The 56,868-nt window shown below is 63.7% G+C and carries 49 protein-coding genes and 2 pseudogenes (2 of these 51 running past the window's edge); 24 read left to right on the top strand and 27 right to left on the bottom strand.

Annotated elements, in window-relative coordinates; translation table 11 throughout:
- From kdpC to CCOS191_RS08390, 3 genes are all read left to right on the top strand, one after another.
- A protein-coding gene (gene kdpC / locus CCOS191_RS08380) for a potassium-transporting ATPase subunit KdpC (RefSeq protein WP_046854789.1) crosses the window boundary here: on the top strand, window positions 1–159 show its 3' end. It extends 399 nt beyond the left edge of the window; 159 of the gene's 558 nt are visible here — the last part of the coding sequence; the start codon falls outside the window, past its left edge; it ends in the stop codon at window positions 157–159.
- A gap of 151 nt (window positions 160–310) precedes the next feature.
- Complete coding sequence (locus CCOS191_RS08385) at window positions 311–2,965, top strand: sensor histidine kinase (RefSeq protein WP_046854790.1); 2,655 nt, start codon at window positions 311–313, stop codon at window positions 2,963–2,965.
- Window positions 2,962–3,654 carry a response regulator gene (locus CCOS191_RS08390; RefSeq protein ID WP_046854791.1) on the top strand — a complete coding sequence of 231 codons (693 nt, stop codon included), beginning with the start codon at window positions 2,962–2,964 and terminating at the stop codon, window positions 3,652–3,654. The genes CCOS191_RS08385 and CCOS191_RS08390 overlap by 4 nt, the downstream gene beginning before the upstream one ends.
- A 45-nt stretch (window positions 3,655–3,699) precedes the next feature.
- Here the strand turns inward: CCOS191_RS08390 and lysA are convergent, their stop codons facing one another.
- Window positions 3,700–4,929, bottom strand: coding sequence for a diaminopimelate decarboxylase (lysA, locus tag CCOS191_RS08395; protein ID WP_046854792.1), 1,230 nt, complete (start codon window positions 4,927–4,929; stop codon window positions 3,700–3,702).
- Window positions 4,930–5,068: 139 nt separating this feature from the next.
- Between lysA and CCOS191_RS08400 the strand changes: the two genes are divergently transcribed.
- Together CCOS191_RS08400 and CCOS191_RS08405 are read left to right on the top strand one after the other, a co-directional pair.
- Window positions 5,069–5,983, top strand: coding sequence for a LysR family transcriptional regulator (locus CCOS191_RS08400; RefSeq protein ID WP_046854793.1), 915 nt, complete (start codon window positions 5,069–5,071; stop codon window positions 5,981–5,983).
- Window positions 5,984–6,075: 92 nt separating this feature from the next.
- Window positions 6,076–6,414 (top strand): hypothetical protein, encoded by a 339-nt coding sequence (locus CCOS191_RS08405; RefSeq protein ID WP_046854794.1) that lies wholly within the window; start codon window positions 6,076–6,078, stop codon window positions 6,412–6,414.
- Here the strand turns inward: CCOS191_RS08405 and cynR are convergent.
- Complete coding sequence (cynR, locus tag CCOS191_RS08410) at window positions 6,402–7,319, bottom strand: transcriptional regulator CynR (protein ID WP_046854795.1); 918 nt, start codon at window positions 7,317–7,319, stop codon at window positions 6,402–6,404. The two genes, CCOS191_RS08405 and cynR, sit on opposite strands and share 13 nt — an antisense overlap.
- A 112-nt stretch (window positions 7,320–7,431) precedes the next feature.
- On the opposite strand from cynR, the gene CCOS191_RS08415 reads away from it, so the two are divergent.
- The 3 genes from CCOS191_RS08415 to CCOS191_RS08425 all read left to right on the top strand — a co-directional run bounded on the left by CCOS191_RS08415 (window position 7,432) and on the right by CCOS191_RS08425 (window position 9,899).
- Window positions 7,432–8,091 carry a carbonic anhydrase gene (locus tag CCOS191_RS08415; RefSeq protein ID WP_046854796.1) on the top strand — a complete coding sequence of 220 codons (660 nt, stop codon included), beginning with the start codon at window positions 7,432–7,434 and terminating at the stop codon, window positions 8,089–8,091.
- 28 nt (window positions 8,092–8,119) lie between these two features.
- Complete coding sequence (gene cynS, locus CCOS191_RS08420; protein ID WP_038706489.1) at window positions 8,120–8,590, top strand: cyanase; 471 nt, start codon at window positions 8,120–8,122, stop codon at window positions 8,588–8,590.
- Window positions 8,591–8,675: 85 nt separating this feature from the next.
- On the top strand, window positions 8,676–9,899 hold the full coding sequence (locus CCOS191_RS08425) for an amidohydrolase family protein (RefSeq protein ID WP_046854797.1): 1,224 nt from the start codon (window positions 8,676–8,678) through the stop codon (window positions 9,897–9,899).
- Between the two features lie 175 nt (window positions 9,900–10,074).
- Here CCOS191_RS08425 and CCOS191_RS08430 read toward each other — a convergent pair whose 3' ends face one another.
- From CCOS191_RS08430 to CCOS191_RS08440, 3 genes are read right to left on the bottom strand one after another with little or no spacing between them, the layout of a single operon-like run.
- Complete coding sequence (locus CCOS191_RS08430; protein WP_046854798.1) at window positions 10,075–11,328, bottom strand: arsenic transporter; 1,254 nt, start codon at window positions 11,326–11,328, stop codon at window positions 10,075–10,077.
- A 56-nt stretch (window positions 11,329–11,384) separates the two neighbouring features.
- Window positions 11,385–11,726, bottom strand: a complete 342-nt coding sequence (locus CCOS191_RS26770) for an antibiotic biosynthesis monooxygenase (protein ID WP_052752580.1) — start codon at window positions 11,724–11,726, stop codon at window positions 11,385–11,387.
- Between the two features lie 6 nt (window positions 11,727–11,732).
- Window positions 11,733–12,131, bottom strand: coding sequence for a hypothetical protein (locus CCOS191_RS08440; RefSeq protein WP_046854799.1), 399 nt, complete (start codon window positions 12,129–12,131; stop codon window positions 11,733–11,735).
- 126 nt (window positions 12,132–12,257) lie between these two features.
- On the opposite strand from CCOS191_RS08440, the gene CCOS191_RS08445 reads away from it, so the two are divergent.
- Window positions 12,258–13,094, top strand: a complete 837-nt coding sequence (locus CCOS191_RS08445) for an AraC family transcriptional regulator (protein WP_442963661.1) — start codon at window positions 12,258–12,260, stop codon at window positions 13,092–13,094.
- A 38-nt stretch (window positions 13,095–13,132) separates the two neighbouring features.
- Here CCOS191_RS08445 and CCOS191_RS08450 read toward each other — a convergent pair whose 3' ends face one another.
- From CCOS191_RS08450 to CCOS191_RS08465, 4 genes are all read right to left on the bottom strand, one after another.
- Entirely contained in the window at window positions 13,133–13,921 is a 789-nt protein-coding gene (locus CCOS191_RS08450) for an outer membrane protein OmpK (protein WP_046854801.1), read from the bottom strand.
- 92 nt (window positions 13,922–14,013) lie between these two features.
- Complete coding sequence (locus CCOS191_RS08455) at window positions 14,014–14,352, bottom strand: hydroxyisourate hydrolase (RefSeq protein ID WP_172670881.1); 339 nt, start codon at window positions 14,350–14,352, stop codon at window positions 14,014–14,016.
- Between the two features lie 8 nt (window positions 14,353–14,360).
- A complete protein-coding gene (locus CCOS191_RS08460) occupies window positions 14,361–14,870 on the bottom strand; it encodes a nucleoside deaminase (protein WP_046854803.1) in 510 nt (169 codons plus the stop codon).
- A 78-nt stretch (window positions 14,871–14,948) separates the two neighbouring features.
- A complete protein-coding gene (locus CCOS191_RS08465; RefSeq protein WP_046854804.1) occupies window positions 14,949–16,283 on the bottom strand; it encodes a nucleobase:cation symporter-2 family protein in 1,335 nt (444 codons plus the stop codon).
- A 181-nt stretch (window positions 16,284–16,464) separates the two neighbouring features.
- Between CCOS191_RS08465 and CCOS191_RS08470 the strand changes: the two genes are divergently transcribed.
- Both CCOS191_RS08470 and CCOS191_RS08475 read left to right on the top strand, forming a co-directional pair.
- Window positions 16,465–17,379, top strand: a complete 915-nt coding sequence (locus CCOS191_RS08470) for a LysR family transcriptional regulator (protein ID WP_046854805.1) — start codon at window positions 16,465–16,467, stop codon at window positions 17,377–17,379.
- A gap of 125 nt (window positions 17,380–17,504) precedes the next feature.
- Window positions 17,505–18,857 (top strand): spinster family MFS transporter, encoded by a 1,353-nt coding sequence (locus CCOS191_RS08475; protein WP_046854806.1) that lies wholly within the window; start codon window positions 17,505–17,507, stop codon window positions 18,855–18,857.
- Window positions 18,858–18,917: 60 nt separating this feature from the next.
- Here the strand turns inward: CCOS191_RS08475 and CCOS191_RS08480 are convergent, their stop codons facing one another.
- Window positions 18,918–19,712: a hypothetical protein gene (locus tag CCOS191_RS08480; RefSeq protein WP_156177517.1), complete on the bottom strand. Its 795-nt coding sequence runs from the start codon at window positions 19,710–19,712 to the stop codon at window positions 18,918–18,920.
- 96 nt (window positions 19,713–19,808) lie between these two features.
- On the bottom strand, window positions 19,809–20,618 hold the full coding sequence (locus tag CCOS191_RS08490) for a helix-turn-helix domain-containing protein (protein WP_046857718.1): 810 nt from the start codon (window positions 20,616–20,618) through the stop codon (window positions 19,809–19,811).
- Window positions 20,619–20,742: 124 nt separating this feature from the next.
- Here CCOS191_RS08490 and CCOS191_RS08495 point away from each other — a divergent pair, with 124 nt between their 5' ends.
- Window positions 20,743–21,057 (top strand): hypothetical protein, encoded by a 315-nt coding sequence (locus CCOS191_RS08495; RefSeq protein WP_046854809.1) that lies wholly within the window; start codon window positions 20,743–20,745, stop codon window positions 21,055–21,057.
- A pseudogene (locus tag CCOS191_RS28350) lies at window positions 21,054–21,458 on the top strand (MAPEG family protein); the annotation flags it as partial. The gene CCOS191_RS08495 and the pseudogene CCOS191_RS28350, both read left to right, overlap by 4 nt.
- Before the next feature lie 108 nt (window positions 21,459–21,566).
- On the opposite strand, the gene CCOS191_RS28355 reads toward CCOS191_RS28350, so the two are convergent.
- Entirely contained in the window at window positions 21,567–22,334 is a 768-nt protein-coding gene (locus tag CCOS191_RS28355) for a hypothetical protein (protein ID WP_046854810.1), read from the bottom strand.
- A 152-nt stretch (window positions 22,335–22,486) separates the two neighbouring features.
- Here CCOS191_RS28355 and CCOS191_RS08505 point away from each other — a divergent pair, with 152 nt between their 5' ends.
- Both CCOS191_RS08505 and CCOS191_RS08510 read left to right on the top strand, forming a co-directional pair.
- Window positions 22,487–23,650 (top strand): AAA family ATPase, encoded by a 1,164-nt coding sequence (locus CCOS191_RS08505; protein ID WP_046854811.1) that lies wholly within the window; start codon window positions 22,487–22,489, stop codon window positions 23,648–23,650.
- A gap of 26 nt (window positions 23,651–23,676) precedes the next feature.
- Window positions 23,677–24,081 (top strand): DUF7878 domain-containing protein, encoded by a 405-nt coding sequence (locus CCOS191_RS08510; protein ID WP_046854812.1) that lies wholly within the window; start codon window positions 23,677–23,679, stop codon window positions 24,079–24,081.
- Window positions 24,082–24,241: 160 nt separating this feature from the next.
- Here CCOS191_RS08510 and CCOS191_RS08515 read toward each other — a convergent pair whose 3' ends face one another.
- The 12 genes and pseudogenes from CCOS191_RS08515 to gloB all read right to left on the bottom strand — a co-directional run bounded on the left by CCOS191_RS08515 (window position 24,242) and on the right by gloB (window position 38,658).
- Window positions 24,242–24,511 carry a DUF3077 domain-containing protein gene (locus tag CCOS191_RS08515; RefSeq protein ID WP_046854813.1) on the bottom strand — a complete coding sequence of 90 codons (270 nt, stop codon included), beginning with the start codon at window positions 24,509–24,511 and terminating at the stop codon, window positions 24,242–24,244.
- Window positions 24,512–24,665: 154 nt separating this feature from the next.
- Window positions 24,666–24,911: a hypothetical protein gene (locus CCOS191_RS08520; RefSeq protein WP_046854814.1), complete on the bottom strand. Its 246-nt coding sequence runs from the start codon at window positions 24,909–24,911 to the stop codon at window positions 24,666–24,668.
- Between the two features lie 399 nt (window positions 24,912–25,310).
- A complete protein-coding gene (locus CCOS191_RS27845; RefSeq protein WP_156177519.1) occupies window positions 25,311–26,384 on the bottom strand; it encodes a hypothetical protein in 1,074 nt (357 codons plus the stop codon).
- A gap of 1 nt (window position 26,385) precedes the next feature.
- Window positions 26,386–27,969, bottom strand: coding sequence for an AAA family ATPase (locus tag CCOS191_RS27115; RefSeq protein WP_082120372.1), 1,584 nt, complete (start codon window positions 27,967–27,969; stop codon window positions 26,386–26,388).
- A gap of 297 nt (window positions 27,970–28,266) precedes the next feature.
- Window positions 28,267–28,492: pseudogene (locus CCOS191_RS28360) on the bottom strand (hypothetical protein); the annotation flags it as partial.
- 316 nt (window positions 28,493–28,808) lie between these two features.
- Window positions 28,809–30,410, bottom strand: coding sequence for an ABC transporter ATP-binding protein (locus CCOS191_RS08525; protein ID WP_046854815.1), 1,602 nt, complete (start codon window positions 30,408–30,410; stop codon window positions 28,809–28,811).
- Between the two features lies 1 nt (window position 30,411).
- Window positions 30,412–31,431: an ABC transporter permease gene (locus tag CCOS191_RS08530; RefSeq protein WP_046854816.1), complete on the bottom strand. Its 1,020-nt coding sequence runs from the start codon at window positions 31,429–31,431 to the stop codon at window positions 30,412–30,414.
- Window position 31,432: 1 nt separating this feature from the next.
- Complete coding sequence (locus tag CCOS191_RS08535) at window positions 31,433–32,506, bottom strand: microcin C ABC transporter permease YejB (protein WP_046854817.1); 1,074 nt, start codon at window positions 32,504–32,506, stop codon at window positions 31,433–31,435.
- 1 nt (window position 32,507) lies between these two features.
- Window positions 32,508–34,340 carry an extracellular solute-binding protein gene (locus tag CCOS191_RS08540; RefSeq protein WP_046854818.1) on the bottom strand — a complete coding sequence of 611 codons (1,833 nt, stop codon included), beginning with the start codon at window positions 34,338–34,340 and terminating at the stop codon, window positions 32,508–32,510.
- Window positions 34,337–36,169, bottom strand: coding sequence for an extracellular solute-binding protein (locus tag CCOS191_RS08545; RefSeq protein ID WP_231867477.1), 1,833 nt, complete (start codon window positions 36,167–36,169; stop codon window positions 34,337–34,339). The genes CCOS191_RS08540 and CCOS191_RS08545 overlap by 4 nt, the downstream gene beginning before the upstream one ends.
- A gap of 178 nt (window positions 36,170–36,347) precedes the next feature.
- Window positions 36,348–37,778, bottom strand: coding sequence for a lytic transglycosylase domain-containing protein (locus CCOS191_RS08550; protein WP_046854819.1), 1,431 nt, complete (start codon window positions 37,776–37,778; stop codon window positions 36,348–36,350).
- 100 nt (window positions 37,779–37,878) lie between these two features.
- Window positions 37,879–38,658, bottom strand: coding sequence for a hydroxyacylglutathione hydrolase (gene gloB / locus CCOS191_RS08555; protein ID WP_046854820.1), 780 nt, complete (start codon window positions 38,656–38,658; stop codon window positions 37,879–37,881).
- 84 nt (window positions 38,659–38,742) lie between these two features.
- Between gloB and CCOS191_RS08560 the strand changes: the two genes are divergently transcribed.
- From CCOS191_RS08560 to CCOS191_RS08575, 4 genes are all read left to right on the top strand, one after another.
- Window positions 38,743–39,516 carry a methyltransferase domain-containing protein gene (locus CCOS191_RS08560; protein WP_038706475.1) on the top strand — a complete coding sequence of 258 codons (774 nt, stop codon included), beginning with the start codon at window positions 38,743–38,745 and terminating at the stop codon, window positions 39,514–39,516.
- Between the two features lie 13 nt (window positions 39,517–39,529).
- Window positions 39,530–39,976 carry a ribonuclease HI gene (gene rnhA, locus CCOS191_RS08565; RefSeq protein ID WP_023629443.1) on the top strand — a complete coding sequence of 149 codons (447 nt, stop codon included), beginning with the start codon at window positions 39,530–39,532 and terminating at the stop codon, window positions 39,974–39,976.
- Between the two features lie 160 nt (window positions 39,977–40,136).
- A complete protein-coding gene (gene dnaQ, locus CCOS191_RS08570; protein ID WP_046854821.1) occupies window positions 40,137–40,892 on the top strand; it encodes a DNA polymerase III subunit epsilon in 756 nt (251 codons plus the stop codon).
- A 142-nt stretch (window positions 40,893–41,034) separates the two neighbouring features.
- Window positions 41,035–43,275, top strand: coding sequence for an Orn/Lys/Arg decarboxylase N-terminal domain-containing protein (locus tag CCOS191_RS08575; protein WP_046854822.1), 2,241 nt, complete (start codon window positions 41,035–41,037; stop codon window positions 43,273–43,275).
- On the opposite strand, the gene CCOS191_RS08580 is transcribed toward CCOS191_RS08575, so the two are convergent.
- On the bottom strand, window positions 43,259–43,477 hold the full coding sequence (locus CCOS191_RS08580; protein WP_028690532.1) for a hypothetical protein: 219 nt from the start codon (window positions 43,475–43,477) through the stop codon (window positions 43,259–43,261). The genes CCOS191_RS08575 and CCOS191_RS08580 overlap by 17 nt on opposite strands.
- 158 nt (window positions 43,478–43,635) lie before the next feature.
- Here CCOS191_RS08580 and CCOS191_RS08585 point away from each other — a divergent pair, with 158 nt between their 5' ends.
- The gene (locus CCOS191_RS08585; RefSeq protein WP_046854823.1) at window positions 43,636–44,196 is read left to right on the top strand and encodes an NADPH-dependent FMN reductase; all 561 of its coding nucleotides are present in this window, start codon (window positions 43,636–43,638) and stop codon (window positions 44,194–44,196) included.
- Between the two features lie 70 nt (window positions 44,197–44,266).
- Here CCOS191_RS08585 and phnX read toward each other — a convergent pair whose 3' ends face one another.
- Both phnX and CCOS191_RS08595 read right to left on the bottom strand, forming a co-directional pair.
- Window positions 44,267–45,094, bottom strand: coding sequence for a phosphonoacetaldehyde hydrolase (phnX, locus tag CCOS191_RS08590; RefSeq protein WP_046854824.1), 828 nt, complete (start codon window positions 45,092–45,094; stop codon window positions 44,267–44,269).
- A 33-nt stretch (window positions 45,095–45,127) separates the two neighbouring features.
- A complete protein-coding gene (locus CCOS191_RS08595; protein WP_046854825.1) occupies window positions 45,128–46,234 on the bottom strand; it encodes a 2-aminoethylphosphonate--pyruvate transaminase in 1,107 nt (368 codons plus the stop codon).
- Between the two features lie 113 nt (window positions 46,235–46,347).
- Here CCOS191_RS08595 and CCOS191_RS08600 point away from each other — a divergent pair, with 113 nt between their 5' ends.
- The 4 genes from CCOS191_RS08600 to CCOS191_RS08615 form a co-directional block, all read left to right on the top strand.
- The gene (locus CCOS191_RS08600) at window positions 46,348–47,211 is read left to right on the top strand and encodes a LysR substrate-binding domain-containing protein (protein WP_046854826.1); all 864 of its coding nucleotides are present in this window, start codon (window positions 46,348–46,350) and stop codon (window positions 47,209–47,211) included.
- 57 nt (window positions 47,212–47,268) lie between these two features.
- On the top strand, window positions 47,269–48,312 hold the full coding sequence (locus tag CCOS191_RS08605; protein WP_046854827.1) for an AraC family transcriptional regulator: 1,044 nt from the start codon (window positions 47,269–47,271) through the stop codon (window positions 48,310–48,312).
- Window positions 48,313–48,361: 49 nt separating this feature from the next.
- The gene (locus CCOS191_RS08610; protein WP_046854828.1) at window positions 48,362–52,873 is read left to right on the top strand and encodes an NEL-type E3 ubiquitin ligase domain-containing protein; all 4,512 of its coding nucleotides are present in this window, start codon (window positions 48,362–48,364) and stop codon (window positions 52,871–52,873) included.
- Window positions 52,874–52,965: 92 nt separating this feature from the next.
- Window positions 52,966–56,868, top strand: the 5' portion of a protein-coding gene (locus CCOS191_RS08615) for an NEL-type E3 ubiquitin ligase domain-containing protein (protein ID WP_052752581.1). 561 nt of this gene lie beyond the right edge of the window; 3,903 of the gene's 4,464 nt are visible here — the first part of the coding sequence; it begins with the start codon at window positions 52,966–52,968; its stop codon lies off the right edge, out of view.

The following is a 56,868-nucleotide window of genomic DNA, read 5'->3' on the forward strand; positions in this document are numbered from 1 at the left end:
GCCTACCAGCTGCCGCGCGTGGCGGCGGCGCGGCAGGTCTCGGAGGAGCGCTTGCAAGCGTTGGTGAATGGGGCCACCCTGCGGCCATTGGTCGGGCCGCCGGTGGTGAATGTGCTGGCGTTGAACCAGGCGCTTGAACGCCTTGCGCCGAGCCACTGAAGCCGGGGCCGCTTTGCGGCCCATCGCCGCGGTTCGTCGCCACGACAAGCCGGCTCCCACAAAGAACCGCACCTGGCACCCTGTGGGAGCCGGCTTGCTGGCGATGGTCTGTGCAGCAGGCCCTCATTCGTTACATTTTGAAGGATGAAGCATGAGTAACCCCACCCGCGCCGACGCGCTGTTGGCCGGCCTGCCCCGCGAAGGCCGCGGCAGGCTCAAGGTGTTCCTCGGCGCCGCGCCCGGGGTCGGCAAGACCTTTGCCATGCTCCAGGCCGCCCACGCCCAGCAGCGCCAGGGCGTTCAGGTGGTGGCGGGGGTGGTCGAGACCCACGGCCGCGCCGAGACCGAAGCCCTGCTCGGCGGGCTGAGCCAACAACCCCTGCTGCGCAGCGAGTACCGCGGCGTGATGCTCGAGGAAATGGACCTCGACGGCCTGCTCAAGGCCGCGCCACCGCTGGTGCTGGTCGACGAACTGGCGCACACCAATGCCCCCGGCAGCCGCCACGCCAAGCGCTGGCAGGACGTGCAGGAACTGCTCGCCGCCGGCATCGACGTCTACACCACGGTCAACGTCCAGCACCTGGAAAGCCTCAACGACAAGGTCCGCGATATTACCGGTGTGCAGGTGCGCGAGACGCTGCCCGACTGGGTGCTGCAGGAAGCCTTCGAACTGGTGCTGATCGACCTGCCGCCGCGCGAGCTGCTCGAGCGCCTGCGCGAGGGCAAGGTCTACGTGCCCGAACAGGCACGGGCCGCCATCGAAGCCTATTTCTCCCAGACCAACCTCACCGCCCTGCGCGAGCTGGCCATGCAGACCGCCGCCGCCCAGGTGGACGCGGACCTGGCCAGCGGCTACCGCCAGCGCGGCCAGGAAGCCCCGGCCCTGCGCGGCCGGCTGCTGGTGGGCATCGATGGCGACGAGCAGGCCGAACGCCTGGTGCGCCATGCCTGTCGCGTCGCCCAGCGTCGCCATCTGCCATGGAGCGTGGTCCACGTCGACAACGGCCGCCTGCGTGACGAGACGGCCCGCCATCGCCTGCAGGCCGCCCAGCAACTGGCCGAGCGCCTTGGCGGCGAAGTGGTGCTGCTGCGCGCCGGCGAAGTGGCGCGCACGCTGATCCAGCACGCCGCCGAGCGCCGTGCCAGCCTGGTGCTGGTGGGCCAGTCCCGTGACCTGTTGCGTCGGCGCCTGTTCGGCGCCGGCGTGGCGGCGCGCCTGCTGCGTGAGAGCCACGGCCTGGAGATCAACGTGCTCGACCGCGACGTCCAGCCGCCAGCGGCGCGCACGGCGGTCAAGCGCGTATGGGTGTGGCGCCATTATGTGCTGGCGCTGCTCGCCACGCTGCTGGCCGCAGGCCTGGCCTGGGCCGTGTCGAGCGTGCTGGCGCTGCCCAACATTTCCCTGGTATTCCTCGCCGCCGTGCTGCTGGTGGCGGTGCGCAGCAGCCTGGGGCCGGCCCTGGCGTGCGCGGCGCTGTCGTTCCTCACCTACGACTTCCTGTTCATCCCGCCGAACTTCTCCTTCGCCATCCAGCGCGAAGAGGACGTGCTGACCCTGGTGTTCTTCCTGCTGATGGCCGCGCTTACCGGCAACCTCGCCGCGCGCCAACGCCGCCAGTTGCAGGCGTTGCGCGAGACCCAGGCAGAGACCCGCCAGTTGCTCGACCTGTCGCGCCGCCTGACCGTGGCCACCGACCGCCAGGCGGTGTTCAGCGCTGCCGGCCAGCATATGGATGGCTGGCAGGGCGTGCAGGTGTGTCTGCTCGAACGCAGTGCCGACGGCCTGCTGCAGGTGGCCAGCGGTGGCTCGCCGGCCTTCACCGACAATGAACGCGCCGCCGCCGAATGGGCCTGGCAACATGGCCAGGCCGCGGGCTTTGGCAGTGACACCTTGCCCCACGGCCGCTGGTGGTGGTGGCCGTTGGCCGTGGAGGAACAGCCCCTGGCCCTGCTCGGCATCCGCCCCCGCGACGGCGAACCACTGAGTGACCCGCGTCGCCGACTGTTGATGGCCCTGGCGCAGCCCCTGGCCCAGGCCCTGGCCCGCGCCCGCCTGGGCGAGCAACTGGAAGCCGCCCGCCTGCATGGTGAAACCGAGCAACTGCGCAGCGCCTTGCTCGCCTCGGTCTCCCATGACCTGCGCACGCCGCTGACGTCAATGCGCGGCAGCATCGACAGCCTGCTGGCGCTGGGCGACGCCATCCCCCCGGACGACCGCCGCGAATTGCTGGAAGGCACTCGCAACGAAGCCGAGCGCCTGGATCGCTACATCCAGAATCTGCTGGACATGACCCGCTTGGGCCACGGCACGCTCAAGCTGGCCCGCGACTGGGTAGCCCCGGCCGATATCGTCGGCAGCGCCCTTAACCGCTTGCGCGTGGTGCTGGCGCCCCTGCGCGTGCACACCGAAGTCCCGCCCGAGCTGCCGCTGCTGTTCGTGCACGCGGCGCTGATCGAGCAGGCGCTGATCAACGTGCTGGAAAACGCCGCGCGCTTTTCCCCGGCCAACGGCCGGCTGCAACTGCAGGTCGCGGTGCACGACGAACAGCTGTGCCTGGCGGTCGCCGACGAGGGCCCCGGCATCCCCCAGGACGAGCGCGAAAAGATCTTCGACATGTTCTATACCGCCGCCCGCGGCGATCGGGGCGGGCAGGGCACCGGCCTGGGCCTGGCGATCTGCCAGGGCATGATCGGTGCCCATGGCGGGCGCATCCTGGTCGACGATGGCATCGATGGCCACGGCACCCGCATCACTCTATGCTTGCCGCTGCCGACCCAACCCGACACCGAAAGTGAAGCCCCATGAGCCAAGCCGCCACCCTGCTGGTCATCGACGACGAGCCGCAGATTCGCAAGTTCCTGCGCATCAGCCTGGCCTCCCAGGGCTACAAGGTGATCGAGGCCGGCACCGGTAGCGAGGGCCTGGCCCAGGCCGCCCTGAACAAGCCCGACCTGGTGGTGCTCGATCTCGGCCTGCCGGACATGGACGGCCAGCAGGTGCTGCGCGAGCTGCGTGAATGGAGCACGGTGCCGGTGATGGTGCTGTCGGTGCGTGCCAGCGAAGTGCAGAAGGTCGATGCGCTTGACGGCGGGGCCAACGACTACGTGACCAAGCCCTTCGGTATCCAGGAATTCCTCGCCCGGGTGCGGGCGTTGCTGCGCCAGGCACCCCAGGTGGGGGCAGCCACGTCGGCGGCGAGCTTTGGGCCGTTGGTGGTGGACTTTGCCTATCGCAAGGTGACCCTGGAGGGCGTCGAGGTGGCGCTTACGCGCAAGGAATACGCGCTGCTGGCGCAACTGGCCGGGCACCCCGGGCGGGTGATCACCCAGCAGCAACTGCTCAAGGATATCTGGGGGCCGACCCATGTCGACGATACCCACTACCTGCGCATCGTGGTGGGGCACCTGCGGCAGAAACTGGGGGATGACCCCACGGCGCCCAGGTTCATCATTACCGAACCGGGCGTGGGGTACCGTCTGGTGACACCGGCTTGACGCCCGTTGTCGTGGGAGCGGGCTCGCTCCCATAACCCCATCGCGCTACACGGATAACTCCAGGGCCAGCAGCTCCTGCACGCTCTGCCGTCGACGGATCATCCGCAGCCTGCCTTGCTCAAGCAGAAACTCCGGCAGCAACGGTCGGCTGTTGTAGTTCGACGACATCGATGCGCCATAGGCCCCGGCGTCGTGAATCACCAGCAGATCGCCCACCTTGGCCTGGGGCAGGTCCTGGGGTGTCAGCTCCTCGTCGTTCTGGGTGAACACATCACCGGACTCGCACAGCGGCCCGGCCACCACGGTCGGTTGCAGGGGACGATTGACTGGGCGCCCCACGGCATCGAACAGGCTCATGCGGTGATAAGCACCGTACATCGCCGGGCGCATCAGGTCGTTGAAGCCGGCATCGACCAGGATGTAGTGCTTGTCGCCCATCTGCTTGACGGCGCGCACCTCGGCTACCAGGTAGCCGCACTCGGCCACCAGGAAACGCCCCGGCTCGATCTCCATGCGCACGGGGTGGCCGAGCATCGCCTCGATCTCCGAACGCGCCACGGCCCAGGTGCGGGCATAGCGCTGCAGGTCAACCGGCTGGTCACCATCACGGTAGGGCGTGGACAGACCGCCGCCGATGGAGAAGGCCTCGATGTCCATGCCCAGGCGGCCGATCAGCCCGACCATCGCGCTGGCCACCTGCTCCAGGTGCTGGTAGTCCACTCCCGAGCCGATGTGCATGTGCACGCCCACCAGATGCAGGCCGTGCTCTTTCACGCAGGCCAGCGCCTCGGGCAGTTGTTCGTGCCAGATGCCGTGCTTGCTGTTTTCGCCGCCGGTATTGGTCTTGCGGCTGTGGCCATGGCCGAAGCCGGGGTTGATGCGCAGCCACACCCGGTGGCCGGGGGAGCGCTCGCCGAGCTGACGGAGCATGTCGATGGAGCCGGCGTTGACCTCGATACCGGTCTCCACCACCCGCGCCAGGGTCGGCTGGTCCAGCACGTCGCAGGTCAGCACCACGCCGGCCGGTTCGCCGCCCACTGACGCCCCGGCGGCGAAGGCGCGTTCCATTTCACCCAGGGACACAGCATCGAGCACCAGGCCGCGTTCGCGGATCAGGCGCAGCACGTGCAGGTTGGGGTTGGCCTTCTGCGCGAAGCGCACGGTGTCGAAGTGCTGCGTGAGCTGGTCGATGCGCTGATGGATGGTCTGGGCGTCGTAGGCCCACAGCGGCGAGCCGTGCTGGCGGACGGCGTCGGCCAGGAGGGTGGTGGTCATGGTGGCGTTCCTTGTTTTGGATACGCCGATGGTGAGGCAGTTTTGGTGATTCAGAAAAATAGCTATTGTTCTGAAGGTGATTCATATTTGATATGTATCCCCTCCAGATTTCTGGTCACGCCCAGGTCTTGCCTTAGCCATGCGACTTTCCATTCGTCACATCGAAGTGTTCCGCGCCATCATGGCCGCCGGCAGTGTCACCGGCGCCGCGCGCCTGCTGTTCACCTCGCAGCCCACGGTCAGTCGCGAGCTGGCGCGCATGGAGCAGGTCACCGGCCTGAGCCTGTTCGAACGCGAAGGCGGGCGCCTGGTGCCCAGTGCCCAGGCCTTGCTGCTGATCGAGGAAGTCGAGCGTGCCTTCGTCGGCCTCGAGCGCATCGACCGCTTCGCCCAGGCCATCCGCAATTTCGAGCAGGGCCGGCTGGCCATCACCTGCCTGCCGTTGTTCTCGCAAACCCTGCTGCCGAAGGCCTGCAAGGCGTTTCACCAGCACCATCCCGGGGTCAGCCTGAGCATCACCGCCCAGGAGTCGCCGTTGTTGGAGGAGTCGCTGGTCGCCCAGCAGCACGACCTCGGCCTGACCGAAACCGCGCAGGTGCCGCGGGGCGCGGTCGGCGAACTGTTGTTCAGTGCCGACATGGTCTGCGTGCTGCCCGCGCAGCACCCCCTGCTGGCCAAGCCGGTACTCCAGCTGCAGGACTTCCACGAAGTCGACTTCATCAACCTGGCCAGCCTGGACAGTTACCGGCAGCAACTCGACCGGCATTTCCGCGAGGCCGGCGTGAACCGCCGCACGATCATCGAGACCACCAGCGCCGCCTCGGTGTGCGCCATGGTCCGCCAGGGGCTGGGGGTGGCGATCATCAACCCGCTGAGCGGGCTGGAAGCGGGGCAGGGCGGGCTGGCGATCCGCCGCCTGGACCTGTCGGTGCCGTACCAGGTAATGCTGATCCGGCCCGAGCTGCGGCCCGCTTCAGCGGTGCTGGAGCCGTTCTGCCAGGCGCTGCGGGAGCAGGCCAGGGCAATGGAGGCGGCCTTGGCGCAAGGCGCCTGAGCGGCTGGGCGAACGATTGGAACGTTCCGAACCACGCCAGGGTCAACCCCATCAGCAGTGATCGAAAATGCTCCACAGCATGAGGAATCGCCATGAGTACGCTGACGATCGAAGGCTGGTTCAAAGGTGAGGGTGATCGCAGGTCCACCCCGGTGGGTGATATTCACTTCGACATCCAGGGCGTGAACCACCGCAAGTTGGAGCAGGCCGAGGAGCGCCTGCAACAGAGCCACGAGCCCGAGGCGATGGTGGATGTCGACATGGACAGCCTGAACCTGGTGCTGCCTGAGGGCTACGGCCCGTTGTCGGACTGCCGCCTGCGCGTCTACCTGAGCGACGACGAGCGTGGCCAGTTCCATCTGGTCGGGCATCGGGCCAGCGATGGCAGCCTGATCTACACCAACGCGGTGTTGATCGCTCAGCTGAGCTGAATACCGGCTGCGCTGTCGCCGGTTTCCAGGCGTGCCGCCACTGACGTTGCCACTTCGCTGAAAGCCCGCGCCGCCGCGCTCTGGTAAGCGCCCCTGCGCTGCATCAAGACTGCGGTGCGCTGCAGGCGCAGTGGGTCCAGGGCAATGGCGGTCAGGTCCTCATGGGCCAGGGCGAGGTTGGCGGGCAGCAAGGTCGATAGTGTCGTGCGGCGTACCACTTCGATCACCGCGCCAATGGCGTTGGCCTCCATCCGCACCTGGGGGCGTATACCGTGCTGGCGGCAATAGCGCTCGATCTGCTCGCGCGTGGCGAACTCGGCGCTGAGCAGGATCAGCGACTCGTCGTTGAGCGCCTGTGGGCCAATACTGCGGGCAGTGGCCAGCGGATGTGCGCGACCGACCACCAGCGCCAGGGTTTCTACCAGCAGCGGACGGCTGTCGATGTCCTGGCTGTGGACCTCATCGAAGGCGATGCCGACATCCAGCTCATCGGCCTGCAACAGCTCCTCCATGCGCTCCTGGGCGATTTCGCGCAGGTTCAGGGTGATGTTCGGATAACGCGCATGGAAGGCTTCGACCAGCGGGCCGATCAGGTAGGTGGTGAAGGTCGGCGTCACCGCCACCCGCAGCGATCCCCGGCTCAGATCGGCCACGTCATGGATGGCGCGCCTGGCCTCCAGCAGTTCCTGTTCCGCCCGCTTGGCATAGCGCAGGTAGACCTCCCCGGCATCGGTCAGCCGCGTGCTGCGCCCGGAACGGTCGAACAACTGCGCGCCGAGGCTTTCTTCCAGTTGCCTGACCTGCTGTGACAGCGCCGGCTGGGAGACATGCAGCGCCGCTGCGGCGCGGGTGAAGCTGTGGTGTTGCGCCACTGCGAGAAAGTACTGGAGGTGCCGGGCAAGCATGATTGTTCCCATAAGATAATCTGATGTACTTCATCATAAATGAGACTTTTACCTTATGTAATGCGCTACGTAACCTTTGCCTCAACACACCGCGACATTGAGGCAAGCAGCCATGAAAGACATCATCGACGGTTTTCTGAAGTTCCAGCGCGACGCCTTCCCCGAACGGGTCAAGCTGTTCAAGGACCTGGCCACCCAGCAAAGCCCCCGGGCGCTGTTCATCTCCTGCTCCGACAGCCGCCTGGTGCCCGAGTTGGTCACCCAGCGCGAGCCGGGCGACCTGTTCGTCATCCGCAACGCCGGCAATATCGTGCCGTCCTACGGCCCTGAGCCTGGCGGGGTATCGGCCTCGGTCGAATATGCCGTCGCCGCCCTGCAGGTAGCCGACATCGTCATCTGCGGCCACTCCGACTGCGGCGCCATGACCGCCATCGCCACCTGCAAGTGCCTGGACCACATGCCTGCCGTGGCCGGCTGGCTGCGCTACGCCGACTCCGCCCGGGTGGTCAACGAGGCGCGCCAGCATCACAGCCCGCAGGCCAAGGTCGAGGCCATGGTGCGCGAGAACGTGATCGCCCAGCTGGCCAATATCCAGACCCACCCCTCGGTGCGCCTGGCCCTGGAAGAGGGCCGCGTGCGCCTGCATGGCTGGATCTACGACATCGAAAGCGGCCGCATCGACGCCTTCGACGGACGTACCGGCCAGTTCGTCGCCCTGGCGCAGAACCCTGACGTCAACGCCGTTTCCCACCCCTCCAGGCACGTTGCCTGAACCCCTTTCAAACCCAAGGAGACACACCATGATCCAGTCGCAAATCAGCCAGAACGCCCGCCTTGCCCTGAGCGAAGTCATCCTCCTGGCCAAGGCCCGCAAGGACCTGTCGTTCGCCCAGATCACCGACGGCACCGGCCTGTCCGAAGCCTTCGTCACTGCCGCGCTGCTGGGCCAGCACCCGCTGCCGGCCAGCGCTGCCCAGGTGGTGGGTGACAAGCTCGGCCTGGACGCCGATGGCATCGCCCTGCTGCAGACCGTGCCACTGCGCGGCAGCATCCAAGGCGGCGTGCCGACCGACCCGACCATCTACCGCTTCTACGAGATGCTGCAGGTGTACGGCACCACCCTCAAGGCACTGGTCCACGAGAAGTTCGGCGACGGCATCATCAGCGCCATCAACTTCAAGCTCGACGTGAAGAAGGTCGACGATCCGGAAGGTGGCTCCCGCGCGGTGATCACCCTGGATGGCAAGTACCTGCCGACCAAGCCGTTCTGATTCGCCCATAGGGAAATGGCCCGGGCGCCGTACGACGCCCGGGCCATTTCCACGCAGGCTATTGATCCCAGACAGGAGCGACGACATGGACCTGATCTTCAGAAATGTCCGCATCGACGATGCAAAACCCTTGATGGATGTGGCCGTGCACGACGGCAAGATCACTGATATCGCCCAGACGATCACGGCAACGGCAAACCAGGAAATCCAGGGCAACGGCAATGTCCTGGTCCCCGGCTTCGTCGAAGCCCACCTGCACCTGGAAAAAGCCAATGTCATGCAGCGCAAGGCCAACCGCTCCGGCACCTTGAAGGAAGCGATCGCTGTCACTGCGGCCCTCAAGCCCACCCTGACCCGTGACGACATTCGCGAGCGCTCTGTGCAAGTGTTGCGCGCCCTGGTGCAGGCCGGCACCACCCATGTGCGTGCCCACGCCGAGTTCGATCCGGCCCAGGGTTTCACCGGCCTGGACGTGGTCCTGGAGCTGCGCGAGACCTTGCGTGATGTCATCGATATCCAGGTTGTGGCGTTTCCCCAGGAAGGCATCCTGAAACTGCCCGGCATGAAAGCGATGATGGTCGAGGCCATGGAGAGGGGCGCCGATGTTGTCGGCGGCATTCCCTACAACGACGTCTCGCCCCTGGAGCACATCGATTTCGTCTTCGACCTGGCCCAGCGCTACGGCAAGGACATCGACCTGCACCAGGACTTCGCCGACGACGCCGAGCACATGACCATCGAATACGTGGCCCGCCGGACCCTCGCGGCGGGTTACCAAGGACGCGTCAGCGTCGGCCACCTGACCAGCCTGGCGGCCGTCGAGCCAGAGCGTCAGGCGCGCATCATCGCGCTGCTGCGCGAAGCCGGCATCAGCGTGATGTGCCTGCCCGCCACCGACCTGCACCTGGGCGCCCGTGGCGACAGCCACAATGTGCGGCGCACCTTGACGCCGGTGCGGGCGTTGCGCGATGGCGGGGTGAACGTGTGCCTGGCCACCAACAACATCCGCAATGCCTTCACCCCCTACGGCACCGGCGACCTGCTGCACATCGCGCAGCTGGCCATCCCCGCCTGCCACCTCGGCGGGGCGGACGACCAGGCCACGGTGCTGCCAATGCTCACCAGCAACCCGGCCAAGGCCCTGGGGTTGCAGAACCATGGCCTGGCGGTGGGCAGCGACGCGGACCTGGTGCTGATGGATACCCACCGTGTCAGCGACGTGATCCTCGACCTGCCTGCGCGGCTAATGGTGCTCAAGCGCGGCAGGGTGGTGGCGACGGCCGAGCAGCGGCGTTCGGTGGTGTTCTGAAGGCCGGGCTCAGAGCCCGCCCGTTCAAGATCTTGGGGTGCGGGGGCTATTGACCGAGTGAGGGCCTCCAGGTGTTCGCCGCAACCCTTGCAGCGCCTATGAGATCGAGCGCCGCCCGCGCGGCGCTCGATCTCATAGGCGCAGAAGCCTTCGCGGCGAACACCTTGAAAGGAGCTCAGACCGCCAGCAGCAACAGTGCCGCCACCAGTGCCGGGGGCATTACCAGCACGCCCAGGCGCAAGAAACTCAGCGCGCCGACATGCTCGCCCTCGCGGCGGATCGCCACCAGCCACAGCAGCGTGGCCAGGGAACCGGTGATCGACAGGTTCGGCCCCAGGTCGACGCCGATAAGCAAGGCGGCGGTGGTCTGCCGGGGCAGCTCGACCAGCTGGCCGATGGAGCCGGCGATCAGGCCGGTGGGCAGGTTGTTCATCAGGTTGCCGGCCACCGCGGCGGTCAAACCCGCGGCCCAGCTCGCCGTGCCCGGCGTCTGCTGCGCCAGGGTCGCCAGCATATGCGCGAGCCGTTCGATCACGCCGGTATGGGCCACCGCCTCCACCAGCACGAACAGACCTGCGACCAGCGGCAGCACGCCCCAGGCCACATGGCGCAGCAACGGCGCCGGGCTGCGCCGCTGGCGCAGGTGGATCAGCCCGACCGTGGCCATGCCTGCGCAAAAGGTCGGCAGCCCCAGCGGCACGTCCAGTGCCGATACCGTCAACAGCAGGGCACCGGTGAACATCAGGCCCAGCGCGCAAAGTCGGGCGCCGGCCGACAAGGGGCGCATCTCGATGGCCACGGCCAGCGGTTGGCGGATGCGCTTGCGCATGGTCAGGCGCAGCATCAGGTAGGTCGCGGCGATGGCCGCCAGCGACGGCAGGCTGAACTGGCGCAGCCACTCCAGCAGCGGCGGCATCTGGCTGCCGAAGACCACCAGGTTGGCCGGGTTGGAGATGGGCAGCACGAAGCTGGCGGCATTGGCGATGAAGGCGCAGATGAACAGGTAGGGCAGCGGCTCGGCCTTGGCCGCCTTGCATGCCGCGTACACGGCCGGCGTCAGCACCACGGCGGTGGCGTCGTTGGACAGGAACACCGTAACCAATGTACCGACCAGGAACACCAGGTCGAACAGGCGCTGGCCGGAGCCCTTGGCGTGCTGCACCGCGTACCTGGCCAACCAGTCGAACAATCCCTCCTGGCGCGCCAGTTCGGCCAGCACCATCATGCCGACCAGGAACAGGTACACATCGCCACCTTTGGCCACAGCCGACAACGCCATGCGCCACGGGATCAGCCCGCAGGCCGTCAGCAGCACGGCGGCGCCCAGCGCCCAGACGTACTCCGGCACCCGACCGGGGCGAACGATGACCAAGGCGGTGGCCAGGGCCGCGACCGACCAGATGATCAGGGCGGTATCAGGCGCGAGCATGGGAAGGCGAGGTCACGTGGCACTCCGTCTATTTGTGAAACACCACACTAGCACCCCTATGCACGGGCATCGATACCCTTCACGTCGCCCGGGGGTGTGCCGGGTGTGGCGAGCAGAAATGTCCTGAAGCACAAGCGCACGAGCAGCCGCTGCGACGCCAGTTCAAACAGCTCAGCCAGGCAGGGCAGCTCGAAGTGCGCCGTCATCCGTTCGGTGCACTGCCAATAGCCGGTGATGAGCCAAGTTGCGCGTGCACCTGCAGGGCAGGCGAGGGTGTAACCCGCGCAGCCTGAGGTGCGGTTGAGCGTCTCCAGCAGGGTGTCCAGGCGCAGCTGCAGGGCAGCCGTGGTGCCGGGGGCGGGGTCGATCTCCACGGTATTGATTGCAACCAGGCCCATGGTTCATCACTCCATCGGTTGTTTCGCCAGCAGCCGGTCTGCGACCGTGAAGGCTTCTTCCTGGGTGTTCACGACGAACAGCGGATACCCCCAGAACGCCTCGAACATGGGCATGAACGCGCGCAGCGGCGCTTGCCTGGCAGGGTCGGGCTGCACATTGATCTGCCCTTTGACAAAGGCGCGCAGCGCGGCCTTGTGGCGTTTCATCCACAGTGACAATTGCTTGCGCTCTTCATGGGAGTGTTGCTGATTCTCGTGCTGGGCGCTGTCGGCATCCAGCAACACGAAGGGTTCTTCGCGCAGCAGCAAGGCCTCGAAAGCCGCAAAGCCCTCGTCGCCGATATCGATACCAGCGCTGCCGTGCTTCATCCAGACCAACGGAAAATAGGTGGTGTTCAACAGCATCTAATGTGCCCTCCAGAAAACAAGGCGTCGATGACGCAAGGCCACGATAGCCCTGGCTTCGCTGGACGTCATTACGCAATCTTGTCATTCTATTTTTCATTTCGGCCATCACCCAGGACATGCGTCGTGCAGCCTATTCCCGCAGCAGACAACCCGCGTTCATGGGATATCGACCGCATGGCCTGCCAGGTCATCGCCCTGAACGCCTCTTCGGTTGGCAGGGACTGGGAGCATGCGCCGCACTGCCATCGCAAGGCGCAGTTGATCTACTCGGTGCGTGGCATCCTCAACTGCGAGGTGGACACCGGGGTGTGGATCGTGCCGCCGCAATGCGCGCTGTGGATCCCGGGCGACCTGCTGCATTCGGTGCGTGGCTCGGGGGAAACTGAATGCTACTGCCTGTTCGTCGAGCCACAGGCCGTGGCGGGTTTGCCTGCGGTGTGCTGCACGCTGGCAGTGCCGCCCTTGCTGCGCGAGCTGTTGCTCAAGGCCAGCGGCTTCAAGATGCCATACCCCCAGCAGGGGCCGCAGGCCCGGTTGATCGCAACACTGCTGGATGAGTTGTGTGCCGCCCCGGTGGAAGACCTGTACCTGCCAATGCCCAGCGACCCCAGGCTGAGGCAACTGGCGCAATGGCTGCTGGCCGACCCCGCAAGCAAGGTGCCGAGCGGCGAATGGGCCCGGCGCAGCGGCATGAGCGAGCGCAGCATGAGCCGGCTGCTGCAGCAGGAAGTTGGCATGAGCTTCGGCCGCTGGCGCCGGCAGTTGCACGTGATTCTGTCGTTGCGACGGTTGGCCAGGGGCGAGCGTGTGCAGGCGGTAGCGCTGGACCTGGGGTACGAAAGCGCCAGTGGCTTCGTCACCATGTTTCGCAAGGCGATGGGCAAGCCGCCGGCGCGGTATCTGCTGGAGCGCGGTGGTGCTGAAGAAGGCGAGGCGGGGCGTATCGTGCTGGCACCCTGAGCGCTGGCGCGCCCGCCCCTGCGGTAGGTGTTCGTGGTTCAGAAGTGGTACTTCAGCAGAAGACTGGTGGTGTTCTGGTCCGCACGAAAGCCCTTCGAATCCTGGATGCCGTACTTGTTCGACCAGTAGTCGTATTCCACCCCCACGTACAGATGCCTGGCCTCATGCCCCAGCGCCTTGCCCAGGTCGTATTTGATCTGGGGGTTGAAGTGCAGGTTGGCATGGTAGTCGCTCTGGTGGCTGCGGCCGCTGCTGGCGTCCTTGTTGTTCACGACCCAGTCGATATAGCCGTCGATCAGCAGGTTCGACCGCCCCAACGGCAGGGTGTACGACCAGGCGGGGGTGATTTGCCAGGCGCTGGCCGGTACACGGTGGCCGTCGGGTTTACGGTAGTAGAGGTTGAGCTGGAAGTAATCGAAGCCGGGGATGTCCAGGTCCAGGCCCGGCCCGATCAGGTAGCTTTCACTGTCGCCTTCGCCGAACTCGAAGGCGGTGGCCAGCAGCACATCCTTGACCGGGCCGAACGACAGGTCAGCGCCGCCGAGTTTGCCGAACGAAAGCCGTGGCTGCAGCTCGCCGTAGTAGGTACTGCTGCCTTGGCCAGGGTCCTTGCGACCTTGATAGTTGATCTGGTCGACGAACAGGAACAGGTCGCCCCAGCTCCAGCCGCTGGCGTGTTCCAGGGTGAAGGTCTGCTGGGTCGCCGGGTTGACCCGGAAGTTGTCGCCCCACAGGTAGGTAAGGCTTTCGTCGTGCCAGAGCAGCCCGGCCTGGGCGGCGGGGGCGAGGAGAGCGATGGACAGCGCGCCGATGCGAAGTGGTGACATGGTGGGCTCCTTTGTTGTTCTTGTGGGCAGCAGCGTCCGCGGCATCACCCCAAGGTGATGCCGGGAAGCGCTATTGGGAAAGGTGCTACGGGTCAGGCGCCGCCGCGGAAGCAGGAAACGCCCCAGGCGGTGAGCTTGAACGGCAAGTGGTAGTGCTGGCTGGCGTCGCCGATGCCGAAGCGATAGACCAGCACGTCGAGGAACGGTGTGTCGGGCAAGGTGGTTCCGGCTGCGCGGTAGAAGTCAGCCACCTGCAGCCGCACCTCGTAGACGCCGCTGGCAAGATGCGCGGTGAGGGCGTCCAGCCCTGGCAGCAAGCCGTGCTCGTCGATGCGTCCCTCCAGCAGGCATTCACCGCCCTGGCGCTCGAGGCTCAGCGCGAGCCCCTGGGCCACGCGCCCGCTGGCGATATCCACGACATGGATGGACACCCCGCCGTTCATTTCCAGAACCCTTCGTGCACCACGCCGGCTTCCGCCTCCAGCAACGGCCCGTGCACCACGACCGCCCGCTGGCCACGGGCGAACACTTCACGGCACGGCAGGGAGAAGGTCGGGTTCTCCGGGTGCGCGCCGGTCAGGCCCAGCAGTGCATGCTCGGACAGCGCGTAGACCACCCGGCCAATGCCAGTCCAGTAGATCGCCCCGGCGCACATGCAGCAGGGTTCGGCGCTGGTGTAGAGGGTGCAACTGGCCAGCTGTTCGGGGGTCAACAGCGTCGCGGCGCGGGCGGCGGCGACCAGCTCGGCGTGCTGGGTGGGGTCGCCCTCGGGCGGCATCGAGTTGTTGCCGGCGCTGGCGATCACCCGGCCCTCGGCGTCGGCGACCAGCGCGGCGAACGGGTGCCGGCCACGTTCGCGGGATTCCTCGGACAGGCGGATCGATTGACGCAACAGGTTGAGGTCCAGCTCGGACAGGGTGGCGGGGGTGAGCTTGCTGATGTTGTTCATGGTGATTCCTTGGCAGATGAACATGAATCGCTTGCACAAACCCTGTGGGAGCAGGCTTGCCCGCTCCCACAGGGCCGTTCAATGAGTGGTTTCTGGTTGTTCGGCGAGGCTCTGCGCCTGCTTGTCGTTGTTGAGCAGCACGTTGAGCACAATGGCCGTGATCGCGCCGAGGAAGATGCCGCTTTCCAGCACCAGCTTCAGCGGCCCGCTGGCGTGCTCGAACAGGGCGGGGAAGGACATCGGCAGCACGCCGACGCTAACCGACACGGCGACGATGATGCCGTTGCGGGTGCCTTCGAACTTCACCCGCGACAACTCCTGGATGCCGGCCACGGTGGTCATGCCGAACATCACGATGGCGCAGCCGCCCAGCACCGGCGTCGGCACCGCGGCGATCAGCGCGCCCAGCTTGGGGAACAGCCCCATCAGCACCATGATTGCCCCCGCCGCGGCCACCACGAAGCGGCTCTTGACGTTGGAGAGGGCGATCAGCCCGGTGTTCTGGGTGAAGGCGTTGTACGGGAAACTGTTGAACAGGCCGCCGAGCATGGTCGACAGGCCGTCGGCGCGAAACGCGTCGCCCAGGGTGCGCTGATTGGTCGGCTTGCCCACCAGCTTGCCGATGGCCAGGCAGTTACCGGTGGTCTCGGCCATGATCACCAGCATCGCCAGGACCATGATCAGGATCGGCGTGATCGAGAACTGCGGCGTGCCGAAGGCCATCGGCGGGCTCAGCTCGAACCAGCTGGCGGCGCTCACCTGGCCGAAGTGGGTCATGCCGAAGGCCGCCGCGATCAGGCTGCCGAGCATCAGGCCGATGAGCACGCTGAGGTTGCCGATAAAGCCCGAGAAGCGTGCATAGATCACCAGGGTGATGGCCACCGTGGCCAGGCCCAGCAACAGGTTGGCCGGCTTGCCGAAGTCCGCCGCGTCCGGGTTGCCGCCGCCGAGCCAGATGGCCGCGGCGGGCATCAGCGAGATACCGATGATGGTGATCAGGCTGCCGATCACCACCGGCGGGAAGAACCGCAGCATACGGCTGAACACCGGTGCCAGGCCGATGGTGATGGCCCCGGCGGCGATCACCGCGCCGAACACCTCCTGCAGGCCGAACTGCTTGCCGATCATGATCATCGGCGCCAGGGCGATGAACGAGCAGCCCTGGATCATCGGCAGGCGGGCACCGAAGCGCCAGAAGCCGAGGGTCTGGATCAGCGTGGCGATGCCCGAGGTGAGCAGGTTGGCGTTGATCAGCGTGACGATCTGCGCCTGGGTCAGGCCCAGGGCGCTGCCGAGGATCAACGGCACCGCCACGGCGCCGGCGTACATCACCAGCACATGTTGCAGGCCGAAGGTGAACAGCTGCCGCAGAGGCAGCACTTCGTCCACCGGGTGGACGCGGGTAAGGCTCATGTCGTGGATCTCCTGAAGGTGCGGCTGTTGTTGTTATTCGGGCGCCCGGAGTGACAGTCAGCACAGGTCTGGTCTGGCAGCTGGCTGATGTCGAGCGTGATGGTCTTACGGAATGAGCGATGGAACAAATGAGTAACCATCGTTAGGATCGATGGATCAGCCAGGGTACAAGGAGGGCGCAATGCGTTTTTCGCTGGAGCAGTTGCAGGTGTTCACCACCGCCGTGCAGGCTGGTTCGTTCTCGGCTGCGGCCCGGCGCCTGGGGCGCACCCAGTCGACCGTCAGCGCGGCCATTGCCAACCTGGAAACGGACCTGGGCGTGGAGTTGTTCGACCGCTCGACCCGTGTCCCCACGTTGACTGCGGCCGGGCAGAAGCTGCTGCTGCAAGCCGAGACGGTGCTGGAGCGCTGCTATGCGCTGGAAGGCAGTGCCGACAGCCTGGCCGAGCAGGTCGAGGCCTCGCTGACCCTGGCCATCGAGGTACCCTACGGGCCGTTGATCCCGGTGCTGCGTGAGTTCGACGTGGCGTTCCCCTATGTAGATCTGCTGATCCGCCACCCGGTGCATGGCGATGTCAGCGAGATGGTGCTCAAGGGCGAGGCCAGCGTCGGCGTGGCGTTTGCGCAGCCGCAGTACCCGCAGGCGCTGGAGTTCCAGCAGCTGGGCAAGTTGATCATGGCCCATGTGTGCCAGGCCGGCACCGCGCTGGCGCGCCTGGAACGGGTGAGCTTTGCCGACCTGCACGCGCACCGCCGCCTGGCGTTCCACGCCCACACGCAGAAGCTGCCGAGCAGCGAGTACCTGCGCGCCGCACAGGTGTGGCAGGCGGAAAGCTACCTGGCGCTGGTGGAGATGGTGCGTGCCGGGCTTGGCTGGGCGACCTTGCCCAGGCAACTGATCCAGCGTGAGCTGGAACAGGGCGAACTCGTGGAGTTGCAGTTGGAGGCCTATCCGCACACCGACTGGCTGGTGGGGGTGGATCTGCTCTGGCACCGCCAGCGGCGCCCGGGCAAGGCCGAGCGCTGGCTGCGCGAGTGCCTGCGGCGCAGCAAGGTGTTCGAGCTCGACCGACGTGGGGTGGCGACGACGTTGTAGGTCGAAAGGCCAGGTTCATGACCTGCCATCAATGCAGTCAATGTTGGCAGACGACCCGACCATCCCTCTCTAGATTGCGTGTGGCGTGCTGGAAGCCCCGAACAACAATAACGAGGGACCCGACTATGCCCACCGCCCCCCAAGCGTCCAACGCCTGGCGCATCCTGTTTCTGCTGTTCCTGGCCAACCTGTTCAACTTCTTCGACCGCACCATCCCCGCCATCGTCATCGAGCCGATCCGTCTGGAGTGGCACCTGAGCGACTTCCAGATCGGCATCATCGGCACCGCCTTCACCCTGGTCTACGCCATCGCCGGCCTGCCCCTGGCACGTATCGCCGACACCGGTTCACGCAGCAAGCTCATGGGCTGGGGCTTGCTGGCCTGGAGCGGGCTGACGGCGGTCAACGGCATGGTCGGCAGCTTTTGGAGCTTCCTGCTGGTGCGCATGGGCGTGGGTATCGGCGAGGCCAGCTATGCGCCCGCCGCCAACTCGCTGATCGGCGACCTGTTTCCCGCCGGGCGGCGGGCAAGGGCGATGGGCATCTTCATGCTCGGCCTACCGTTGGGCCTGTTGCTGGCGTTCTTCACAATCGGTGCGATGGTCGAGGCCTTCGGTAGCTGGCGGGCGCCTTTCTTCATTGCCGCCGTGCCCGGCGTGCTGCTGGCGCTGTTCATCTTCATGGTCCGCGAACCCGCGCGCGGTGCGGCGGAGACCGTGGTCATCGCCCAGACCCCGCTGGACCGCCCGCTGCGCCGGGTGCTCAGCGTGCCCACCTTCGCCTGGCTGGTGCTGGCGGGGCTGACCTTCAACTTCTCCACCTACGCCTGCAACTCGTTCATGGTGCCGATGCTGCAGCGTTACTTCGCGCTAACGCTGCACGACGCCGCAGTGGCCACCGGGCTGATCGTTGGCCTCAGCGGCCTGGTGGGCCTGACTCTCGGCGGCTGGGTGGCCGACAAGGTGCACCAGCGCTTCGCCAACGGCCGCCTGGTCTTTGCCGCGCTGAGCATGCTGGTGGCCAGCCTGTGCACCGCCTGGGCGCTGCATGCCGGGCGCATCGAGCTGGGGGTGTTCGTGGCGGTCTTCGGCATTGGCTGGCTGTTCTCGTACAACTTCTACACCTGCGTGTACACCGCTATCCAGGACGTGGTGCAACCGCGCTTGCGGGCCACGGCCATGGCACTGTTCTTCGCCGGGCTGTACCTGCTGGGCGGCGGGCTGGGGCCGGTGGTGGTCGGCGGGTTGTCCGACCACTTCGCCGTGGCGGCCATGACGGCGGCGGGTGAGGGCTTGATGAACGAGGCGTTCAAGGCACAGGGGCTGCATGACGCGATGTACCTGATACCCGTGGCGCTGATGCTGACCATGGTGTTCCTGCTGGCGGCTTCGCGGTGTTTCAGCCGGGATGCGCAGCGGATGCGCGAGGGGATGGTGCTGGAGGGCGGGACGGTGGCGGGGCAGGCGGCACAGGCTTGAAGCCAGTGTGCTGCCTTGATCGCCGAATGCCCACTTGCTGCGGGGGCTTGCATGAAGGCTTCAGTGGGTGCCGTTGTCTCGGAATTCGGCACTGAGGTTCATCGGGTCGAGGCAGTCCTTGGTCAATGCCTGCACTTGCTTGAAGTGGGCCTGCGCCGTGGCTTCATCCACGTCGCCCATGACTATCAGTGAGTAGTAGGCGTCTGCGCGGTACTGCTGCAGCTCCAACGAGACGGGAGTGAACGCTTGCGCTACTGCGCCGAGCGGTCGCTGCGGATCTAACGTGGGTTTATCCAGGCCTTTGAAACACAACGATTGCGACGTTGGCAACGGATAGTAATCGGCATAGGGGTCGGGCCGCTCCAAGGCCTTGAGCAGTTGTGCGCGCAGGCGTTGAAGCTCCGGGTCATCGACGGCAAAGCGCAACATTGCGGTCTGGCACTCGCGCAACATCGCCACCGCCGCAGCCAGCAGGCCTTGGTCGGCCGCCGTTTGGTACAGCGCGCAGGCCTGCGCCTGCTTTTGCTCACGTTGGCCTGGCATCAGCAACTTGAAGTGGGACTCCAGGTTGGCCAGCAGATAGCTCGCGACGGCATGCCCGCCATCGCTGGCCTTGCGCAACTCGTGTTCCATGGCGTCGTGTTCTTGCGCGAAAGCGTGCAGGGCCTGCGCCATGGCGGGTTTGTCCAGCTGGCCAAGTTGTTCCTGCTCTACCAATCGACTCGCCTGTTGCGCATTGGCTTCGGCCATGCGAACTGCCCGTTGATAGTCAGCCTCGGCCTCGACGCTGGGGGCGGCCTGTGCCGTGCTGCAAAGCGTCAGGCAGAACAGCAGGGTTGGGAGCTTGAGTGACAATGGCGTTCCTCCATGAAGCGATGCCTGGATATGCCGGTCGGCAGTTGGCGGCGGATTCTACAGGGAACGACCAGCGCATGCCTTGGCTGCTCAGCTTCAGCTTTGCCACGCTTGATAGGCCGCCGTCATGGCTTGCCATGTCTCGCTGTCGGCGGGCACCAGGTGCTCGATACGCAGCGACGCCACCGTGATGTCCTGGGGCATGCCGAAGGTGGTGAAGGTGGACAGGAAGCGCAGCTCACCCTCGGCAGCGCGCACCCGGGTCAGCACCAATGGAGACACAGGCGTATCTGCCGCCCACGCGGGTGGCACGGGCAAGTCTTGCAGCAGTCTCGCCAGTTCAGGGTTGCTCACCGCCTCCCTGGCCGCCCGCTGCCAGGCGATCGCCCGTATCTCGTCTGCATTGACCAGATGATCCCCCAGCCCGCCCGGGCGCAGCAGGGTGTCCAGCAGGTTGAGGCCCGAGGTGCTGCTGGTCGCTACGCCGGCCATTGCGAACAGCAGCCCAGCACTGACATTGGCCGCCGTGATGTCCCAGTTGCTGGCGATGACGATGGCCGGTGCGGGGTTGTTGGCCCGCAGGATGTGCTCCACGGCGTCGTGCACCATCTTCATGGCCGGGGCGTCCGCTGCAGAGGCCATGTAGCGCGGTGCATAGCCAGCCGCGAGGAACACTTCGTTGCACTGATCGAGCGGCACCTGCAGCGCGCTGAGCAAAGCATGCAGGGTACTTGTGCTGGCCTTGGCGCGGCCGGTTTCCACGCAGCTCAGGTGGCGTTGCGAAACCCCGGCGAGCAACGCCAGGTCGAGCTGGCTGAGCCCGGCCTGGTGCCGCAGGCGGCGCAGATGCGCGCCCGCATCGGTGGCGGTGGGCGGGTGCGGGGTGTGGAAGGGAAGAGGGCTCATGCTGCGACTCTGGCTGTCCTTGGCTGAAGCGTCCATGACCTGTGAGGTCATTGCTGCGCAGGCGACTGTATCACTAGCGTGAGGCCAACTTCGCCCGCCAGATCGACAGGTATGGAATTCGACTATGAGAGCTGAATGGATCGCGCTGCCGCTGTTGCTGCTGTTTGCCCTGTACACCGGCTGGACCATGATGATTGCGGAGCAATCACTGATTGCCTTTGGCCTGGAACTGATGTCCCGGCCGGACACCGCGCAGGTGGTTATCGACCTGTACGTGATGGCCGGGCTGGGCTGCGCCTGGATGGTCAACGACCAGCGCAAGCGCGGCGGCTCTTTGCTTGGCGTGATGCCCTATCTGCTGCTGACGCTGGTGTTCGTCTGCATGGGGCCGCTGCTGTACATCGCGGTCAAGGGTTGCATGCGGAGGCACGGGCAATGAGCGCCGCGCTGTCGGTTTATGCCTGTTGTGTGGTGGTGCTGTTCTTCAAGATGCTGGCGATTTCCTGCTACCAGGGTTACTTCCGCCTGCGTTACCTGGCCTTTACCAACAGCGAGGATGCGGCGGTGTTCAGACGCTCGGTTTGTCCCACTGAACTGCCGCAGGTCACGCGCGCCGCGCAGGCTTGGCGCAATGACCTGGAGAACATTCCGCTGTTTCTCTCGTTGTCTGGGCTGGCAGTTGCGCTTGAAACACCGTCGATCCCGAGCGCCTGGCTGATGGGGCTATTCACCGTCGCACGGATACTGCACACGGCGACCTACCTGGCGAGCATTCAACCGTGGAGGACAGTGAGTTACGCCTTGGGGGTAATCTGTTTGATCGGGTTGGCGGCCTTGGTCATCGAGGCAGTGGCCAATTTCAGCAGCGACGGGCGCGTTTGCGAGCCCCCGCCCGAGCTCGACTCCAGCTCGACAACGGATCTGGATAAGCCCTTGGGCGTTGCGGCCTCAGCGAACTTTCTGATTTTCATGCGGATTGTTGGCTGTGCGCCTGCGGTCGGCAATGCACGTCGAGGTCAGGGCCTGCATTCGCTCGTAATGAACGCGCGTCTCCGGTGCATCGGGGGCGCCAGTGATGGCCAGCAGGTAATGGGTGTCAGCCTGGTACTGCTTCAGGTCCAGCAGGGCCGAGGTGAAGTCATCTGACAAGTCGGCTGACGGCCCCACGAATTTTTTGAAGCAAGACGATGACCGAGTTGGCAGGGGGTAGAAGGCTGCATACGGGTCGGGCTGCGCCAACGCTTTGGTCGCTTGCATGCGCAACCGTACCAGCGTGGGTTCGGCGAGGTCTACGGGGATTGGCTGTACACGGCATGTGCGCAGCGTCGCCACCGCCGCGGCCAGTAACCCTTGCTCCGCAGCGGCTTGGTATAGCGCGCAGACCCGCGGCCGTCGCTCGTTCCAAGGCGTTTGCCTGCTCGATTCCACGAAAGCCAGGAGGTAGCTGACTACAGGGTGGCCACTGTCGTTGACCGCGTTCAGCTCGTCGGCGATCACCTCGGTTTTCTTCACGATCTTGGCCCTGGCCTTGACCCAGCTCGGCCAGTCGAGCTGGCCCTGTCGTTGCTGTTCGACTGTGCGGTCGATCCACTGCAGCTCCGCTTCAGCCTTGCGTATGGCCTGTTGCACGGTGGCCTCATGCGCGATGTTGGGGGTGGCGTGCACGGCGGTACTCAGCGCGAGGCAGAAAAACAGGGTGGGAAATTTGAGTATCAACGGGTGGCTCCTCCTTGAAGCGCAGCCTGGTTGTGCCAGCTGGGGGCGGCGGATTCTACCGAGAAAGCCGGACGTTCGCCTGCGGGCTGCGTCTTTACATTGAATTATTCCAGGCCAATAATTATTGCCATGGAATAATTGCGGATAAACCCATGGCTGACATCTTCCTGCGACCTGAACTGGCGGCCGACATGGCCCGGCAACTGCTCGAGCCGTCCGCGCTGGATATCGGCCTGCGTTCCGGGTTGTTCCTGTCTGGCCTGCGGCGCACCGGCAAGACCACCTTTCTCAGGAACGACCTGATCCCGGCGCTGGAGGCCAAGGGCGCGCTGGTGATCTACGTCGACCTGTGGAGCGACACCCAGACCAGCCCGGTGCAGCTTGTACTCACTGTTGTGCGCAAGGCCCTGCGCGAGCTGCAGACGCCGGGCTCGTCGCTCATGCAGCGGCTCAGGGCCCTGCGCGGCGCCGAGGTGGAGCTGGCCGGGTTCAAGTTCGGCTTCAACCTCGACACCCTGGGCGAGGCGGGCGGCGTGACCTTGGCCCAGGCCCTGGGCGAAGTGGTCGACCAGGCCAAGGCCAATGTGGTGTTGATCGTCGACGAAGTGCAGCACGCCATCACCACCGAAGACGGGCAGCAGATGATGCTGGCGCTGAAGGCCGCGCGTGACGCCATCAACCCACGCCCAGCCCCGGCTGGGCATTTCCTGTTCATCGGCACCGGCTCGCACCGGGCGATGGTCAACGAGCTGACCGCCCGGCGTAACCAGGCGTTCGCCGGCGCCACCAACGTGGCCTACCCGGTACTGGGCGAGGACTATGTGGCGTTCTGGCTTGAGCGGCTCGCAGCCGATGGCCTCGACAACCTGCCTTCGCTGGCGGTGGCGACCGAGGCGTTCCAGACGCTGGGCAGCCGCCCCGAAGAGTTCATCCGCGCCCTGCGCCAGTTGATTCATTCGCCCAGCCTGGCTTCTGGAGCGGATGTGGTGCTGCCGGTGATCGCCGCCACGCTGCGTTCGGCGGCGGCGGACCTGGAGCTGATGAAGGTCGAGGAGCTGGGCGTGCTGGCCCAGGCCATTTTCGCCCGGATCGCCTCCGTGGATGGCGAGACGCGGGGTGTGTTTTCCAGCGAGGCGGCGGGGGAGTATTCGACGTTCGTGGGGCGTGAAGTGCGGGTGGAGGAGATCCAGCCGGTGGCCAATGAGTTGCTGGCGGCGAACCTGATCATTCGCCGGGGGCATGGCCTGTATGGCGTGACCGATCCGTTCGTGCAGGAGATCTGGCGGGAGCGCCAGGCGATGCTGGGCAAGCGCTGATAGACGTTCAGGGCAGGCGAACACCGATGAAGATCGACTTTGAATTGCTCACATTGCCGGACGACATGTCGGGCTACAACGCGGCGGCCTTTACCGAAGGCCGTCTGCACATCGAAGTGAAGGGGCAGGTGTTCTTGCAGGTCGAGTATTGCCTGCTGCTCGAATTGGCGAACGTGATGACGCAATGGCTGGCGTCCGTGGCTACCTGTGGGGCTCAGGATTTTTACTACGCCTCGATGGACGAAGAAGAGGAGCCGATCATCGCGCTGCGCTACTGCCGCGCCAGATCGGTCTTCTCACTATGGTCCTGTTGGGCGGTGTGCGAGCATGGTCCCGAAACGACGCTGGAACAGGCTATCGAATGTTTCGAGCGGTATGTTCATGACTTGAGGCAGGCAATCGACCAGCGTCTGCGGGCTGTTTCATCCTGATAATCCGTTCAGGCCCACACGTGACCTGTAGGAGCGGCCTTGTGCCGCGAAAGGGCCGCAAAGCGGCCCCAGATCTGCGCCTCATGCACCATTGCCGGGGCTGCTACGCACCCCTTTCGCGGCACAAGGCCGCTCCTACAGAGCCGCATGTACCCAGAGGTCAGTGCTTCATCCCCAACTCCGCATCATCCATCAGCGCCTTGGCCAGCGCGCTCAGGTAATACGAGGCCCAGATCAGCTGAGGCTTCTCCTCCATGATCCCGGTGATGGTCAGGTCGCACACGCAGCCCATCAACTCCGAAGCCTGTTCCCGTGCGTGCTGGCAAGGGATGCCGGGTTCGATGCAGAACAGCGGATCGGTATGCCCCTCACCTTGGTAGAACCGAGTCTTGCCCACCGTGGTGTGGGGCGTGGTGTCGTCTGTGCTCATTGCTCAATCTCCCTGAAATGATCGGTGCCTGGGCGAGCTCTCACAGTTAGATCCGCTATCAGCTACACAGCATCTGCCGCGCGGCCACGCCGATCCCCTGTGGGAGCCGGCTTGCCGGCGATGAGGCCAGCCCAGGCAACCCATGGCTAACGGCCTAGTGCAGTGTGCGAGGCTCCACCTGCGGCATCTGCACCTGAATCAACGCTGATTCGAGCAGCACCCGCAGCGCCTCCATTTCATGCATCGCAGCCATGACCAGAATCGACACGGGTGACTTGGGATGCAGCAGAACAGCCTGATGCGCCACGGTCTGCGCGCACAGGGCGTACTCCGTGGCCTGGATGATGGTGTCTTCGAGGGAGTGGGGGTTGTGGGGTGGATCGGGAACTATCTTCAGCATGGTTTTGTGCCCTTTGATGGGGCCGCTACCGGACTGCTGTCAAACAGGTAGGTGGCAGCTATGCATAGGTTGACAGACCGGCGGACACAGAAACCGGCGCACGCAAGCGTGCCCCATGCACAGCCGCCATAGAGGGCAAGCAGTGCAGGTGTCGCGTCGCGGCCTGTCAAAGCCGATCGCTGATTTGCAGCGACCTGCCGAGACTAGAGCGATGGCAGAGCGATCGCAACGGAAAAAAGGCAGGAGGAGAATATTTGGGAAATGGCCTACAAGAAATAGGCTAAATCTGATTTTTTACTGTGGATATAGTGGGGGTTCAAAGAAATAGTGGCCCAAGGACCAGGGCTTCATTGATTTATGGAGCCGTGGCCCTTATTGTTCCGGCGGGTCGGGGATTGGTCATGTTGTTTTAGGAATGGCAGAAGCGCTCCAGCTAGTCAGGGTTCCGCCTATTGTTAACCATAATTTCGATAGTACATTGCACTCAGATGGATCCATTTCGGAGTAGCTTTGAATTTTATCTTTTACAAGTCTTTTCTCTGGCCAGGGTTTAAGGACTTCGCACTGGCATCGCTGAGAGGAGCACTGTTCAGTGCATGTTGTTTCAGGAAGTCCAAGCGCAGATTTCCAGTAAAGCCATCCATTATTCGATTGTCTGAGGCTAGCAACGGAAAAACCCTTTTTGTAATCCCAGAAAAGCTTTGCTTCTGGGTGCCCCGTGATTTCTGCTTGCTTTATTTTATCGATGATGGCTTTTGAAGTGGGGGATGTGCAGTTGCTGCGGAGGAATTGAAGTGGAACCAGGTTTTCAATTTCGTGGAAATCTAGGTCTAAATGGAATGATAAGGCCAAATCGTTTGAGTTTACGGCCCTTACCTCGGAACTGGTTGGTCCGGGGATGTCTGTGGGGAATTTTTTATCCGAATCTGTTACGCACAAGCAGAATTGGTTGTTCAGTCTTTGAGCTTCAGAATATACTGCATGTGTACGGCCGCCGCCACCATGGATTGGACGGTAGTTGCGATTCAAGAAGCCTGGGTTTATATGCTTTCTAACGTACCAGCGAGATATTATTTCATAAATAAAATCATCTTGTATTTCTTCGTAAATGACCTCTGTAGGGTTTCGTAGGCTAAGGTGTCTGACCTTTCTGAGAGGGATTAAAATTATGTTTTTGTTTTCTCTATTAATTAAGGTTGGTTGATCGCCACTTACTCCAATTTCTGCAAAGGTAGTGACCATGGATTTTGCGGAGGCAAATTGTGAGTATTTTGTGGCGAGCCCATTGTAAGCTCTTCGGGCGGATGAACCTAGAGCTTCATGGGTAGAAAGGAACTTAAGGGTCTTAAGGTCCCCTGTGATTAAGTGGTTGCCTGATCTGATGATGCCGGCTATGTCCTCAAGAGAATCTATAAGCTCTTGCGCGAGAGGAATATTAAGTTGGGTTATGGACTGGTCGAGGTGGATTAGCATATTATGCCTCGAAGTCAAAGAAGCCAAACGGCCAATTTTGCAATGATCCAGAATCATCATAGCTACTGAGTTCAACGTTGGTGCTTGATGTGTTGGATTGCTTCGAAAATAGTACGATGCTGGAATCTTCCTTAGTAAGCTTCTCTTCGGCAGTCATTAGTCCGATCTTATTGATTATTACTTCGCTATGCGTCTCTAGTACAATAAAAAGCTGTATGTCGTTTTTTTGCGCTGTCTTTGCTGCCTTTACCAGTATTTCAGCCAGTCTTGCTTGAAATCTTGGGTGTAAATGCAGTTCGGGTTGCTCAATTACGCAAATGCTTGGTACCGGATACAAGGGGGTGGCGGATTTGGATGTTCTGTTAAGAATAGTCCACAGCTGAACTAAAACAGGAATTACTTGCGAAAAGCCAAAGCCCATGTCTGCGAGGTTGTAAGTCTGGTTTGATTGTGAGAACGTAATGCGAAGACTAACGTGGCCACCCTCAAGTGCTGCAGATATTTTGAGGCCTAACTCTGACATGGTCCAGCTTTCTAATGATAAGCGGTCTCTTTCGGACAGGTTCCTCAGAAACATTGCAAGATTTTCACCTTTGGAGTCCAGTTCTGACACGGCTAAATCTTGGGAGCGGTAGTATCTCTGTGCTGATGCTCGTATAGGTTCAATATAGCTCACTCGTCTAAATGTGTAATCCAGAACGTCATCTAGGTTGTGTAATATTATTGGTATTTTATTTAGGAGGACGAGGTTTCTATATTCTAGATAGTCGGGGTGGTCGATACCTATGGGTTTTGTTTTGTTTATCCAAGTGGTTGTGGTGTCGAGAGTTTTGAAGCCGATATACATGTCTTGATTGCTTCCAACTCGTGCAAAATGTACAAGCATGTCCCGCTTCTGAGGGCGTGTGCGCGTGTGCAGGTATTTTGAAATAATCTGTATTAGTTGTTCGCTAACCTTATAGGCGTTTACCATATTCCACCAGCTGCCGTAGAGGCGTTCTTTGGAGGAGTCTTGCTTTGCGCGAATTACTGGTAGAATTTTTGATGCTGATTGATAGTCGAAGTACTCGCAGTATTCTTGATAGCTTTTGTTGTTTATGTTAATCCCGCTGATTTTTCCATTTTCTGCAATGTCTATTTTTAATATGTTTCCGTCAATCGAAAAATCAACGCCAGCTGTGCGAGTGAGCCCGTCCTTTCCAAGTGAGGAAAGTCTTAGCGCTATATCAAGCTTTATAGCGATATCTCTCCTGGGGTCAAAGCTTCCTCTTGCCCTGTACATATTTCTGGAGTTTGTATAGAAGAATGGAGATGGTACATTCATGCCGAATTCAAATACTATTTCCTTGGCGCCTTCGGTACGTGTAAGTGCTTGGTCGAAATCGCCGAAGTCAACATATTTTCCAAACCAAAGTATTGAGCTTCTAGTATTCGCCTCTGCGCTCTGTCTCAGTAATGGAAAGGTTCGTAAGAATGTACTCTTCCCGCAGCTGTTTTCCCCAAGTAGTATGGTGAGGGGTTTAAGTTGAACTCTGCCAGTATCCTGCAGGCTTCTGAGGTTCTTAATTCTTAGCGATTCGAGCATTGTATTTCCATATGTATTGACCGATCACGGCAAGGGTAATAGGTGCCGTACTCCGGAGTGAGTAATGTTAGGATTTTTGAAGCGGAGGTGGGTTGTTCGCCAGAGAGGGCTGCTATCTATATCTGACTTTACGACCAGCGTTGTGCTAGGGGGAGCGCGGAGAAGGTGTTGCTGGGGGCGTCCAGACTGGCGTTTGTTGTTGGTGTTTATAAGTTTGTAAGTGTGCATGCTTCGTCCTTGAGGCTGCTGGTGGCGTAAGGCTATTAATTTATACGCAGTGGTGCTAAAAGCCAAGGTCTAATGACGTGGTCGCAATGACGAAGTCCGAAAATTATCTTGGGCACTGTACAAAAAGTAGTGTCGTAGAAACCTCCTCCAGCAAGCCACTGAGGCCGTCGCAGCAATGCTTTCCGCCTGCTTGCCTTAAGGTGTACCCAGGCGGTGGTGCTCCTTAGGTCAATCAAACAGTCGTCCATGGCGTTCTGCTGTCGATGTTGGGTTTGTCAAACAGGCGAGGTAGGCCGCAGAATCACAGACTGCATCTGAATTATTGGCGCAAGGGCTCCACGTCACAGCCGTTGCCCCATCCAGAAGCGAGCAGCGGAGCTTGTGTGGGCGGCCACGACGCGAAGTAGACCACTGCCCAACAGTCGCTAGGCATGGTGGTTTTGCTGGCTTGGGAGCATAGAGTGATATGCCGCAGACGTCATGGTCCAGGTGGCCTTTTGAGGCTCCGCTGAAACTTCAGAGATTTTTTTCAATACTGAATGTAATTTGATACGTTCCCTTGGTGTAGAGACGGCTGGGTTGTGGGCACTTATGAATTTTTAGTCTAAAAATCAGCCAAGGTGGAGAAACGCCGCCTCCAACAACTGCCGCGTATACCCATGCCGCGGGTCATGAAAAATCTCCCCCGCATCCCCCTGTTCCACCACCTGCCCATGCTTGATCACCATCAACTGATGACTCAACGCCTTGACCACCGCCAGGTCATGGCTGATAAACAGATAAGTCAGGTTGTACTTAACCTGCAAATTCCGCAGCAGCTCAACCACCTGCCGCTGCACCGTCCGATCCAGCGCCGAGGTCGGCTCATCCAGCAGTATCAAAGCCGGCTTCAACACCAACGCCCGAGCAATCGCAATCCGCTGCCGTTGCCCACCAGAAAACTCATGGGGATACCGATGCCGCGTCCGCGGATCCAGCCCCACTTCCTCCAACGCCGCGATAATCGCCGCTTCCTGCTCAGCCGGCGTGCCGATCTTGTGAATCCGTAACCCTTCGCCAACGATATCCGCCACGCACATGCGCGGGCTCAGGCTGCCGAAGGGGTCCTGAAACACCACCTGCATCTCCCGCCGCAGCGGCCGCACTTCCTTCTGGTTCAGCCCCTCAAGATTCTGCCCATGGAAGCGAATTCCACCCTGGCTGGATATCAACCGCAAGATGGCCAGCCCCAAGGTGGACTTGCCCGACCCACTCTCGCCAACGATGCCCAGCGTCTGCCCCTGGGGCAGGCTGAAGTTCACTCCGTCCACGGCCTTCACATGATCCACGGTGCGGCGCAGCAGCCCCTTCTTGATCGGGAACCACACCTTCAGATCCTTCACCTCCAGCAACGGCGCCCCTTCGGCATTCGCAGCCGGCGCTCCGCTGGGCTCGGCATTGATCAGCATCTGCGTATACGGATGCTGCGGCTTGCTGAACAGCGTGGCGCAATCGGCCTGCTCGACGATCTTGCCGCACTGCATCACGCACACGCGGTGGGCGATGCGGCGTACCAGGTTGAGGTCGTGGCTGATCAGCAGCAGGGCCATGCCGAGGCGCGCCTGCAACGACTTGAGCAGGTCGAGGATCTTCAACTGCACGGTCACGTCGAGCGCCGTGGTGGGCTCGTCGGCGATCAGCAGTTCGGGTTCGTTGGCCAGGGCCATGGCGATCATCACCCGCTGGCGCTGGCCACCGGAGAGCTCGTGGGGCAGGGCTTTCAGGCGCTTGTGCGGCTCGGGAATGCCGACCAGTTCCAGCAGCTCCAGGGTGCGCGCCGTGGCGGCCTTGCCGGTGAGGCCCTTGTGCAGCAAGAGGATCTCGTTGATCTGCTTCTCGATGCTGTGCAGCGGGTTCAGCGAGGTCATCGGCTCCTGGAAGATCATCGCGATGCGGTTGCCGCGAATGCGCTGCATGGGCTTTTCGCCCAGGTGCAGCAGGTCCTTGCCTTGGTAATGGATGGTGCCAGAAGGATGCCGCGCCAGCGGGTAGGGCAGCAGGCGCAGGATCGAGTGGGCGGTCACCGACTTGCCCGAGCCGCTTTCGCCGACCAGGGCCAGGGTCTCGCCCTTGCGGATGTCGAAGCTGATGCCGTCGACCACGCGGTTGACCTGCTCGCCAGTGACGAACTCCACCGCCAGGTCGCGGACTTCGATCAGGGTGTCTTGGCTCATGTCATTTCCTCGGGTCGAAGGCGTCGCGGGCGGATTCGCCGATGAATACCAGCAGGCTCAGCATCACCGCCAGCACGGCGAAGGCGCTGATGCCCAGCCACGGGGCTTGCAGGTTGGACTTGCCCTGGGCCACCAGCTCGCCCAGCGAGGGGGAGCCGGCGGGCAGGCCGAAGCCAAGGAAGTCCAGGGCGGTGAGGGTGCCGATGGCGCCGGTGAGGATGAACGGCATGAAGGTCATGGTCGAGATCATCGCGTTGGGCAGGATATGCCGGTACATGATCGGGCCGTTGCGCATGCCCAGGGCGCGGGCGGCGCGCACGTATTCCAGGTTGCGCCCGCGCAGGAACTCGGCGCGCACCACGTCCACCAGGCTCATCCACGAGAACAGCAGCATGATGCCCAGCAACCACCAGAAATTGGGCTGCACGAAGCTGGCGAGGATGATCAGCAGGTACAGCACCGGCAGGCCGGACCAGATCTCCAGGAAGCGCTGGCCGGCCAGGTCCACCCAACCGCCGTAGAATCCCTGCAGGGCGCCGGCGATCACGCCGACGATGGAACTGGCGATGGTCAGCGTCAGGGCGAACAGCACCGAGATGCGGAAGCCGTAGATCACCCGGGCCAGTACGTCGCGGCCCTGGTCGTCGGTGCCCAGCAGGTTGTCGGTGGAGGGTGGCGCGGGGGCGGGTACTTTCAGGTCGTAGTTGATGCTCTGGTAGCTGTAGGGGATCGGCGCCCACAGCACGAAGGCGTCCTTCTTGGCCAGCAACTCGCGGATGTACGGGCTCTTGTAGTTGGCCTCCAGCGGGAACTCGCCGCCGAAGGTGGTCTCCGGGTAGCGCTTGAAGGCCGGGAAGTACCATTCGCCGTCGTAGCGCACGGCGATGGGCTTGTCGTTGGCGATGAACTCGGCGCCCAGGCTGAGCACGAACAGCACCAGGAAGATCCACAGCGACCACCAGCCGCGGCGGTTGGCCTTGAAGCGCTCGAAGCGCCGGCGATTGAGGGGGGAGAGGGCCATGTCAGTGCTCCCGGCTGGCGAAGTCGATGCGCGGATCGACCAGGGTGTAGGTGAGGTCGCCGATCAGCTTCACCACCAGACCGAGCAGGGTGAAGATGAACAAGGTGCCGAACACCACCGGGTAGTCGCGGTTGATCGCCGCTTCGAAACTCATCAGGCCCAGGCCGTCGAGGCTGAAGATCACCTCGATCAGCAGGGAGCCGGTGAAGAAGATGCCGATGAACGCCGAGGGGAAACCGGCGATCACCAGCAGCATGGCGTTGCGGAACACATGGCCGTAGAGCACGCGGGTGCGGCTCAGGCCCTTGGCCTTGGCGGTGACCACATACTGCTTGTTGATCTCGTCGAGGAAGCTGTTCTTGGTCAGCAGGGTCATGGTGGCGAAGTTGCCGATCACCAGGGCGGTGATGGGCAGCACCAGGTGCCAGAAGTAGTCGAGGACCTTGCCGGTGGTGCTGAGTTCGTCGAAGTTGTTGGAGGTGAGCCCGCGCAGCGGGAACCAGTCGAAATAGCTGCCGCCGGCGAACAGCACGATCAGCAGGATGGCGAACAGGAACGCCGGGATGGCGTAGCCCACGATGATCGCCGAGCTGGTCCACACGTCGAAGTGGCTGCCGTGGCGCACGGCCTTGGCGATCCCCAGCGGGATCGACACCAGGTACATGATCAGTGTGCTCCACAGCCCCAGCGAAATGGACACGGGCATCTTCTCGGCGATCAGGTCGATGACCTTGGCGTCGCGGAAGAAGCTGTTGCCGAAGTCCAGCTGGGCATAGTTCTTGACCATGATCCACAGCCGCTCGGGCGCGGATTTGTCGAAGCCGTACATGCGCTCGATCTCGGCGATCAGCGCCGGGTCCAGGCCTTGCGCGCCACGGTAGTTGGAGCCGGCCACCGAGACTTCGGCGCCGCCGCCGGCGATGCGGCTGGTGGCGCCTTCGAAGCCTTCGAGCTTGGCGATCATCTGTTCCACCGGGCCACCGGGAGCGGCCTGGACGATGATGAAGTTGATGATGAGGATGCCGAACAGGGTGGGGATGATCAGCAGCAGACGCCGCAGGATATAGGCCAGCATGTCAGTTGGCCTCATCCGGTGCGGCGGCTTCGCTTACCGCGGGCGTGACGTCGGGCTTGATCCACCAGGTGTCGATGCCGATGTCGTACTTGGGCGATACGGCGGGGTGGCCGATATGGTTCCAGTAGGCTACGCGCCAGGTCTTGATATGCCAGTTGGGGATCACGTAGTAACCCCATTGCAGCACGCGGTCCAGGGCGCGGCAGTGTTCGATCAGGCTTTGCCGTGAGTCGGCGTTGATCAACTGCTCCACCAGCTGGTCGATGCCAGGGTCGCGCAGGCCGATGAAGTTGCGGCTGCCGGGATTGTCGGCGGCGGCGCTGTTCCAGTACTCGCGTTGCTCGTTGCCGGGCGAGTTGGATTGCGCGAAGCCGCCGACGATCATGTCGTAGTCACGCGAGCGCAGGCGGGTGATGTACTGCGACACGTCCACGCGGCGGATCTCGATGTTGATGCCAAGGTCCGCGAGGTTGCGCTTGAACGGCAGCAGCACGCGCTCGAACTGGGTCTGCGCCAGCAGGAACTCGATGGTCATCGGCTTGCCGTCTTTATCGACCATCTTGTCGTCGACGACCTTCCAGCCGGCCTCCTGCAGCAGCTTGTAGGCCTGGCGCTGCTGGTCGCGGATCATGCCGCTGCCGTCGGTGACGGGGTTGTGGAAGGCACCGTTGAACACCTCGTCCGGCACCTTGCCGCGCAGCGGCTCGAGGATCTTCAGCTCGGCAGGGCTGGGCAGGCCGCTGGCGGCCATTTCGGAGTTCTCGAAGTAGCTGCCGGTGCGGGTGTAGGCGCCATTGAACAGCTGCTTGTTGGTCCACTCGAAGTCCAGCAGCAGGCTGATGGCGTGGCGCACGCGGATGTCCTGGAACATCGGCTTGCGCAGGTTGAAGATGAAGCCCTGCATGCCCACCGGGGTGCCGTTGGGTAGTTCTTCCTTGATCAGCCGGCCGTCGCGCACGGCGGGCACGTCGTAGGCGGTGGCCCAGTTCTTTGCGCTCACCTCCAGGCCATAGTCGAACTGGCCGGCCTTGAGCGCTTCGAGGGCGACGGTGTTGTCGCGGTAGGAATCGAAGGTCATCACGTCGAAGTTGTAGAAGCCGCGGTTGATCGGCAGGTCCTTGGCCCAGTAGTCCTTGACCCGCTCGTAGCGGATCGAGCGGCCGGCCTTCACCTCGGCGACCTTGTACGGGCCGCTGCCGAGCGGGATCTCCAGGTTGCCGCGGTCGAAGTCGCGGCCTTGGTACCAGTGCTTGGGCAGCACAGGCAGCTGGCCGAGGATCAGCGGCAGCTCGCGGTTGTTGTTGTGCTTGAACTTGAACAGCACCTTGAGCGGCGCTTCGGCGACCACTTCGGCGACGTCGGCGTAGTACTGGCGGTACAGCGGCGCGCCATCCTTGATCAGGGCGTTGAAGGTGAATACCACGTCCTCGGCGCGCATCGGGTGGCCGTCGTGGAAGCGTGCTTCGGGGCGCAGGTAGAAACGCACCCAGCTGTTGTCGGGGGCCTTTTCGATCTTGCCGGCCACCAGGCCGTACTCGGTGAAGGGTTCGTCCAGGCTCTGACGCATCAGGGTGTCGTAGATGGCGCCGACGTTGTCGGCGGGCACGCCCTTGTTGATGAACGGGTTGAGGCTGTCGAAGCCGCCGAAGCTGGACTGGCGGAAGGTGCCGCCCTTCGGTGCGTCGGGGTTGACGTATTCGAAGTGCTTGAAGTTGGCCGGGTATTTCGGCGCCTCGTCGTACAGGGTCAGGGCGTGTTGCGGGGCGGCCTCGGCCGGGAGCGTGAGGCAGGCCAGCAGCAGGCTGGCGGCCAGGCGGCGCAGGGTCGGCGTCATTTGGCTTTCTCCGAAGTCTTCTTGATCCACCAGCTGTTCAGCCCGAGGGTGTAGGGCGGCGTGGTGACGAAGGCGAACCGGTTGCGGTAGGCCAGGCGGTGATTGTCGAGGTACCAGTTGGGGATCATGTAGTACTGCCATGAGAGCACGCGGTCCAGGGCGCGCGCGGCGGCGATCTGGTCATCGCGGCTGCGGGCGGCGAGCAAGGTGTCGAGCAGGTGGTCGACCACCGGGTCCTTCACGCCAGCATAGTTCTTGCTGCCCTTGGTGGCGGCCTGGCTCGAGTGGAAATACAGCCACTGCTCGAGGCCCGGGCTCAGGGTCTGGTTCAGGGTCATCAGGATCATGTCGAAATCGAACTGGTCGAGCCGTTGTTTGTACTGGGCCCGGTCCACGGTGCGCAAGCGCGCATCGATGCCGATGCTGGCCAGATTTTCGACATAAGGTTGCAGGATGCGTTCGAGGTTGGGGTTCACCAGCAGCAGTTCCAGCCTGAACGGTTGGCCTTTGCTGTCCACCAGGCGCTGGCCGTTGAGCTTCCAGCCGGCCTGGGCGAACAGGGCCAGGGCCTGGCGCAGGGCGGGGCGGCTGATGCCGCTGCCGTCGGTGTGGCTGACCTGGTAGGGCTCGGTGAACAGCTTGTCCGGCAGCTGGTCGCGGAATGGCTTGAGCAGCAGCCATTCCTTGCCGGTGGGCAGGCCGCTGGCGGTGAAGTCGCTGTTGGGGTAGTAGCTGGTCGAGCGGCGGTAGGCGCTGCTGAACAGGGCGCGGTTGGTCCACTCGAAGTCGAGCATCAGGCCCAGCGCCTGGCGCACCCGTGGGTCGCTGAACGCGGCGCGGCGGCTGTTCATGAACAGGCCTTGGGTCTGGGTGGGGATCTTGTGCGGGATCTGCGCCTTGATCACCTCGCCACGGCGCACGGCGGGGAAGTTGTAGCCGTTGGCCCAGTTCTTCGCCTGGTGCTCGATGTAGATGTCGAATTCACCGGCCTTGAACGCCTCGAAGGCCACGGTGGCGTCGCGGTAGAACTCGTATTCGACGCGCTTGAAGTTGTACTTGCCGCGGTTAACCGCCAGGTCCTTGCCCCAGTAGTCCTTCACCCGTTCGAACACCAGCCGGCGACCGGGTTGCACTTCGCTGATGCGGTAGGGGCCGCTGCCCAGCGGCGGCTCGAAGGTGGTGGCCTTGAAGTCGCGTTTGGCCCAGTAGTGCTTGGGCAGCACCGGCATCTCGCCCAGGCGCAGGATCAGCAGCGGGTTGCCGGCGCGCTTGAACACGAAGCGGATGCGCAGCGGGCCGAGGATATCGACCCGGGCCACTTCCTGCAGGTTGGTGCGGTAGATCGGGTGGCCGTCCTTGAGCAGGGTGCGGTAGGAAAACGCCACGTCCTGCGCGGTGATCGGCACGCCATCGTGGAAGCGCGCCTCGGGGCGCAGGTTGAACACCACCCAGCTGCGGTCCTCGCTGTACTCGACCGAGCGGGCGATCAGGCCGTAGCTGGAGGTGGGTTCGTCGCCGGACGGGTCGTACATGCCGGTACCGACCATCAGCGGCTCGTTGAGCTCGTTGATGCCGTACTGCAGGAAGTTGGGCGTGGTGACCGGGCTCGAGCCCTTGAAGGTGTAGGGGTTGAGCGTGTCGAAGGTGCCGAAGGCCATGGCCCGCAACGTGCCGCCTTTGGGGGCTTGCGGGTTGACCCAATCGAAGTGGGTGAAGCTGGCCGGGTACTTGAGCGTGCCGAACTGCGCGTATCCGTGGCTTTCGCTCACCATCGCGACGGCGGGGAAGCTCAAGGCCAGGCTGAGTGACAGCAGGAGGGGACGTATCAAGTCGGCATCCGATCCAGAGGGCGTTGGGCTTGGTTCGGGGTACAGTAACAGCTTGTCTGGAATGGAAAAAGGGTAGGGCGCGGGGCTTTGCTTCAGCCTTCAAGGCATCGCGGGGCCAGCCCGCTCCCACGCCGATCGCGACTGGCGTGGGAGGAGGGCTGGCCCCGCGAGCGAGGTATCAGCGCGCCAGGTAGACGGTCAGGGTCTGGCCTGGCTTGAGCGCGTGCCCGGTGCGTGGGTTCCAGCGCTTGAGGTGCTTCATCTCGACGTTGAAACGCTTGGCCACCAGGTAGTACGAATCGCCCTTGCGCACCTTGTACTGGGTGGAGCGCTGCTTGGAGTCGGCCACGCGGTTGGCCGCCGCGCTCGGCGCGCTGCCGCCACGCAGGGCCAGGACTTGGCCGACCTTGAGGTTGTTGCCACGGATGCGGTTCCAGCTTTGCAGCTGCTTGACCGACACCCGGTTGGCCTTGGCGATGCTGCCCAGGTTGTCGCCACGCTTGACCCGGTAGCTGCGCGCCGCGGGCGCCTTGGCCTCGGCCAGGGCTGCCTGGAACACGGCCTTGTTCGGTTGCAGGCTGACCAGTTCCTCGGGCTTGAGGTTGGACATGCGGTCGCTGAGCAGTTGCGCCTTGGCGGTCGGCACCAGCAGTTGCTGCGGGCCGTCCACGGTCATGCGCTTCTTGAAGGCGGGGTTGAGCTGGATCAGTTCGTCTTCGTCGATGTCGGCGAAGGCAGCCACGCGGGACAGGTCGAGGCGGTCGTTGATGGCGACGGCTTCGAAGTACGGCTCGTTGGCGATCGGGTTCAGGTTGACCCCGTAGGCGGCCGGGGTGTTGACCACCTGCGACAGGGCCAGCAGCTTGGGCACGTAGTCACGGGTTTCCTGCGGCAGCGGCAGGTTCCAGTAGTCGGTCGGCAGGCCCAGGCGCTCGTTGCGCTCGATGGCGCGGCTGACCGTGCCTTCACCGGCGTTGTAGGCCGCCAGGGCCAGCAGCCAGTCGCCGTTGAACATGTCGTGCAGGCGGTTCAGGTAGTCCAGCGCGGCGTTGGTCGAGGCGGTGACGTCGCGACGGCCGTCGTAGAAGTTGGTCTGGCGCAGGTTGAAGTGGCGCCCGGTGGACGGGATGAACTGCCACATGCCGGCGGCGTGCGCGCGGGAGTAGGCCATCGGGTTGTAGGCGCTCTCGATGGCCGGCAGCAGGGCCAGTTCCAGCGGCATGTCGCGTTCTTCGAGGCGCTCGACGATGTAGTGCAGGTAGAGGCTGCCGCGCTCGCCGGCGTTCTCGAGGAACGACGGGTTGCTGGCGAACCACAGGCGCTGCTGTTCGATGCGCGGGTTGACGTCCATGCCGTCCTGCAGGGCAAAGCCCTGGCGCATGCGCTCCCAGACGTCCTGCGGCGGTGCCTGCTCCTTGGGCTTGACCACCAGCGGCGCGGGCTTGTGCTTGATCCGCGCCTGGTAGTTGTGCGCGCGAACGCTGTCGGCTTCGTCGAGCTGACGGGTGCTCTGGCAGCCGACCAGGGTGGCGGCCAGCGCCAGTGCACTGATCTGGGCCAGTCGCGTCAGGGCGACCGAATGAGAGGTTCTGCGGCTACGGGAAGACATCGGCTGGGACGGTTATCCGGGCGAAAAAGTTGGGCGATTCTAGAAACCGCTCCCCGCCGGGTCAACCATCGGGCCTATGATGCGATATATCTTGAGGTTATCAGAACACGTCCTTCCAAGACCTCAAGGCAGCAAAAACAGTGGCTTGGCTGGGGTTGGAATGTCCCTTCCATTCGTCTGCTTTTTGTTTAACGAATGTTTCAGCGGTGCGCAAAAACGGGTTGGTCAGGCGCTCCAGGCCAATGTTGGAGGGCAAGGTGATGCGATTGTCGGCGCGCAACCGGGTAACGTCCTCGAACCGTTGGCGAACGTGTTCGTTGTCGGGTTCCACGGCACGGGCGAAGCGCAGGTTGCTCAGGGTGTATTCGTGGGCGCAGTACACTTCGGTCGCGGCGGGCAGCGCCGCCAGGCGTTGCAGCGAATGGTGCATCTGCTCGGGCGTGCCTTCGAACAAGCGGCCGCAGCCGGCGGCGAACAGGGTGTCGCCACTGAACAGTAGCGGTGTGGGCGATTGCGCAGTGTAATAGGCGATGTGGCCCAGGGTGTGGCCGGGCATGGCCAGGACCTCGAAGGCCAGGCCCAGCACCTCGATGCGGGCGCCGTCTTCCAGGGCGATGTCGCGGCCCGGGATATGTTCGCTGGCCGGGCCGTACACCTGGGCGCCGGTGGCCTGTTTCAGGGCTTCGACGCCGCCGACGTGGTCATGGTGGTGGTGGGTGACGAGGATTGCCTCCAATGCCCAGTCCGGGTGCTGCTCCAGCCATGCGCGCACCGGCCCGGCGTCACCGGGGTCGACCACTGCGCAGCGGCGATTGGCAGTATCCTGTAACAACCAGATGTAGTTGTCGTTGAAAGCGGGTAGGGCATCGATCTGTATCATGTGCGGATCCGTATCGCCAAGCCTGGACATTGAGGGCATCTTAGCCGCGATGGCGCGAGCGGAGAACCTTCGAGGGAGAACGCAATGACCGACCAAGCCTTCGCCCAGGCCGACCCCGACTGGGTCGAGCTGATCCGCCTGGCCCGCGACTGGTTCGATGGGCCTCTTGGGCAGTTGATGCTCAAGGAGGAGGAAAAGTTGCTCGAAGAAGAGCTGCGGCGCTTCTTCGGTGGCTACCTTGTGCACTACGGCCCCTGCGCCGAACCCCCGCCCAACGCCCCGCAGGTGCAGCGCAACGTGCGCCTGGGCGCGCCGCTGCCGGGGGTGGAGATCGTCTGCGAAGAACAGGCCTGGCCGTTGTCGGAGCACGCCGCCGACGTGGTGGTGCTGCAGCATGGTCTGGACTTCAGCCTGTCCCCCCACGGGCTGCTGCGTGAAGCCGCCAGTTCCGTGCGCCCGGGTGGCCACCTGCTGATCATCGGGATCAACCCCTGGAGCAGTTGGGGCGTGCGCCATTTCTTCAGCCACGGGGCCTTGCGCAAGGCCCGATGCATCTCGCCGTCGCGGGTCGGCGACTGGCTCAACCTGCTGGGCTTCGCGCTGGAGAAACGCCGCTTCGGGTGTTATCGTCCGCCGCTTGCCTCGCCGGCCTGGCAGCAGCGCCTGGCTGGCTGGGAGCGCGTGGCCGGTGGCTGGCAGACTGCCGGCGGCGGTGTCTACCTGCTGGTGGCGCGCAAGATGGTGGTGGGCCTGCGGCCGCTGCGCCTGGAGCGCCGCGAGCCGATGGGCAAGCTGCTGCCGCTGCCGCTGGCCAAGGTCAACCGCAGCGCCACCCATCCCGAATCCGAAAAGCACTGAACATGAGTGGTACATGAGCGATAGCGTCGAGATCTACACCGATGGTGCCTGCAAGGGCAACCCTGGCCCGGGCGGCTGGGGTGTGCTGATTGTCTACAAGGGCGTCGAGAAGGAGCTGTGGGGCGGCGAGCGCGAGACCACCAACAACCGCATGGAGTTGATGGCGGCGATCGAGGGCCTCAAGGCGCTCAAGCGCGAGTGCGAGGTGCTGCTGACCACCGACTCGCAGTACGTCATGAAGGGCATCAACGAGTGGATGGTCAACTGGAAGAAACGCGGGTGGAAGACCGCCGCGAAAGAGCCGGTGAAGAACGCCGACCTGTGGGTGCAGCTCGACGAACAGGTCAACCGGCACAAGGTGACCTGGAAGTGGGTCCGTGGGCATATCGGCCATCCGGGCAACGAGCGCGCCGACCAGTTGGCCAATCGTGGGGTTGATGAGGTTCGCGCTCAGCGTTGATCTGATTGGGGCTGCTGTGCAGCCCATCGCGGCTGAAGCCGCTCCTACCCCGATCCGCATGTTTCTGTAGGAGCGGCTTCAGCCGCGATGGGCCGCAAAGCGGCCCCGATTTCGTTATACTCCCACCCCGAATTCAAGCACCGCCAGTTGGAGTCCCCGCGTGGAGCAGCAGCAAGACAAACGGTTCGTCATCCTCGACACCGAGACCACCGGCATGCCGGTGGCCGAAGGCCACCGCATCATCGAGATCGGTTGCGTCGAGGTCGTGGGCCGGCGCCTGACCGGGCGGCACTTCCATGTCTACCTGCAGCCCGACCGCGAGAGTGACGAGGGCGCGATCAACGTCCACGGCATCACCGATGCCTTCCTGGTCGGCAAACCGCGCTTTGGCGATGTGGCCGAGGAGTTCTTCGAGTTCATCCAGGGCGCTACCCTGGTCATCCACAACGCCGCGTTCGACGTTGGCTTCATCAACAACGAGTTCGCCCTGATCGGCCAGCAGGATCGTGCCGATATCTCGCAGCATTGCCCGATCCTCGACACCCTGATGATGGCGCGCTCGCGCCACCCGGGGCAGCGCAACAGCCTCGATGCCCTGTGCAAACGCTATGGCATCGACAATTCCGGCCGTGAGCTGCACGGCGCACTGCTCGACTCGGAACTGCTGGCCGACGTCTACCTGGCGATGACCGGTGGCCAGACCAGCTTGTCGCTGGCGGGCGAAGGGGCGGGCGACGAGGATGGGCAAGGGGCAACCGGTAGCGAGATCCGCCGTATCGTCGGGCGTGCGCCGGGGCGGGTGATCCTGGCCAATGAGGAAGAGCTCGAGGCCCATGCCGAGCGTTTGGCGGCCATTGCCAAGTCGGCGGGTGGGCCGTCGATGTGGCAGGCATTGACCGAGCCAGCCGCCAGCTGACTCGAAGGCAGGCCCGGCCCATCGCTGGCAAGCCAGCTCCCACAGGGACCGCATCCAGCGCTGCGCCTTGTGAGCCGGCCTGGCGATGACAGCATCACACTCGACTACCCTGAGGGAAATTACCCGCAGAGGTAGCCGCCCGATGTACAAGGACCTGCAGTTTCCGATCCTCATCGTCCACCGGGCCATCAAGGCCGACAGCGTCGCTGGCGAGCGGGTGCGCGGCATCGCTGATGAACTGGCCCGTGACGGCTTCGCCATCCTCGCCGCCGCCGACCAGGCCGAAGCACGGCTGGTGGCCGCCACCCATCACGGCCTGGCCTGCATGCTGATTGCCGCCGAGGGCGTCGGCGACAACAGCCGCCTGCTGCAGAACATGGCCGAACTGATCCGCCTGGCGCGGCTGCGGGCGCCCAACCTGCCGATCTTCGCCCTGGGCGAGCAGGTCACCCTGGAGAATGCCCCGGCCGAGGCCATGGGCGAGCTGAACCAGTTGCGCGGCATCCTCTACCTGTTCGAAGACACCGTGCCGTTTCTCGCCCGCCAGGTGGCGCGGGCCGCGCACAACTACCTCGACGGCCTGCTGCCGCCGTTCTTCAAGGCCCTGGTGCAGCACACCGCGCAATCCAACTACTCCTGGCACACGCCGGGCCATGGTGGTGGCGTGGCCTACCGCAAGAGCCCGGTGGGGCAGGCATTCCATCAGTTCTTCGGTGAAAACACCCTGCGCTCGGACCTGTCGGTCTCGGTGCCGGAACTGGGCTCGTTGCTGGACCACACTGGCCCGCTGGCCGCCGCCGAGGCACGGGCGGCACGCAACTTCGGTGCCGACCATACCTTCTTCGTCATCAATGGCACCTCCACCGCCAACAAGATCGTCTGGCACGCCACGGTCGGGCGCGGGGACCTGGTGCTGGTGGACCGCAACTGCCACAAGTCGGTGGTGCACGCGATCATCATGACCGGTGCCATCCCCATCTACCTGTGCCCGGAGCGCAACGAGCTGGGCATCATCGGGCCGATCCCGCTCAGCGAGTTCAGCCCGGCGTCTATCCAGGCGAAGATCCAGGCCCATCCTCTGGCCCAGGGAAAGCCTGCGAAGATCAAGCTGGCCGTGGTTACCAACTGCACCTACGACGGCCTCTGCTACCACGCCGGGATGATCAAGCAGGCCCTGGGTGCCAGTGTCGAGGTGCTGCACTTCGACGAGGCTTGGTTCGCCTATGCCGCCTTCCATGAATTCTTCGTCGGTCGCTACGCCATGGGTACGCCGCGTGGCGACGATGGGCCGCTACTGTTCAGCACCCATTCCACCCACAAGCTGCTGGCGGCCTTCAGCCAAGCCTCGATGATCCATGTGCAGGACGGTGCCAGCCGCCAGTTGGACCGCGACCGTTTCAACGAAGCGTTCATGATGCATATCTCCACCTCGCCGCAGTACAGCATCCTCGCCTCGCTGGATGTGGCCTCGGCGATGATGGAAGGCCCGGCGGGGCGTTCGCTGTTGCAGGAGATGTTCGACGAGGCCCTGAGCTTTCGCCGGGCGCTGGCCAACCTGCGCGAGCACCTGGCCGCCGATGACTGGTGGTTCAGCATCTGGCAGCCGCCGACGGCGCAGGTCGGCGAGCAGCAGGCGGCGGACTGGCTGCTGCAACCGGGGGCCGAGTGGCATGGCTTTGGTGGGCTGGGCGACGACTATGTCTTGCTCGACCCGCTCAAGGTCACTTTGGTGATGCCGGGCGCCGCTGGTGCAGCGGAGGGCCATGGAATTCCCGCGGCAGTGGTGGGCAAGTTTCTCTGGGAGCGCGGGCTGGTGGTGGAAAAGACCGGCCTGTACAGCTTCCTGGTGCTGTTCTCGATGGGGATCACCAAGGGCAAGTGGAGCACGCTGCTCACCGAGCTGCTGGAATTCAAGCGCCACTACGACGCCAATACCACGCTGGCCGACTGCCTGCCCAGCGTGATGGTGGTGCAGCCGTCACGCTACCAGGGGCTGGGGCTGCGCGACCTGTGTCAGCAATTGCATGGTTTCTACCGTGGCAATGCCACGTCCAGGCAGCTCAAGCAGCTGTTCACCCGTTTGCCGGAGGTGGCGATGGCTCCGGCCGAGGCCTATGACCGGATGGTGCGCGGGGAGGTGGAGGCGGTGCCTATCGAGCATCTGCTGGGCCGGGTCGCGGCGGTGATGCTGGTGCCCTATCCACCAGGGATACCGTTGATCATGCCGGGCGAGCGCTTCACCGAGGCGACCCGCTCGATCCTGGTCTACCTGGACTGCGCCCGGGCCTTCGACCAGGGTTTCCCGGGCTTCGTCGCCGACGTGCACGGCCTGCAGCGGGATGGGCAGTTGTATACGGTGGACTGCGTCAAGGAATACGAATGATCTCGACGCCGGTCTGGGCCAGCTCGAAACGGTCGTCGCCCAGGTGGTTGACGCGGTCGCCGATAGCCAGGCGATAGCTGGTAACCGGCGCGCCGAGGGTGCTGCCGTCGGCCTGGAGGGTGGACTCCTGGAACTCGTGGACCGGGTAGATACGGCCTTCGGCGTCGCGGGCGTGGAACTGGCCGACCATTACTGCTGCCATTTAGGTGGAAACCTCTGAATCGTGTAGGAAATGTCTGTAGGCATAGACCAGTGAAACGCCCGGGAAGTTTTCAGCCGAATGGAAAAAAACCGCGAAGCCGAGGAACGGTCATCTATAACTAACTGGTCCCATTCCCAGAGCAGAGGTTGCAAAACGCCATGGGCCAGGTCTATTCGGTAGCGGTTGTCGTCGGCAGCTTGCGCAAGGAGTCCTACAACCGCAAAGTGGCCCGCGCGCTGTCTGAGCTGGCGCCGTCCAGCCTTGCCCTGCGGATCGTCGAGATCGGCGACCTGCCGTTGTACAACGAGGATGTCGAGGCCGAGGGCGCTCCCGAGGCGTGGAAGCATTTTCGCGACGAGATCCGCCGCAGCGACGCGGTGTTGTTCGTCACCCCGGAGTACAACCGTTCGGTGCCGGGCGGGTTGAAGAATGCCATCGATGTGGGGTCGCGGCCTTACGGACAGAGCGTATGGGGCGGCAAGCCGGCGGCGGTGGCCAGCGTCTCGCCGGGGGCGATCGGCGGGTTTGGTGCCAATCATGCCGTGCGTCAGTCGCTGGTGTTTCTTGACATGCCGTGCATGCAGATGCCCGAGGCGTATATCGGCGGGGCCGCGACGCTGTTCGATGACAGTGGCAAGTTGAATGACAAGACCCGGCCGTTCCTGCAGGGGTTCATCGACAAGTTTGCCTCGTGGGTGAAGCTGAACCGGGCGGTCTGAAGATGCCTCATCGCCGGCAAGCCGGCTCCTGTGGGAGCCGGCTTGCCGGCGATGGCCATCACGCGGACGATCAGCAAGCCTGCGGCATCTCACCCTTGGCTAGCCGGCGGTTGATATCGGCGATCACCTCGGGCAGCTCGTTGATGGTGTCGATCAGGTAGTGCGGGCGCGACCCTGCAAACATCGCGTGAATACGCTTGCGCTCGCTCTCCAGCTTTTCCGCGCTCAAGGCCTGGTAACCTTCCCAGGTCAGCCCCAGGGCATTGCCCGAGCACACCAGCGCCACGGTCCACATCCCGGCGCTGCGGCCTTCGAGAATGCCCGGCACGGTGTCGTCGACCTTCACGCAGGCCGCCACATCGTCTATCCCCAGGGCGATCACGTTGGCCAGGGCCTGGGCCGGCCATGGGCGGCCGTTCGGGGTTTCGTCGGTGGCCACCACGTGGTCGGCGACGTAGCCATTGCGTGCCGCCAGTTCCACCACCTTGTCCATCACCACTTTCGGATAGCCCGAGCAGGAGCCGATCTTCAAGCCGTCCTTGCGCAGGCCGGTAAGGGTGTCCAGCGCGCCGGGGATCAGCGCCGAGTGCAAGGCGATCTTCTCGATCTGCAGCGGCATGAAGCGTTCGTAGATAGCGGTGACGTCATCATCGCTCGGCGTGCGTCCGAACACCTTGCGGTAACGCTCGGCGATCTCCGGCACGTCGCACAGGGTACGGATATGGTCCCATTTGCCCATGCCCATCGGCCCACGGGCCTCCTCGATGGACACCTGTACGTCGAACTCGGCGAAAGCCTCGACGAAGATCTGCGTGGGGGCGAAGGAGCCGAAGTCGACCACGGTGCCGGCCCAGTCGAGGATGGCGGCTTGCAGCTGGATAGGGTTGCTGTAGTTCATGTGCGCAGTTTCCTTGAATTGGGTAGGCAGAGTTCAGATGTCCAGTACTTCCATTTCCCGCAGCACCTCGGCCACGGCGTTCACGGCGGCCTGCATGCCCTCGGCGCCGACCACGCCGATGCAACCGACACGGAAGGTCTCGACCTGGGTCAGCTTGCCGGGGTAGAGGATGAAGCCCTTGGCCTTGACCCGCTCGTAGAAGTCCTTGAACTGGTAGCGCGCATCGTTCGGGGCGTGGAAGGTGACGATGATCGGCGCCTGGATTTCGGCCGGGAGGAAGCTGCGCAGGCCAATCCGTGCCATGCCGTCGAGCAGGGTCTTGCAGTTGTCGGCGTAACGCTGGTGTCGAGCAGGCAGTCCACCTTCCTCGTTGTACTGTTGCAACGCTTCGTGCAGGGCAGCGACCACGTGGGTCGGCGGGGTGAAGCGCCACTGGCCGGTCTTGGCCATGTAGGCGTGCTGGTCGTGCAGGTCCATGGCCAGCGAATGGGCGTTGCCTTCGGCGGCGGCCAGGGCGGCTTTTTCGGCGAAGACGAAGCCCATGCCCGGCACGCCTTCCAGGCACTTGCCGGAGGCAGCGATCAGCGCTTCGAAAGGCACCTGGCGGGCATCGATCGGCAGCGCGCCGAACGAGCTCATGGCGTCGATGATCAGGCGTTTGCCGTGGCGCTGGACCACCTGGGCGATCTCGGCCAGCGGGTTGAGGATGCCGGTGCTGGTCTCGCAGTGGATCAACGCCACGTGGGTAACGGCGGGGTCGGCGGCGAGCAGGCGGTCGACGTCGGCGGCGGTGGTTGGCTGGTCCTCGGCGGTCTCGAAGGTGCTGTAGGCGCGGCCCAGTACCTTGCAGATCTTCGCCAGGCGCTGGCCGTAGGCGCCGTTGATCAGCACCAGCACCTTGCCGTCGCGCGGCACCAGGGTGCCGATGGCCGCTTCCACGGCGAAGGTGCCGCTGCCTTGCAGCGGCACGCAGTGGTGGCTGGTGGCACCGTCGAGGATCGCCAGCAACTGCTCGCACACGCTGGCGGTCAGCTGGTTGAAGTCGCGGTCCCAGGAGCCCCAGTCCACAAGCATGGCCTGGCGGGTGCGCAGCGATGTGGTCAAAGGACCGGGGGTCAGCAGGATCGGGGCGTTGCTCATTCCGTGGTTCCTCACTTGCGGTGGGCTGGAAACTAGTGGGGCTAGGTTGCAATTCGCCGAGCCATCAATCAAATTGTTTGTAGATATGCCAGCCATAAGTCAGGCCGATAGATATGAACCTGTTCCAGCTCCGTGCCTTCGACGCCGTCGCCCGCGAGGGCAGCTTCACCCGTGCCGCCGAGCGTCTGTTCATCAGCCAACCGGCGGTGACCGGGCACGTGAAGGCGCTGGAGGAGCACTACCAGATCACCCTGCTGCGGCGCACCGCCCGGCGGGTCGAGCTGACCGAGGAGGGCACGCGCCTGGCGGCCATCACTCGAGCGATGTTCAGCCTGGCCGAGGAGGCCCAGGCCATGCTCGAAGCCAACAGGCAGTTGCTCACCGGACGCCTGGAGGTCGCCGCCGATGGTCCGCACCGGGTCATGCCCATGCTGGCGCAACTGCGCGAGCGCTACCCTGGCATCACCGTCAACTTGCGCCTGGGCAATGCCCAGGAAACCTTGGCCGCGTTACTGACCGAACATGCCGATGTGGCGGTGCTGACCGAAATCGAGCCACGCAAGGGGCTGCACCTGCAAAGCCTGTGCGAATCACGCCTGTGTGCCTTGCTGCCGGTGGGGCATGCCTGGGCCACGGCCACCGACGACTTGCCGCTGGCCGAGTTGGACAAGCAGATCATGGTGCTGCGCGAACCCAGCTCGACCACCCGGCGCACCTTCGACAAGGCTTGCGCCGATGCCGCGGTGCAGCCGCGGGTGCTGCTGGAGCTGGACAGCCGCGAGGCGGTGACCGAAGCCGTGGCGGCCGAGCTGGGCATCGGTGTGGTGTCGTCCACCGAGGTGGCGCATGACCCGCGGGTGGTGGCGCGGCCGTTGAGTGGCGCAGGGCTGGTCAACCAGCATATGGTCGGCTGCCTGGAACGGCGCCGCGAGCTGCGCCTGATCCAGGCGTTCTTGGGGCTGGCGGCCGGCCTGTGATGGCTGTTTTCAACGGTGCGGCCTAAGATGGCCGGCAATGTGACGACAGGACGGTCGATGAGCGAGAAAGACACCATCTCCATGCAACTGGTGCGCGAGGCGCTGTTGCAGACCTGCCCGGCGGGTGCCGATACGGCGTTGCTGGCGCGTGCCGGTATCGATGCCGGCCAGCTTGACCTGCCCGAGGCGCGTGTCGGCGCCGAGGCCTATGCCCGGCTCTGGCGCCTGCTGGCGCGGCGCTGCAACGATGAGTTCTTCGCCATGGATCCGCGCGGCCTGCGCAGTGGCAGCCTGGCATTCTTGTGTCGGGCGAGCATGGCACAGCCGACCCTGGCCGCTGGTATCGAGACCGCGCTGGCGTTCCTTGGCCTGATGCTCGAGGACCTGCAGCCAAGCCTGGTGCGCCAGCAGGGGCTGGCCGAAATCGTCATCAACGAGCCGCGTGATACGCCACGCCGGGCCTTCACCTACTTCACCTTCTGGATGATCGTGCATGGCGTGGCGTGCTGGCTCGCCGGGCGCCGCATCCCGATCCTGGCCATCGAGCTGCGTTGTGCCGAGCCGCCATTCTGCGACGACTATCGGGTGATGTTCTCGGAAAACCTGCAGTTCGACCGGCCGCGCACGCGCATGATCCTCGCCGCCGATTGCCTGGACTTGCCGTTGCGCCGCCACCCGGAGGAGTTGCAGCGGTTCCTCGCCGAAGCACCGGGCAACATCCTGGTCAAGTACCGCGACCCGGCAAGCCTGGCCCGGCGTCTGCGCGGCGACCTGCGTGGGCGGGACCCGGCCAGTTGGCCGGATGCCGAGGGCCTGGCCAGCGGTCTGTGCATGTCGGTATCGACCCTGCGCCGTCGCCTTGCCGAGGAGGGGCAGACCTACCAGGGGCTCAAGGATAGCGTTCGCCGCGAACTGGCCATCGCCTGGCTGGCCGACCCGGTCGTCGGGTTGGGCGACATTGCCGAGCGCCTCGGTTTCGCTGACAGCAGTTCGTTCTACAAGGCGTTTCGCAAGTGGTTCGGTTGCAACCCTGGCCAATACCGCTCGGTGGCGTTGGGGCAGGAAGGTTCCGGGGCCGTGGTTCCCGCTGCCCAACCCTGAGTGCTGTGAGCAAAGTCTGGGCCTCCCGAACTTCTGATGGATGCCCAGCATGACTTCACCGATAGCCGCTTCGAAGGAAGCGGCCCGTGCCACCAAACTGGCACATGCCACTGACGACTTCATCGCCGAGCACTTGCCAGGCTGGCTCAAGGAGGCCGGGGCAAGTGGGATCGCTCGGCTGCGTGGCAGTGCCCGGGCGCATGGCGAAATCCAGGTGCAGCTGTCCGAGGCGTTGGACAAGCTCGAACCACTGGATCTGTTTTTCAAGCGCAAGCTGCAGGCAGAGGTGATCTCGCCACTGAAACTGACTGTGGGGGTGTCGGGGCTGCATTGGCGTGAAGGCCGTGGCAGGTTCGTACCGCCACAAGACCCGCTGGATACGCCAGGGGTCGATGTTCGATACCCTCTGGAAACCGTTGAGCAGCGGTTGATGCGCAACTTTGAGGCCAATGCCCGCTTTTTCGAAGGCACAGGGCTGGTTTCGAACGAGGGGACGCTGGTCTTCGATGATACCGACCGCCTCGTCGAACGCTGCCGCCAGGCCGATATCGGCAGGCAGTACCAGCAGCATCTGAGCGGGGTCTTCACACCGGCAGTGCGCGGTCGACTAGCTCGGGACAAGCGCCACGGGCTGGCGCTGGCCCTCGATATCGCAGTGCTGAAACAGCAAGTGCGGCCCGTGGATGAAGCACTGTGGCGCTTGATGCTGGCTGACAGGCCGCTGATGCACCTCGAGGGAACGACGGTCCGGGTCTGTCGGCTCACGGTGATGGGGCTTGCAGTCACCGACGGCCTCGTACTCGAGGTATCGGGTTCATGGCTGCCTGGGGGGTTACCAGGGCAAGTCGAGCCGATACAGGCGGTGTTGCTTTACCTTCCTGCAACGTCCTTACCGATCCAGCGCTTCGACTCTTGGGCAAGCATGGGCATCGCGTTGGGGCGAGCACTGCGCAACGAGCATTACCGCCAACGTTTCACCCATCGGCTGGCTGTCGCCGACCGTGCCATCTTTCTATCGACGCTGAGCCAGCGCCTGGCCGATGCCCACACCGACCTGGAACCGGCCGGCAGCACGATTACCACCGATGTGTTCGAGCAGATGGCGCTTGACCTGGAGTCGCGTATCAAGGGCGATGCCCGGCAACTGCTGGTGCCCACTGCCGATGCCGATCACGCCGCCAGCAGTGCCCGCTTCAAGGCTTTGCAAGGCGTGGGCCTTTCTGTACTCAATGTGGCGGGGATGTTCGTGCCCGTGGTCGGTGCCTTGCTGACGACCCAGATGGTGGCGCAGATCGTTGGCGAGGTGTTCGACGGTGTGGGCGACTGGGCCCGGGGGCACGATCATGAAGCCCTCGCGCACCTGCTTGGGGTTGCCGAAACGGTCGCGGTCGCGGCGGGCCTGGGCGTTGCGCTGCACTCGGTGTCGCGTGTGTTCGAGCGCAGCGCGCTGGTCGATACGATGGTGCCAGTGCACAGCGACGGGCAGGCAATGCTGGGTACGGCTCAATTGGGCGATTATCGGGACCCGCAGGGGCCGCCTGCGAGCGCAACACGTCAGGCCAATGGCTTGCTGTGGAGTGATGGCCGGTTCTGGTGGACGGACCGGCATGTCAACTTCGAAGTGCGTAGGTCGGATGGGCAATGGTACTTGCGCCACCCGACGCGGGAATCAGGCGCGCATCCCCGCTTGCTGTACAACGGTGAGCGGGGCTGGCGTCTTGCCAGCCAGCGACCGCTGGAATGGCAAGGCGCCCAGCATCTGCTGGGATACCTGTGGCCAGAGGCGGTGTCCATGGCGCCGGCCAGGGTCACGCAGGTGCTCAAGGTCGCGGGAGTGGATGAGCCCCAATTAAGACGTTTGCTGGTTGAAAATCGGGCGTTACCGGTGCAATTGCGTGACACGCTCGAGCGGTTCTCTGTCGGTGCCCGTATCGAGGCCTTTATTGTACGGGCAGGTGCTGGGAGCGCCATCGACGAAGATGAGGCATTGCTTCAAGCGTGCCGTGAGCTGCTCGCTATCGGGTCTTTGGATGCGCATGCGCAACTGGACGCCATCGCCGAGCACGCCGCGCAGGTAAGGGAGGCGTTGCTGGACCGCCTTTCGCGAGCGTACCTGACTGAAGATTCGCTGCAATCCTTGATCCAGCGGGATTTTCCCGGCCTGCCGGACGCCTATGCCTTGCACTTGCTGGCACAGGCTAATGACGAACAGCGCGTGGTGATGACCCAGTCGGCGCGCATTCCGCTGGCGCTAGCTGAACAGGCTCGGCTGTTGTTGCAGACTGCCCGGCTCACGCGTATTCGCGAAGCCCTGTATCTGCCGGGCAGCTATTGTGACGAGAGCGTCGAGTTGGTATTTGCGTTATTGCGCCGTCATGCTGGTTGGCCGGTTTCGTCGAATCTGTTGCTGCGCCGTTCTGCGCATGGCGGGCCAGTTCTGTCTCGACTTTACCCTGGCGACGAGGCCATCGTGCTGGTGCGCAAGACGGGCGGTTTTGAACTCTACACGGAGGATGGGCGGGCTCTGGACCTCCAGCCGCAGGCGCCAGCGGACCTGTGCGAAACGCTCGTGGCATGCCTGCCGACACAATGGGGTTTTGCCCAGCGCTGGCAGGGTCCAGAGGTAGCGCAGAGGATACGTGAGGACTTGCAGGCTTGGTTGCCGAGCGACCGTGAAGCGTTGGCCAGGGTCATGGGGATCCGTGAGATCAAGCCGTTCTTCAACCCGATGGTGCGGGTGGATGACGGGCCTCTCGGCTATCCGTTGAGCGGTCGGGGCGCGGCCCGAGGGCATTCCGAGCGATGGTTGCGTGATGAAATTCGTGCCTTGTACCCAAGCTTCGATGATGCGTCGGTCCAGACATACCTGGAGCAAATTCTCGACCTGCCTGGCTCACCGTTTACCCGTTTGCTCGAACAACGCCGGGCCTATCATGCCCTGGTCGATGCGATGGACAGTTGGGTTACCCAGGAAACGGACGCTCACCTCGCACAGGTTCGACGCCTGGTCGCCAGCCAGTTGCGACGTTGCTGGCGCAGGGAAGGCGAGCGATTGCTGGACATCAATGGCGACCCTGCCGGAATGCGATTGTCGTTGGTTGGCCTGCATGTAGGGGCGCTGCCGTTGTTGCCTGTCGGTGTGGAGTTCGTCCATGTGACTGACCTGATTCTCGTTGGTTTGCAGCTAAGCGAGATGCCGGTGGGGTTCCTGCGGGCGTTTTCCAGCGTCCGCTGGTTGAACCTGGGCAACAATCGTCTTGGCCGGATTCCGTCGGAGCTCATCCACATGCCTCGACTCAGGGCCGTGCGTCTGCCCCGCAACCGTATTCGGTTGGATAGTGGCGGTGAGCAAGTGCTAGGGGGGCTTGCCCGTCTGCACACGCTCGACCTGAGCGGCAACCGGCTACGCCAGGTGAATCTTGCCTTTTCGTCTTTTGTGCATCTGCGCGAAGTCGGTCTGCGCGATACCGGCCTGCTTGAGTGGCCGGCCGGACTGCAGCACTGTCCATTGCTGGAGCATGTGGATATGCGCGACAACCAAATCGCCAGCTTGCCGGAATTTGTCTTCGCCTCGCCTTGGGCCTATCGGCAATGCCTGGCCCTGGCAGGCAATCCGCTGGCCGCGAGGGACTTCCTGCGGCTGGCTGAGCCGCGTGAGCCCGTGGCTGTCTTCGCGGCGCCACGGCAAGGCGCGCAGCCTTGGCATCAGGGGTTGGAAGCTCGCGCATTGGCGCGGCGGAGGGTGCAATGGGCTAGCCTGCAGGCCGAAACCGGTAGCAATGATCTGTTCGCCTTGCTCGATGAGCTCACCGGCACCCGCGAATACCAGCGGGTACCGCAGGACCTGCGCAGGCGTGTCGGGGTATTGCTGGATGCGCTTTGGCAAGACAGTGGTTTGCGTGAGGATGTCTTCACACTGGCCAGTGATCCGCGTACGTGTGTCGACAGTGTGATTTCGTGCTTCAGCGCACTTGAAGTCCGGGTACTGGTGTTTCGCACATTGCAGGGCTTGGCCCCAGGCGAGGGAGAGCGCGTGCGTTTAGGTTTGGCGGGGCGGTTGTATCGTCTGGACCGTGTCGAACACCAGGCGCGCCTGCACATGCAGAGACTAGCGCATGGCTTGGCGGAGGGTGAGGGGGGCGTCGACGAGGTCGAGGTTAGTCTTGCCTACCGTATTGGTCTGGCACAGGTGCTGAATCTGCCTGGACAGCCGCAGACCATGCAGTTCTCCAACCTTGCCCAGGTAAGCCAGGCCGACCTCGACAATGCCAGGGTCGCGATACTCGAGGAGGAAAGAGGTGCTGGACTGGCGCTATTTACAAGCCAGCGCGATTTTTGGCTCGACTACCTCAGGCAAGCGCATGAAGGCCTGTTCGAACAGGCAGAGCAGCCGTTTTGGGCGCAGGAGGAGCAACTCTACGACAGGCGCCAGGCGTTGAGCGATGGGGCTTATCTGGAGCGCAGCACCCAGCTTTCTGGTGAACGCCAGCAGACGGTTGCGGCGTTGGCTCTGCGCTTGACGCAACAGGCGTTGGCGGCTCACCCGGGCCTCTTTGGCTGAACCAACCCTTGGACTGCCTGGTACTTTTCCCCCTGCCGTGGCCAGGGGGGCGACGTCATCGTGATGCCTCATTAACTTCGGAGACTTCACGGATGAACCAGAATCACCCACCTGCCGAGGCCATGCAGGCAAAGATCGGCAATGCGACCGATGACTTTATCGCAAGCCGTCTGCCGACTTGGCTGGCCAGGGCATCACGCGGGCAGATCAGGACGTTACGGGCAAGTTTCGCCAGGCACAGGAGCAGCCAGGAAAAGCTGCGCAAAGCGACGCTGGACCTGATGCCCCCCCAGGCGTTTGCAAAGAAGAGATTCGAAACCCTGTTGCCCGACGGCCTCAGTGTGGACCAGTTGCTGTGGCGTGAAGTGGTACTGCGCAACATCACACGGTTTGCGAACTTGCAGACACCGCAGATGGAGGTGGGCGAGCGTGTGCAGCCGGCCTTGCTGAGGTTGATGCAGAACTTTCACGAGGGCGCGAACTATTGGGCCGGTACCGGCCTGGTCAACGCCAAGAACGATGTGCTGGTTTACGAGCAAACGGACAAGCTGGTGCGCAACGTGCGTGAACTGGATGTCGGCAATCAGTATCAGGCGTTGCTGGCAAGCGTGCTCGTAGCCGCGCGTGCAGAGCTCGTCCAGGACAAGCGCGACGGCCTTGCACTGGCCACCGAGATCGCGGCCTTGAAGGGCCAGGTGACGGCCTATGAGCAGATCGTGCTGCGAGCACTGGCCAAGGGCGAAGAGGCCTATGGCAGCAATCTACGCGGTCAGGTTGGTGTGCTGAAGGTACTCGACCAGGTCATCGTCGACGCGTTGGTCGTCTACTTGCACACGGTCGACGGCAAGGAAGCGGGGGTCATCCTGTACTTGCCCAGCGACCCGCAGCGGGCGTTGCGAAGCTTCGCGTCGCGCCAGGCCCTGAGCGACGCCCTGGCAGGGCAACTACGTCAGACGGCTTACCGCCAGTACTTCGGCAGCCTGGTCAGCCTTGGTGCGCGCGCGGGATTTCTTTCGAGACTGGAACTGCGCCTGCGGGATGAACGAACGGACCTGCAGCTCGATAGCCATACGCCAGATGGCGACATCTTCGAGGTGGTGGTCCAGCAGCAGATCGAGCGCGTCAAGGCCGATGCGTTGTTGTTGCTGGTACCGACCGCGCGAGCCGACCAGCAGGCGGCCAGAGCCCGGCTCGACACCTGGAAGGCCGTCGGGCTTGGGTTGTTCAATCTGGCGGGGCTGTTCATTCCGGAGGTCGGTGCCATCCTGCTCGGGCAGTTCGTGGTGCAAACCTTGGCGGAGGTCTACGAGGGGGCGATGGACTGGCACCATGGTCATCAGCACGAAGCGTTGGATCATATGCTCGGGGTTGCCGAGAATGTGGCGGTCGGTGCGGCGATCGGGGTGGGCGTTGGCCTGGTGCGCAGTGTGTTTGTCGATGAGCTGGTGCCGGTCAGCACGGAGAATGGGCTACGACTTTGGCATGACGATTTGCAGGCCTATGCCGTGCTGCGGGATGAGGAAGCTTTGCAGGGTGATGGCCTGTATGGCGACGGCGAGCAGCGGCTGATGCGCGATGGCGAACGCTATTACCAGATACACAGAGCCAGGCCAGATGGCCCGTGGCGTCTGCGCCATCCCACGCGCGAGGGCGCCTATGGCCCGGTTGTCGAGCACAATGGCGAGCGTGGCTGGAGGCTGCGGCAGGCACATCCTTTGCTGTGCCAGGACAACAGCATCATGCTCAACAGCCTTTGGCAGCCGGTGAAGCCGTTCGACGCGGCGCAGGCGGAGCAGATACTGCGGTGCTCCGGCCTCGACCAGGAGGCGTTGCGCGGCCTGCTGGTGGAAGGCCGGCGGGTACCTTTCAACCTGCGCGACACCTTGCAGCGTTTCGAGGCTCATGCGCGCATCGAGGCATTCTTCGAGCATCTGGGCGGCGATGCATTGTCGCCCGAGGAAGGGGCATTGCTGCAATGGTGCGAGGCTCGATTGGGCAAGCAGGGGCAGGGCATGGCAATGCGTTCGGCATTGATGCTCGAGGCACCGGTCCTGCGTGGCGAAATGTTGACGTACCTGACCCAGCCGCGAGCCTCCGACGACCCGCTACTGGCTTTGCTCAGACGTGATTTCCCAGGGTTGCCCGAGCTGTACGCGCGAGCAGCCGTGAGCGATGCCAGCGAGGCGCAGCGCTCGCTGGCAACCCGCGAGCAGCGGCTGGCGTTGGGGCTGGCTGTCCGGGCACGGACCTTGTTGCGTCTGAGCCGGCTCAATCGCGCAGTCGAAGGGCTCTACCTGCCGGAGGCTTATCATGACACCTGCGGTGAGCTGCTGTTGGAGTCATTGCGTACCCTGCCTGCATGGCCGCACAGCGTTAACGTGCAGTTGCGTGAAGGCTCCGTCACGGGCCGGATCATCGCGCAGGTATTTCCCGATGGGAGCGCATCGAGGGATTTCAGTCTGGTGTTCAAGCAGGGGCGGTTCTCACTCTACGGTCCTTTGGGCGAAATGCTGCCTCTGGTCAACGCTCAGGCCGCGGATATCTTCGATGCGCTCTCGGCGGTGCTGACAGCGGATCACTTGCAGGCAATGGGGATTGCCGACGGCCAAACCCGCGAGCCATTGCGCAAGTATCTGCTCGGGCGATTGCCCTCTTCGCATGAAGGCCTCGCCCGACTGCTGGGATTACCGCCCAGCGCGGGCTGGATCAACCCTGGGCACCGTCTGCCGGATGGTCGTGTGGGATATCCACTCAGTGGGCGGCCTGGTGGTGGAAGTCCTCCCCGGCAGCGAATGCTTACCCGGTTGCGCGGTATATACCCGGGGCTTGATGATCAGCAACTCGAGCAGGAACTGGAGCGGCTGCTGCGGCTTGACGGTCCGGTCTTCCAACACCTGGCGAACCTTGAGGACGACGCAGAACAGTTGGAGATGCACCTGAACCGGTGGGTCAGCGCCGAGCTCAACCCCGCCCGGCAAAGCGTGCGCGAGCGCTTCTCGATGAACCTGCGGCGCGCCTGGCGCTTGCAAGGCGAGCCGATTGCGGCCGTGGGTGCGGTGCCTGCCGGACAGCGCTTGAACCTCATCAACCTGCAGGTAAGCACGGTGCCGCCGCTACCGCCGCAGGTGGACTTTTCCCGCGTGACCGCGATGACCTTGGCTGACGGAAGCCTGACGCGTGTTAACACGGAGTTCCTGCGCTGCTTTACCGCCTTGCGAGAGTTGAACATCAGCAGTAACCGGCTCCTGCAAGTGCCGCAGGGGCTCGCCTACCTGGTCGAGCTACGCCGCTTGCGCCTGGCGCACAACAACATTCGTCTGGACCGCACCGCCCTTGATGCGCTCAATGGGTTGCCCCAATTGACCCATCTGGACCTGAGCTACAACCCGTTGGGAGCCTACCACTTCCGCTACGATCAGTTGTCGCACCTGGTTGACCTGAACCTGCGTCGCACGCGCCTGGTCGAGTGGCCATCGGAGATCGAGCTTTGCCAAAGGCTCGAGCGTGTGGATCTGCGAGACAACGACCTGGTTACGGTTCCTGCACCGATACTGGCAATGCCCAACGTCCGGCGCCGAGCCTTTCTGGTGACGGGCAATAACCTGAGAATGCGCGATCTTCAGGGGTTGTACGCCTTGGACCTGATTCAGGAACACCACCATCTACCACAACCGTTGAGGGTGATCGATCCGGTACTGACGCGTCAGGCCTGGATCGCCTCTGAAATTGAGGCAGACAGCAGCGCCAAGGCAATGCAATGGGACACGCTCCAGGCTTTACCGGGTAGCGATGGTCTGTTCATGCTACTCGGCCATCTGCGCCATACGGCCGATTACACCAATGCCCGAGAGGTGCTGAACCGGCGCGTCTGGCGGTTGCTTGGCGCACTGGCGCAGAGCGGCGGATTGCGGGAGACGGTGTATGCCCTGGCGGCGCTGCCGCTGAGTTGCGAGAACAGCATTGCCGATCGGTTCAGCGAGCTGCTGATTCAGCAA

Source organism: Pseudomonas sp. CCOS 191, assembly GCF_001007005.1.
In the GTDB taxonomy this organism is placed as follows: domain Bacteria; phylum Pseudomonadota; class Gammaproteobacteria; order Pseudomonadales; family Pseudomonadaceae; genus Aquipseudomonas; species Aquipseudomonas soli.

Bases quoted from the DNA above. Each gene is read 5' to 3' on its own strand.
- CCOS191_RS08385 (WP_046854790.1), top strand. From the start codon at position 311: ATGAGTAACCCCACCCGCGCCGACGCGCTGTTGGCCGGCCTGCCCCGC.
- CCOS191_RS08390 (WP_046854791.1), top strand. From the start codon at position 2,962: ATGAGCCAAGCCGCCACCCTGCTGGTCATCGACGACGAGCCGCAGATT.
- lysA (WP_046854792.1), bottom strand. From the start codon at position 4,929: ATGACCACCACCCTCCTGGCCGACGCCGTCCGCCAGCACGGCTCGCCG.
- CCOS191_RS08400 (WP_046854793.1), top strand. From the start codon at position 5,069: ATGCGACTTTCCATTCGTCACATCGAAGTGTTCCGCGCCATCATGGCC.
- CCOS191_RS08405 (WP_046854794.1), top strand. From the start codon at position 6,076: ATGAGTACGCTGACGATCGAAGGCTGGTTCAAAGGTGAGGGTGATCGC.
- cynR (WP_046854795.1), bottom strand. From the start codon at position 7,319: ATGCTTGCCCGGCACCTCCAGTACTTTCTCGCAGTGGCGCAACACCAC.
- CCOS191_RS08415 (WP_046854796.1), top strand. From the start codon at position 7,432: ATGAAAGACATCATCGACGGTTTTCTGAAGTTCCAGCGCGACGCCTTC.
- cynS (WP_038706489.1), top strand. From the start codon at position 8,120: ATGATCCAGTCGCAAATCAGCCAGAACGCCCGCCTTGCCCTGAGCGAA.
- CCOS191_RS08425 (WP_046854797.1), top strand. From the start codon at position 8,676: ATGGACCTGATCTTCAGAAATGTCCGCATCGACGATGCAAAACCCTTG.
- CCOS191_RS08430 (WP_046854798.1), bottom strand. From the start codon at position 11,328: ATGCTCGCGCCTGATACCGCCCTGATCATCTGGTCGGTCGCGGCCCTG.
- CCOS191_RS26770 (WP_052752580.1), bottom strand. From the start codon at position 11,726: ATGGGCCTGGTTGCAATCAATACCGTGGAGATCGACCCCGCCCCCGGC.
- CCOS191_RS08440 (WP_046854799.1), bottom strand. From the start codon at position 12,131: ATGCTGTTGAACACCACCTATTTTCCGTTGGTCTGGATGAAGCACGGC.
- CCOS191_RS08450 (WP_046854801.1), bottom strand. From the start codon at position 13,921: ATGTCACCACTTCGCATCGGCGCGCTGTCCATCGCTCTCCTCGCCCCC.
- CCOS191_RS08460 (WP_046854803.1), bottom strand. From the start codon at position 14,870: ATGAACAACATCAGCAAGCTCACCCCCGCCACCCTGTCCGAGCTGGAC.
- CCOS191_RS08465 (WP_046854804.1), bottom strand. From the start codon at position 16,283: ATGAGCCTTACCCGCGTCCACCCGGTGGACGAAGTGCTGCCTCTGCGG.
- CCOS191_RS08470 (WP_046854805.1), top strand. From the start codon at position 16,465: ATGCGTTTTTCGCTGGAGCAGTTGCAGGTGTTCACCACCGCCGTGCAG.
- CCOS191_RS08475 (WP_046854806.1), top strand. From the start codon at position 17,505: ATGCCCACCGCCCCCCAAGCGTCCAACGCCTGGCGCATCCTGTTTCTG.
- CCOS191_RS08490 (WP_046857718.1), bottom strand. From the start codon at position 20,618: ATGAGCCCTCTTCCCTTCCACACCCCGCACCCGCCCACCGCCACCGAT.
- CCOS191_RS08495 (WP_046854809.1), top strand. From the start codon at position 20,743: ATGAGAGCTGAATGGATCGCGCTGCCGCTGTTGCTGCTGTTTGCCCTG.
- CCOS191_RS08505 (WP_046854811.1), top strand. From the start codon at position 22,487: ATGGCTGACATCTTCCTGCGACCTGAACTGGCGGCCGACATGGCCCGG.
- CCOS191_RS08510 (WP_046854812.1), top strand. From the start codon at position 23,677: ATGAAGATCGACTTTGAATTGCTCACATTGCCGGACGACATGTCGGGC.
- CCOS191_RS08515 (WP_046854813.1), bottom strand. From the start codon at position 24,511: ATGAGCACAGACGACACCACGCCCCACACCACGGTGGGCAAGACTCGG.
- CCOS191_RS08520 (WP_046854814.1), bottom strand. From the start codon at position 24,911: ATGCTGAAGATAGTTCCCGATCCACCCCACAACCCCCACTCCCTCGAA.
- CCOS191_RS27845 (WP_156177519.1), bottom strand. From the start codon at position 26,384: ATGCTAATCCACCTCGACCAGTCCATAACCCAACTTAATATTCCTCTC.
- CCOS191_RS27115 (WP_082120372.1), bottom strand. From the start codon at position 27,969: ATGCTCGAATCGCTAAGAATTAAGAACCTCAGAAGCCTGCAGGATACT.
- CCOS191_RS08525 (WP_046854815.1), bottom strand. From the start codon at position 30,410: ATGAGCCAAGACACCCTGATCGAAGTCCGCGACCTGGCGGTGGAGTTC.
- CCOS191_RS08530 (WP_046854816.1), bottom strand. From the start codon at position 31,431: ATGGCCCTCTCCCCCCTCAATCGCCGGCGCTTCGAGCGCTTCAAGGCC.
- CCOS191_RS08535 (WP_046854817.1), bottom strand. From the start codon at position 32,506: ATGCTGGCCTATATCCTGCGGCGTCTGCTGCTGATCATCCCCACCCTG.
- CCOS191_RS08540 (WP_046854818.1), bottom strand. From the start codon at position 34,340: ATGACGCCGACCCTGCGCCGCCTGGCCGCCAGCCTGCTGCTGGCCTGC.
- CCOS191_RS08550 (WP_046854819.1), bottom strand. From the start codon at position 37,778: ATGTCTTCCCGTAGCCGCAGAACCTCTCATTCGGTCGCCCTGACGCGA.
- gloB (WP_046854820.1), bottom strand. From the start codon at position 38,658: ATGATACAGATCGATGCCCTACCCGCTTTCAACGACAACTACATCTGG.
- CCOS191_RS08560 (WP_038706475.1), top strand. From the start codon at position 38,743: ATGACCGACCAAGCCTTCGCCCAGGCCGACCCCGACTGGGTCGAGCTG.
- rnhA (WP_023629443.1), top strand. From the start codon at position 39,530: ATGAGCGATAGCGTCGAGATCTACACCGATGGTGCCTGCAAGGGCAAC.
- CCOS191_RS08575 (WP_046854822.1), top strand. From the start codon at position 41,035: ATGTACAAGGACCTGCAGTTTCCGATCCTCATCGTCCACCGGGCCATC.
- CCOS191_RS08580 (WP_028690532.1), bottom strand. From the start codon at position 43,477: ATGGCAGCAGTAATGGTCGGCCAGTTCCACGCCCGCGACGCCGAAGGC.
- CCOS191_RS08585 (WP_046854823.1), top strand. From the start codon at position 43,636: ATGGGCCAGGTCTATTCGGTAGCGGTTGTCGTCGGCAGCTTGCGCAAG.
- phnX (WP_046854824.1), bottom strand. From the start codon at position 45,094: ATGAACTACAGCAACCCTATCCAGCTGCAAGCCGCCATCCTCGACTGG.
- CCOS191_RS08595 (WP_046854825.1), bottom strand. From the start codon at position 46,234: ATGAGCAACGCCCCGATCCTGCTGACCCCCGGTCCTTTGACCACATCG.
- CCOS191_RS08600 (WP_046854826.1), top strand. From the start codon at position 46,348: ATGAACCTGTTCCAGCTCCGTGCCTTCGACGCCGTCGCCCGCGAGGGC.
- CCOS191_RS08605 (WP_046854827.1), top strand. From the start codon at position 47,269: ATGAGCGAGAAAGACACCATCTCCATGCAACTGGTGCGCGAGGCGCTG.
- CCOS191_RS08610 (WP_046854828.1), top strand. From the start codon at position 48,362: ATGACTTCACCGATAGCCGCTTCGAAGGAAGCGGCCCGTGCCACCAAA.